This is a genomic window from Nocardia jiangxiensis NBRC 101359, from assembly GCF_000308615.1.
GTDB classification, from domain to species: Bacteria; Actinomycetota; Actinomycetes; order Mycobacteriales; family Mycobacteriaceae; genus Nocardia; species Nocardia jiangxiensis.
Window position 1 is genome coordinate 1 of sequence record NZ_BAGB01000162.1, and the last position, 57671, is coordinate 57671.

Consider the following 57671-nt stretch of genomic DNA (forward strand, 5'->3'; position numbering starts at 1 on the left):
CCGTCGACATGCTCCGCGAGGTGCGGGGTGTGTCGGAACGGTTCGCGTGCAAGGTGGTTGGGCTGCATCGGTCTACGTATCGACGGTTGCCGATGGCGCAGACACCGGCCGATCCGGATACGGGATTGCGAGCCTGGTTGCGCCGCTACGCGAGGAAACACCCGTGTCACGGGTTCCGGCGGGCCTGGGCGGCGTTGCGGTTCGACGAGGGCAGCGTGGTGAACAAGAAGCGGGTGCACCGGTTGTGGCGTGAGGAAGGCCTGCAGGTGCGTGAGCATCATCCGCGCAAGCGGGCCAGTGTCTCGTCGATGCCGCCGGTCGATGCGGATGCGCCGAAGGTGGTGTGGGCGTTGGACTTCCAGTTCGACTCCACGGTGGACGGCAAGGCGGTGAAGATCGCGTCGATGGTCGACGAGCACACCCGCGAGTCGCTGCTGCATCTGGTGGAACGCTCGATCACCGCCGAGCGGCTCGTGGCCGAGCTCGAGCGGGTGTTCGCCGTGCGTGGTGCGCCGAGGGTGCTGCGGATGGACAACGGTCCGGAGATGATTTCTCATGCGCTGCAATCGTTTTGCGCGAACAGGGTCGGGATCGTCTACATTCCCCCGGGTACGCCGTGGAACAATCGGTTTGTCGAGTCGTTCAATCGGCGGCTGCGCGCCGAATGCCTGAACCGCAATCACTGGACGAGCCTGCTCGAGGCCCGGGTGGTGATCGGCGATTTCAAGGACGATCACAATCGCCGGCACCGGCATTCGGCGCTGGGCTACCGCACGCCAGCCGAGTACGCTGCGGCCTGCACCCACGCCCACCACCCGGTGGCGTGCGGCATCAACTGAATCTGGACGAAAACAACCCGGACTCAAAGACCGGGTGGTCCCGTCATCGGGGACCGGTCATCTCCATCAAAGGGAGGCTGCAGGGTTGTGGGCATGGACGACGAGAAGCTTCGACGCAACAACATCGAAAATTTTGAAAAAGCTGGCCCTACCCAGCTTACTTGGAGCTACAGCCAGCGCAGGGAGCGCCGGAACGAACGGCAATTCTCTGGCCACGTCAGATTCCTTCACGGCGCGCAAGCTGAACGCCTGTGTGGCGAACTCGCCGACGTACTCGGGGAGTTGCTGGAGTGGGCCGCGAAACAACAGCGCGCCGATCACTTGGCTGAGGATGGTACCGCGAAATGACCCCCGACGATATGACTGTCAATCCGCCCGCACCCGTAGTGCCCAGTGGGTCCGCGTCGTCGCTATCGCTGACCGTGCCGGTGTCCGGGCCATCGGGATTGTCCGACTATGCGGTGTCCCCGTTGGGTGTGCCGACCGCCGTGCTGCGTGACGAGGTCCGTGTGGCGTTCCTGGGCCGCACCTCCACTGAGGATCAGCAGGATCCGCGTCAATCGATGATGCGGCAGTTGGGGAACTGCAAGACCGCGATTCCCGAGTCGTGGGTGATCGTGGCGCACTTCTACGATGTCGAGTCCGGCCGCATGGAATTGGAAGCACGCGGCTGGAAGACCGGCTACGAGCGTTTCGACATCCCGATTGCCCGTGACGGCGGTGTCGCGGATCTGCTGGACGAGGTGGCGCATCCGGGCCGTCGGTTCGATGTGGTGATCTGTGAGTCGGTGTCCCGTGTGGCGCGGCGTACCTTCGAGGGGCTGTCGATCGAACGTGAGTTGGAGCGCTGCGAGGCGTCACTGTTCGCCGCTAACGAGCCGATCATGTTGTCCGGCAGCCGCGCTCAGCGGATCCTGCAACGGCGGATCAATCAATCCGTCGCCGAATACGAAGTCCTCAACACCCTCGAGCAATCCTGGGGCGGACTGTGCACGCACGTGCGCGAGGGCTGGAACATCGGCAAACCCCCGTACGGATACAAGGCCAAAACGTACCGGCACCCGAACCCGACCAAGGCGGCCAAGGGCCAGAGCAAGACCCGCTTGGAACCGGACGGGGCACGCGCAGAGACGGTCACACAGATCGCGTTGTGGCGCTACCACGAAGGCATCGGGTACGACACCATCGCTCGTCGGCTCAACACCGACCCCGCCAAGTACCCGCCACCTGAACCGCCCAACCGGCAACGCGCCCGCGGGGCGTGGGGCAAGACCAGCGTGTGCGAAGTGCTCAGGAACCCCAAATACACTGGCTACCAGGTCTTCAACAGGCGTGCCTCCCGTTCTCGGCACGGGAAGGTGAACGACCCGGTGAAATGGGTGTGGTCCACCGAACCCGCCCATGAGCCGCTGATCCCGAAATGGATGTACGACGAACTCACCGCACGCCGACAAGCCCGCCGCGGGTCCCGCGACGGCAACAGCCCCAACACCCACCCGGCCACGCGCCGCACCTACGTGCTGCGCGGGATGGTGTTCTGCGGATGCGGACGCCGAATGTTCGGCACCCACCGACACAACATCACCTACTACCAATGCTGGCCCCGCCCCAACAACCGAGGCCGCCCGGACCAGTGCGCCGGCCACCATAAGGCCGTGTATCTACGCGAAGACGCCATCCTGGAGGCAATCACGCGATTCTTCGCCGACCGGGTACTCGGTCCACGTCGTGACAGCCTGACCGCCGATCTCGACGGCATCGACGACCGCGCCGAACGGGAGCGCCGATTCGAACGGGAGCGACTCCAGCGAGTCGTCGCGGACGTGACCCGACGCCAGAGTTCAGTTCTGCGACAAGCCCAGAGAGGCGACAGCGATGACCCGTTCTCCACAGCCCTACGCAGCACCTACAACGACCTCGACGCCGAGAAAAGCGCCGCATTGTCCATCATCGCCCAACTCGACGCCACCGATGAAGCTGGACCCAACCGCCCCGGCGCCGCGCTCCTGGACGCCCTGCCGTACCTGACGCTCAACCTCACCACGGCACCGGAACCGTTGGTACGCCGATTGTTCGAGATCACCCAGGTCGCAGTCCGATTGCGCGACGACAGCGACTACGTGAATATCACCATCACGCTGCCCGCCGACTAACGACGCGAAATCGCCTGAAGCCGAAGGGATCACCAACACCATCGACCACCCTGCAGTCCTGGGGACTGTCTGAGATCTGGCTCTGGTGCATATCCGGCGGTGTCGGATTCTGCTCTACCCCAACAGGATTCGATGCCGAAGGAGCCGAAAAGCCAGCGCGTCCGTACATCTGCCTTTCAGTAGCTTCGCTTATCGTATTCGCGCCTTCGCAAGGGCCGTTGGTGTAGGGCAGGGTGAGCCCGGCGACCGCGGCATCGTGGTCCCGGGCCCAGGCCCCGCAGGAACGGTTCGAGCCCAGGTAGTCCGGCCTCATGGGCCTGCTTGGTCCGGCAGTCCAACTCGGTACCGCGCCGGTCGGTCATGATCCGGGCGAACTCGCGGACAAGTTCGGCCAGCCGGGTCATCTGCGGGCAGGCGGTAACGAGTTCGCGTAGGTCTGACGCGCGAAACCACGACCATTGAACACTGGCACGCCCTGCACGAACTGCTCGACCCCGGTGTCCGGCTGTTGGCCTGGGTGTCGGAGAGTTCGGAGGGGTGGGTCATGATCCAGCCGGTCAGCTTACCGCCCGAGACCGCGACCCGGTGACCGGCGAGTCACCCTCGAACGCCTCGGGATTGCCCACCAACAAATGAGACCGTTTAGTCACATTATCAGGGACCGGCAAGGTTCTCTGGACAAGCTGAACGATCCATCCTGAGCGCATCGCTGAGCTGGTGCAAGGCGCCGGCGGGGGCTATATCGAAAGCCATCGTTCGATTTCTCTAGCGACGACCTCAGCCGACGCAGGAGTCACAACGGTGTCATTGTCGTCGACGGCGATCAGATAACGACCGGCAGCGCGGTGGTTTGGTTCGATGTCGAGCCAACTCAGATACCTTGGTGGATGCGGGGATTGGTGCAAATTGCGTTCGATGCGGACGTAGCCTTCAGCGACGCGTGGTACTCGCAGTAGCAGACGGATTCGCTCTTCGACAGGTTGCTGCCCACGGTCGTTGCGTAGCCACGTACTGGGCGGTTCCTCGCCGCGCACACGTGGGGTGTAGCCGACCAGTTGTTTGATCGTTCCTGCCTGCATTGACGGTAATGTCGCGGCGATGTGCCGTCCGAGCTGCGTGCGCTGGGTAACTACGAGCGTGAGGTCGCCGCCGAAATCTGCGGAGTGACCGGGTTTCTGGAACAAAACGACGCCGAGGTCGGCCACCGCGGCGGCGAGTGCTCGGATGCGTCTGGCCGAGTCGTGGAATCGGCCCCAGGAGACGATCCGCAGGTCTGGATCCGCCAGCACTTGCAAGGGGCCGATAAGGTCGGGGTCGCCGTGGCGGGGGTAGCGGGCGCTGATCTCGGTACGCAGGTTCGAGTATGCCTCACTGGTGGTGGGGGTTTCGATGATGCTGATCGGGAATGGCACTTCATCCGAGCCGATCTCCGATGCCCAAACGTACGCGAACTCGTCCGGGGTGAATTGCCAGCGAGTTTGGGGGTTCACCGCTCGGTGCCCCTTGTCGTCTGTTCGGTGTTCGTGTTTTCTCGGCCTGCGCTCTCCTGTATGGGGTTCGCGGTTCGCTCTGTGGCCCAGCCATATTCGGCGAACAAGCTGGTGAGTTCAGGGCTTGCCTGGGGCAGCTGAGTGGGTTCGGTCGGTACAGATGCCAGCGGGTCATCGAAAAGTTGTGCCGTATCTGCGGGCGACGCTGGGTTCTGGTCGAAGGCGACTGCGGTGCTGTCGCCGGTTTCTGCTGTGGACCGAGGCATGTCACGGACCGCTGGCTCGACCTCTATCTGCTGGTGGGGGCTGGGGCCGGTCGCGATCAGGTCTGGCCCAATGACAGCGGTCGGTGATTCCAAGCCCTCATCCCAATCGGGCTGGATGCCGCGCAAATAGTCGGGGCTGTAGTGCTCGCGTTCGTCCTCTTCATCTTGGTCCTGTTTGCCGGCGTGCGGCATGGAGCCCATCGGCATTCGAGCTGTGCTGGCGGCTGTGCCGGCTGTCGTGGCGCGAGCGCTCCCTCCGGGAGCCGAAGTGCTGGGTTCGCTCGAACGTGAACTTCCCGGCCCTCCAGTGAGCGGGCCGGAATCGGAGCCAGCGAATCCACCGAGTCCCGATCCATCGGTACTGGTTACTCCGCCCAGGGTTCCGGTGCCCGGCGCGAACCCGGCGAGTGTGGTCGCGGCTGGTGTGGCCGCAGCGGGTGACGGTGACGATGGCATGCTCAACCCGGCGGGCATTGTCCCGGCAGACATTCCGCTGCTTGCAGAATCGGTTGCGGTCGGGCTGGATTGCTGTTGATTCTGCGAATTCGGCTGGTGCGCACTTGGATCCGCGCTTTGTTGAGGGTGGGCGGTGCCGGGCGCTACGGGCGCACCCGGTATAGCCTCGGCCGCCGTGGCGGGATCGGTGCTGTCGATCTGCGGGACGTCGGTATAGGAAGGCACTCCGGCACCCGCGGGCGGATAGCTGGGCGTATACAGCGTTTCCATCGCGTGGACGGCCGCCTCGCGGGCGGCTTTGCGTTGAGTCTCGAGTTGGTCTGCGTAGGCGGGGTTGATCAGCCCAGGCAGAATCGACTGGGCGGAATTATCCGGATTCGGTGTAGCAGTCGCCGCACCTGCTGGTGGGGGTTGTACGGCCAGCTTGATGGCCTCGGCAGCCCAGGCCAGCGAATCCAGCCGTTGGCTCACGGCCGTGAAGACCTGTCCGATCTGGTTGGCGGCCTGCGCAACTCGTTCCGAGGCCGCCTGTGCGGCGTTGCCGCTGGTACCTTGCCACAACCCATGGTTGAAGATGTTGTTCATTCCCAGCAGGTTGAACGTCGATAAGTTCTCCAGGTCACTGCCGACTTCGAACCAGGTCTGCCGCATCTGATGCAGTCCGGCCGCGTCCATGCCTCCGGATCCGTCCGGGCGGCCGTGTACGGCGTTGTAGATCTGCTCATGAGTCATGCTCGCGAACCGCTCATCGGTCTTGGCATAGTCCGGATCGGTCCCCGCTCCGCGGCTGCTGAGCTGGCTGTCTTGTGTCTTGGCCTGAGCGGCGGAATCGGTGACTTTGTGTTGGGCGTCTTGGATCTTCTGAATGTCCTGCGCGCTCACCGTGCCTGGCAACCCGGTTTGGAACAACGTTACTGGTGATTGAGGTAGGAACGGTGCAGGCGACGCTGGCTGTGGATCGTTCGGACCACCCATCTCGCTACCCCCTCATCGCGTCGGCTCAGGCTGCTCCGCCGTACAAGCGCGTTCTCGGCAGATTAACACGCAGGCTCCTAGCTCCGCCGCGTCCAATGCGGTCACGCCGCGGTGCGAGAGGTTCTCGTTGCATCCTTTTGCTGCTGGTCACGGTGTGTGTAGCGTTTGCGCCGAGCCGACAGCTCAAGGGCCTTACATGTGGCCGTAGACCATCGGCCTTGATCGGGTAGTCTTCCGGCGAGACCACTACGAGGGGGGCACGAGATGGGCGCACCGGAGTTCAACTTCGGTAAGGCCGAGATCACGGCGTTCAACGAGGCAGTGGCTGCCGGTACGTTCTCCATCTCTGCGGACGCTGCTGAGCAGGCCAAGCGTGAATACGATCTCATGATCACCGAGTTGAATAAGCTCCAGCGAAAGCTCGACGCGCTCACGCGCGCTTCGGGTTTCGGAGGTTTTCAGTCTGCGCAAGAGCTGCAGAGCGGGTTTATCGGCAAGGCGACCGAGGGCAAGGCGGTCATCGAGAAGTTGATCGACGCCGCCAGCCAGTTGCAGGTTGCGTATCTACGGGCAGGTAAGCAGTTGGCCGAGGCCGACCAGATCAATGCTGACAGGCTCAAGCGGATCACCGACGACGTTCAGAACGGGTAGCGATCAGCAATGAAACTGATTCGGCTGGGTATAGCTGCAACGCTTCCAATCGTGCTCCTGGCGAGTTCGTGCACGAGTAGCGACGCCGGTGATCCAGGCTCTGGTTCTACTACTACGACACCAGCAAAGCCGAGCATTGCGGTATCCGTCGGCCCTGCACCTACGCAGTATAATCAGGGCCGGAAATCGGTAAACTTCGACCCCTGTGTCGGTGTTGGTGACTCCGTTATTGCAAAAATTGGATTTGATCCGTCCTCCCGGAAGCGTATGGATCAGATCCATGATGACTACTCGTTCATTGGTTGCTCATTCGATCAAAATGGAACCGTCGACGGTACCACCATGACGGTGCGTCAGTTGACGATCTCGTCGACCAATATCACGCTCGACGAATTCCGCAAGCGAGACGGTACCTCCTCGACTGTCATCCAGATTAATGGGCAGGACGCTATCGTGCACCCGGATGGACCGGTATCTTGCTTCTTGGAAACTTCAGGGCCGGACGGAGCGCTGGATATCCAGTTATCTATAGTGCAACCGCATTCCGCGGAGCAGCCGTGCGGCAATATCAAGGACATCGCGAATGTTGTCCAGGGTGCGGTCTCCGGTAAATAGCGGCATACTCCGATTATCGTTGCAAGATTTTCTGGGAGGCAATGATAGAGGATAGTTGTCACGTGTTACCGAATGACTGCTTTAGCTGGAGGGGCAGGAAATGGGATGGCCAAGTTGGGCCGTGACCTGGTGGTATAGCGACGGTATCTCTCCTTCGAGTGACCCATTCTGGGGGTCGAATGGCGAGTTCCTGATCACCTTCCAGCTCACGAGGTGCCCATTGAGGTCGAAAAGGTTGTAATATCTCTGCTTCAGGTTCGGCGGGACGTCGGTGCAGCTCAACGCCTTATGTTCCAGCACATTGGTATTCATCCGACCGGCCTGGCCCGATGGGTAGGGCTCGCCGCATGCCGGAGGGTGGCCGTAACGTGCGGTCATGGTCTCCAGCATGGCGGTAATGTCGCTGGTCGGGGTCGGGCCGAGAGCCTGGTCAGGAGACATCCCTTTGATCTCGTTTAAAGGTTTCAAATGGCCACCGGAATCGTACAAATACGAGTATTCCCACCGTAGGTCTTCCGGCACCGGGAGGCAGGCCAGCCTCTGATATTCCTGATCCACTCCGACCGGGGTCGTAGTTGCGGGTGTCGAGCTGGGCGTGGTGCTGCACGCCGCGATTGCGGCCATTGTGGCAACAGCGCATACCACGAACGCGCATATACGAGCCAATCTGTGGTTCCTGATGGCGGTTCCTCCTTGATCATGTCGTCGCGTTTATCAGATATTCGCCGGGAGCAACGTAACTGGCTATACCGCGCATGTTCGGAGTACGCCTCATCGTGCGGCCTGGCGGGTTAGCGACCGCTGTTATGCGGTTGTTGGTTATCGTTTTGTCGGTGGTCGCCGGTGATGTCGCCGTAGCCTTCTCGCATCGCGGTTTGGTGGCCGTCGGCGTACCCGATCTGATTGAACAGAGTGGTGACTGCGCTGGCCGGATTGGTTTCGTGCGGGTTTGATGGATTGTATGGTATGGATTGAATTTCTGACCACGACTTCAGATTTCCGTTATTGTCGAAGAGTTCGGAGTAGTTCGAACGGAGATTATCTGGTATTTGCGTGTTGGCCAGTACGGCATAGGCTTGTTGGTCAAAATTTGGTGGGTTCAGTCCTATATTGTCGTTCGACGCGGTTGGTGCTGGCCCGATAATTGCTTCTTTGAGCGGATCGCCGCCGAGGCTGAGGACCTTCGATACTCCGTCGCTGAAGGGGAGATGTGCGGTGATTTTGTCGTCGCCATTGCCTATGGGGACGCTGGTTCCGATGATGCTTTTGATGGTGTCGTATGCCATCTTTTTGTGGTTGTATGAATCTTGTGCGACCTGATTGGTGTCTTTGGTATGGGCGCTGATCTCGTCCCGCAGACCTGAATCTACCAACCCTTGTAGTTGGCCTGCGTTGTACAGGTGGTCGCGCGCGTTCAGAGCGTTAGGGTCGCGGCCGTATTCCACTTGCTGCTGCAATGCTGAGGCCAGGGCGTGGGCGTTGAAGTTCTTCCCGGCTTCGTCGTCCGTGTTCATCAATGCGAAGATGTTTTTCGATCCGGTGAACGTGTTCGGCGACGAGGGGTCTGTCCAGCTATTGCCGGTGGAGTCGGTGACCTTGAAGCCATCGGGAGACGGGTGCGTCGAGTTGGTGAGGTCGTTGACGTATGGGCTCAAGCTGGTCGAAAGAGACTGCATGAGTTTGGGATTCAACTGGCCAGCGGTGTTGTGGTCAGTGCCAGGAATGTCGTAGAGCTTCCACTTGTCGTCGCCTCCTGCGATATGGCTGGGCGTGTTGTCGCTGGCTGCGAACTGTGCAAACGAGTTCATGATCGCCGATTGACGATGAGCAGCAGCAACATCCACCGGATTATGAGGATCGACAGCGGCCGGGTTGTTGTCACCGAAGTTGAACAACGTCGAGACGGCTTGACCTTTGTCCGTCCACTGATGAGTAAGGGCGTCGTGGTAGAACTGCTCGTTCGGCTTGCCGTCGGTGCCCACAACAAGGTGCTGCACTGCTGATTTGTCGTCGCCGACGGCGCTGAAGAACGGCTCGGTGACGGCGGGATGCTCACCGGCCCCCTTCCCATCGACCGCGAACCCGACCTGGCTGTGGTCAGGCGATTGCTCCCAACTGGTTTGCGCGTTCAGGTATTTCGCGCCGACGTCGAGGACTTTCTTGTCCAGCTCGCTGCCGGATCGAAGGCCGGGATCCGCCGCACCGGCGATCTTCGCAATCACCTGGTTGTCGGCGACGCCGTTGAGGTTGATGCTCTCGGTGACGCCGCTCTGGTTGTAGTGCCAGTCTGTGCTGACCAGGTCTTTGCGGTCCAATGACTGCTGAATCTTCTTCGGTAGCAGGTTTTCCGCGCCGTGTTCAGGTATCGCCGGGTTGTCCTTGACTCCGGAGGTGACGGTGTTGGTGGAGATCAGCTGGAGCGAGTTCGCGAGACCTTTCTGCGCATCCGATGGCAGCGTGTTCATGATCTGCTGAATTTCCTGGGGGCTCTTCCCGTCGAGCGACCGGCTGAGCTGGTTGATGTACTCCATCTGTGAGGCCGGGATGGTCACCGTGTTCCCGCTGTGCAGTGCCGCGAGTTGTTCGGGGGACAGGTGGCCGGCGTCGATCAGGCGTTGGATCTCGGCCTGGGACAGGTGCTGAGGATCTTTGCCGAGTTGATCGCCGTCTTTCTTGCCTTGGTCGGCTCCGAGTGCCGCAGGTGCCGCGAAGGCTATCGCCAGGCCGTTGCGGGCGTTGTTCAACGTGTCGCGAACGCTGATATCTGCAGACATGGCGTCGTGGACTGCACCCTGTAGGTCGCGGTTCATCGTGGCCATCCGCGACAGTTCGTCATTGCTAATGGTCCCGCTGCGGCCGACGGTCAGGCTTATCGGGGCGACTGTCCAGCCGTTGTGGTCGCACTCGGCCAGTAGTCCGCGGGCACGGCGCAGCGGTGCGTCGATCGAATCATGGCCCTGCCGAGCCTGTTTGGCCACTGCGCTCAGCTTGTCCGCCAGCGCCTGGACCGCTTTGAGGTCCCCTGTTGCGCGGTCATGGGCTGCTTGCGCGGTCTTGCCTTCCCAGAAGGCGCCGTCCACCTTCGTGACAGCGTCGACGTAGCGTTGAAATACTTGTTCCAGACCAGCGCCGATCTGGTCCCACTCGTCGGCCCAGTTGTTGAGGGTGCCGGGGTTGGCTGTGCGCACCCAGTCCAGGGGTGAGTTCGGGCTCATTTCGAGGTGTCCGGGGTCCAGTCGCCGGTGGCGCTCTTGTAGAGGGCGATCAGTGAGTCGGCAGCCTTGTCGTCCTGTGATTTGAATTGCGCGGCAACGGAAGTCATGACGTCGCCTGTCTCGTCCAGGCGAGCCTTGGCGGTGGGTAGTAGCGCGTTGGTGATCAAGTCGCGAGTGATCTGGGCAGCTGCGGTTCCGGACAACAGTGGGTCGGTCGCGTTCGGATCCGGGGGAGTCTTCCCCTTCACGTTCGCCGCGTCCTTCGCGAGACTACGCACAGTCGTTGCGAGCTTGCCCAGGTTCTCCAGATCGACTTTGAAGCTCATCAGCCCCCCACGGTGCGACAATTCGTACCCAACTGACATCAAACGCTATCGCACCCGCCTGCATACTGTCGAGAAGAGTGATCTTGTAACGAGCTCGATGCTGCGGGGTTCCGGCGGTGAACAACAGCGGCGTTGCCGTGGGTGAGGCTCCTCTCGCCGTCACCCTTGATCGCGGGAATCATGTTGCGGTGCAGGGTAGGTGAAGCTCGGCAGCCTCCGCATGCCACCGCTGATTTCAATCGCCAGGTCGGTGTAGGCGGTAGCGAGTTCTGCCAGCCTCTGCCACAGGAAATGACGGTTCGGTTCGTTACTGCCCTGGTCCAGCGCGGTACGTGCCTCGATGTAGTACCGGGCGAAACGGTCGAGGACCATACCGACGGACTCGCAATTCATGTACGCCGCCCCGAAAGGCTGTGGCATGTGTGCTGATACCCAGCGGTCGACAGCGTGCACCAAATCCTCACGCGCATGGTCGATTTCAGCAAGCTCACGCAGGTCTGCTGTTTGCCTTCTCCTGTGAAGGTGGCCCAGTTCCGACGCGGCTTGCAGAACCGGGTGTTGGACCTGCGCTGATCCGGCGAATGCTTCCAGGAGCCGATCCTTCGACGGCAGTCTCACCCTCATCGCTCCGCCTCCAACGTAGTGCGGTGTTGGTGACCATCGCCGGGTGCGTGATCGGTCATCGCGGGGTCCCTTCCTCTGGGGAGGCTGTTGATTCGGGAGTGAGAAGTGGTGATCGTGAGGGTGTCGGAGAGTGTCGATGAGGTTGTCGAGTGCTTGCAGAAGCCGCTGGCCTGCAGGGCCGGTCTGGGGTTCCTCGTACTCGGCGTCGTTCCGGACGGCGTCGCGGTAGAAGTGCTCGGTCACTGGTCGTGTCCGTCCGGCGGTGCGGCGCTGATTCTCAAGCCGGGCACGAGTCGGCGGAGCTCGTGCAGAGACAGTCCGAATAGCGTGATGATCCAGACGGGGACGGTGCCGTCGGCGGGAAGTGCCTGTCGGACCATGACATCGCGAGCCCGGCGCGCAGCGACGAACTCGATCGAAGCGGCGATCATCGCTGTCGTCGCATCGCGCTCCCCGGCCCGCAGCGCGACTTCGGCCGCCTGCAACGTGGCGCGGGCTGCGGTCACGCGCGCCACGACGGCAGCGATCTGGTCTCTGGGCACACGGCAGTCGGGCACCGGAGTCAGGGCTCCATCGAGCTTGGTCGCTTGTCGCCCACGCTGTTTGGCCCGGCAGGTGTCTTCCTCGCAGTGGCGGTGGATGTGTGCCAACATGCGGCCAAGGGCTGCGGAAATCGGCCCAGGATCGATGCGGCAATAGAGGAACGGCACCTCGACCACCGAAGGCGACGAGGCCGAAATGATGGACCGGTGAATGAGGTCTTCGGCGTTGGCGGTGGTCGAAGTCTCGGTCTTCAACCGCTCCACCGCAGCGCGTAGGACGCGGCACTCGTCAAGCGAGTGATCATGATGGATCTCGGCCAGCTCACGGGCGCGGGCGGTAGACAACGGGTCGAGCAACTCGACCCGGCACAAGTCCTCCGCGAATCGACTGTCGGTGGTGACGAACATGTGCGAATACAACGGATCAGTCACCGCGATCACCACCCCGGCGGCGAGAATGCCGATTCCGGGCCTGGCGGAATCGCATTGCCCTGCGCACGTACAGACCCGTCCGCACACTCAGGACTCGCGGGTCGGTTCGCACGATTCCGTGCAATTGCGGAGTGAGCGTCATCGCAGATCCCCTCTCGCGCAGGGCCTTTCAGGGACCTGTCGACGTCCATGCGGGGCATCGGGCAGCGATGAGGTGTCGGAATCGGCCAGCGGCAGCACACACCAAGTGACGGTGCCGCCGGTGGCGGAGTTGCGCCGCGTTACCCATGAACAGCGTTGATGTAGAACCGCGGGAACGGGTTCCTCGGTATGGTTCTCGGATTCATGCACGTCGATGACCAGCGTGTGTGCGGTCCGCAGCAACCGGACGCGTATCTCGTCCAGCACATCCTGCGGCTCCGCCGAAATCCTGCGCCCCATCAATTCGCGAAGAACCGTCTCGGCGTCAGCCAGCAGATAGCTCAATCCGGCCTGCGACAGGTACCACCATGCCTTCAAAGACGCGACTTCGAGGGCCGAGGCGAATGCCTTCACCCGGAACTCGCCGACCAGAATTGAGATCATCTCGGTTTGCGGTCCGGCTGCCTCGATGGCGGGCGGACGGTCTTCGTGCCAGCACAACACGCGGACAACGGGTTGCATACGCGAAAGCTGTTGCAGCAGAGACGATCTGGAATGGGCCAGTCCGTCGAGATGCTCCGGGCCCGGAACGATGACACTGCCGCCACCGACACGGCGCAGCTCGGCCAGCAACGCCTGCCACGCGACCGCACGGACGCTGCGTCGTCCCGACTCGAGCAACCGCTGAACATCGACGCCCCGCTGCTCTGCGAGATTGGCGAATCGCGGCATCATCTGCCCGCCCAAGCAACGGTCCACTCCAACGAGCAACGACCACAACACGTCCACTGGTGGAGCTGGCTCGATGAAGACCTGCCGGACTTGATTATCGAGTTCCGTCGCGACTTGCCCGATTCGCTCGTGCGCCTCTCGCCAGCTGTACCGCAGCAAAGACGGTTGCATGTACCCGTAGAGCCGCTCGGCGACCATGGTTTGCGCCCCTCGGACGGTGTGTAGCGCCGAGCTATCGGCAGTTCTGCCAGGTCGTAGGGGGTCAGCTGAGACGAGACGCGCGTGTTCCGCCGTTACCGGCATGGCAATCACCACCCTGCTGTTTCCGAAGATTCCTCTTCGAATGTTGGTTGGTATGGATGTGTTACTTGCATCGCGATGCATCGGTACTGTAGCTGGTATGTATACCAGCAGCAATACCTATCGCGATGTCGACCCAGAGGGGAGTTAGGGTGCTGGAACACGTGGTGGATATGGAGGAAGGCATGACCGACCCGAGGTCCGACGGGGATCGTAGAGCTGATCCGAACGCGTTGCGGTTCCTGATCGGCCGTGAGCTCCGCGATGCACGTGAGCGTGCAAAGAAGTCGCAGCGTGAGGCGGCGGAGGTGCTCGACTGTACCCAGACGAAGATCAACTATCTGGAATCCGGCAGGAACCAGCAGCAACCGGAGGAGATCAAGGCTCTGCTGGCCTTCTATTCAGGCCACACGCAGATCGACCAGGTCCACATCGAGCGGCTGGCGTCACTTGCTGCGCAAGCCGATCAATCGAGCTGGCTCGCGCCTTTCGGGGACGTCTTCCCGAACTGGTTCAAGATCTTTGTCGGGCTGGAAGGTTTGGCGACCAAGGCGTTCAGCTACGAGCAGATGCTCCTGCCTGGACAGCTTCAGACCGCCGAGTACGCCGCAGCCCTGCTGGAGGGGAATCTTCGCGTAGCTCCGATGGATGCACCGCAGGTCGTTGCTGCCCGCATAGCGCGCCAGCGTGTCGCGGACGAGGCGGACCCGCTCCAATTCGTCGCGGTGATCGAGGAATATGTGCTTGATCGGATTGTCGGTGGACCGGCGGTGATGCGAGCGCAACTCGAGCATGTGCTCGCCCTCACGGAACGCGATAACGTCGAGATTCATGTGCTGCCCGTGAGCGTCACTGTGCACGACGGGCTCGACGGCGAGATCATGCTCCTGGACTTCGACCACGCGCAGAGCATCGGCTACATCGAGTACCCGGCCGGAGCCATCTACGTGCAGCAACAGGACCAGATCGCACTCTATAAAATGGCTGCTGATCGGCTCTGCAAGGCCGCCCTGTCGGTATCGGAATCGGCGGAGGTCATCAGGAGCCGCATCGACACCCTCTGAGCAGCTTTAGGAGTACCGGTGACCACCGACAACCGCCTCGAATGGCGGACATCCAGTTACAGCAGCAACGGCGAGAACTGTGTCGAGGTTGCCCCTGCGGCTGGCTGGCACGATTCGAAATCTGTAGCCGATGGTGGGGACCGCGCCAGCATTGCGTTCGAACAACAGCCTGTCTTTGTTCGGCACAGTAAGGTTCCCGAGGCTGGCGTCATCGAGTTCTCGCCCGCCTCCTGGATGGCCTTCATCCAGGAGGCCAGCGAAGGAACGCGCAGCCGAAACGGCAGCGCCACTGTGACATTCGATGGAACCGACACGCTCGTCGAGGCGCGTGACACCGGCGTGCGCCTTCGATTCGACGACGGTGAGTGGGCTGCATTCCTCGCGGGAATCAAAGACGGCGAGTTCGACGTCGCGCGTTTCGCGCGGTAGCGCGCTTGTAAGCGTCTCCGAACGCTGCGGAATCTCGGAACATTTGACGGTGACAGCAGCGATCCCGCCACGGTTCCGAGATGCCGTCCCTGTCGGTGTACTCGAAGGTTCAAGGCCGGGCATGCGCATGTGACTCTCACCGATGATGGCTACCGACATATGCGCTGATCTGCTGGTTGCAGTCGTGTCTGGCCGGAGTTCGCAGCGATAGTTGATCATTGGCGGCGTGAGCACCTGGTCGGCGGTGGCATTATCCAGCGCCTCCAGCCATAGGTGGTGGCGGTCAGGAGACAGGCGCTGTCTGTGGCCAACCACGTTGAGACTGGCCAACTATCGCTGCGCGTCACAGCGCATGTGATGGTTAGCCTGTGTCGGTTCGCGGCCAGGCGAGGAAGCCGCGAATTTCGGGGACGTCGGTGAGTTCGGTGAGCTGGACGTTGAGGGTGTAGGGCTGGTTGGTGACCGGGTCGCGCAGGTGCAGGGGCTGTTGGGTGCAGCGGCCGTGGGAGACGTGAATGTCGTTGTGCCAGTGGTGGTTGAAGGTCTCGTTATGTGAGAGCTGTTCGTACATGCTGGCCACGCGAGGGCTGTCGCGGTAGCGGCCGAACGCGCCGCGCAGTGTGCTTACGAACCAGTGTGCTTCGCGGCCGGGGTGTATGAGCACGGATTCGGCTGGCGAGGGCTCGGGCGCCGGTGGTAGCGACCACAGCGCGAGGTTGTCGTCTGTGGCCCATGCCCCGGCGCGGGGGAAGAGCCCGAAGAACGTGCTGTTGGCGGTGAGGATGTTCCACAGCGGGTCGAGGTAGGCCAGGGCGATGCCGGATGGGTCGAGCCGGGTCAGCAGTTGTAGGCGTTCGGGTGTGCTGATGCGTTTGCGGAGTTCCTGCATCGGTGGCAGGGGTACTGATGGTCGGGACAGGTCCGTGGTGAGGCGGGCTTGTGCGTCGTCCATGCGGTATCCGGTGATGAGGTTGTCCAGGTATTCCTGGCTGGGGACTTGTCTGTGGTTCTCGATGTCTTTCAGGTAGTAGAAGCTGATGCCTGTGGCTTCGGCGGCTTGGGGCCGGCTGAGGCCGTGGTGCTCGCGGATCGCGCGTGCCCAGCAGGCTAGGCAGATCACGGTGCAGGGCTCGGAGTAGGCCCCACCGCGTTCGGTGTTCATTGGTCAAACCCCCTATTGTCAGGTCTTCCGTTCACGATCTCCAGACGGATATGCTGAAGAGTTGATCTCCCCCCGGAGACTCTTCAATAGGTATCAGACCTAGATCGTCGGGGCAATACTATTCCGACCGGAACTTTTGATAGCTGATAAGTAGCTGATTGTGTAGTTGGCGCCCAGCTTGTGGCGTGTGTCACATCATCCCGTTTGAGGGAAAAAATTTGCAGGGGGACGCTGTCCTCCCTTTCTTATATTGGTGCAGGTTGTTGACTGTCTGGTGGATTTAATTGTGAAAGGGGGGATAAATTCCCCCGTCGAAGGGTCTAGCGCGACAGCGTGTTTCGTGTGTTGGATGAAGGTAGTTCATCACTCCACATGGAAGGGAAGAATCTCGTGGATCCTTTATCTATCTTGTCGTTGGTCAGCCTTGCTTCGGACATCGCGGTCAACGTTGTCGCTCTCGCGACCGACGCCTGGAATGCTGTCGCTCCACTCTTGCCGCACTAGTATCCTCTCCTCTTCGCTGGTAGCTCCTGGCTGCGGATTCCGTAGTCGGGAGCGCCTTCCCGGCACATCATGAACGCGCCCATCTGAACCACTTCCCCTTTCTTCGAAAGGCCTATTTGGCATGCCTGAAACCAGCATTCAAACGACACCAACCCGAATAAATACCGAACTCCCGAAAAGAGGGAATACGCCCCCCTATTCGGGTCTTTCGATAAATCCGAGAGGGGCTTTGTGGGCCCGTGTGATGGTCGCGGGTGTGGTGCCTGTGGTGATTGTCCTGGCCGCCCCGGGCGACGCGTCCGCTGCCGGTGCCGGACCGATTGCCAACCAGCCTGGAGTGACCACCGGTATACAGCCGGGCACCCCCGCACCGACTCCACCGTTGTCTCCGGCACCGGATCCTGCGGCGTATCCGGAGCAACCGCCGGCGGTGCGTAATGGGCCGGTGCCGCGGCCGGTGCCGTCGGCGGCTCCGGTTCCGGCGGTGGTGGTGGCGGATTTGCATCCGCCGCGTCCGGTACCGCAGGTTGCGCCGATCGCGCCGCCGCCCAACGAGATTCGCATCGGCCAGTTCGAAGCCCCCTCGCCGCCGTGGCTGCCGGGGCAGGTACGCGATGCAATCAACAACACCGCCGCGACTGCGGAGGCGCAAGTCTCCACGGCCCTGGATTCGGTCGGGATCCCGCCGGGTCGCTCGGACCGGGTCGCGGGAGCCACAGCGGCGGGGACCGGGATCGGGGCCGCGATCGGCGGCACGATCACTGCCGCCCCGGCCGCTGCGGTGGGCGCGGTGGTGGGCGGTCTGATCGGTGGCACGGTTGGCGGTATCGCCGGGGCCGCTGTGGGCACGTTCGTGGCGGTCCCGGTGATCGGCACGGTCACCAGCGGGGTGGCCGGAACCGCGATCGGTGCAGCTGCTGGGGCGGCGGCCGGGGCGTTGATCGCCGGTGCGCCCGCCGCGATCGCCGGTGCGGTGATCGGCGGCACCGTGGGTGCGGGCTTCGGTGCCGGAGTCGGGGTGGACCAGCGGTGAACATGTCCCGGTTCCGTACTCGCACAGCCACCGCGGCCGTGCTGGGCTCCCTCGGCGCGAGCCTGTTCGCGGCACCGGCTGGTGCCTCGCCGGCCCCGCCCGCGGCGGGGTGCCCGGTGTTGTGGGTGCTCGCGGTCCAGGGCACGGGTCAGTCTTCCCCGGCCGCGAGTCCGACCGCTGACACCGGGGTGCTCGGTGCGCTGCTGGGGCCGGTGGTCGCGGCGGTGCCGAATCTGGTGCAGCGCACCTACATTCCGTACCCGGCGGGATTCGGCGGCGTTCCTGGGGCCGGTGGGGGACCCGAGTCGTACACCGTCTCCGTCACCGACGCGATCCGGCAGTTGGACGCGGCTGCCGGGCAGATCGTGGCGCGCTGCCCGGCCACGGAGCTTGCATCGATCGGGTATTCCCAAGGGGCGCAAGCGGTCTCACAGTTCGCGCGGGACGTCGGTGCTGGGCGGGGTCCGGTCCCGCCAGCGAAAGTCGCCGCCGTCGCGCTCTACGCGGACCCCGAACGCACGGCGGGCTCACCGGTGTTTCCCGGCCGCCCAGGCCAGACGGTGCCCGATCGCCCCCCAGGCACCACCAGTGGCGCGGTGTCCACAGTGCGCATCGCTGCACCCCTCGCACCGGGCAGCGGCATCGCGGCCGACAACGCCAGCTATGGGTCGTTGACCGGTCGCGTGGCCGACGTTTGCGTCGACGGAGATCTGGCGTGCGCGGCCCCGCAGCGCGCCGCGCTCCTTCGGGTCGGGGCCGAGATCGCCGCGCAAGCCGATCTGTCGAACCCGATCGCCGCTGCCGCGAGCCTGCAACGGGTGCTATCGGCGGCGTTGGGTACCGCGTGGAACACGGTCGTGCTCAACGACTTCGACCTCGGCCCAGCCACCGTCGACTACCGCCCCCGGGCCCCGCTGTCGAAACGGTTGATCGACGCCGCTGACCCCCGCATCCCCGCCCCGCCACCCGAGCAGGTCCGCGAGGCGAACCAGCGGTGGAACCAGATCACCGCCACCCTCCTCGCGCACCCGACCGAGGTGCCGAAGCTCGCCAGCCAACTCGCCGGAGCATGGGCGCAATTGGTCGCCGACGACGCCGACCTGACCAACCCAGCCGTGTGGGCGAGTTTCGCGGCCACGGTCACCGCGCACGACGGTTACGCGGCCACCGGCCAGCTCGCCTCCGGGATCGCCTGGCTGGTGGCCGTCGCGCACGACCTGGCCCAAGGCGGACACCGGTGACCGACGAACAGAACACCGGCGCCACACCGTCCGATGCCCACGAGTTGCAGATGGCTCTGCTCGGGGACCGCACTTCGGTCACCGAGCCGCCTGTCGGGGGTGTGCGAGGCACTGAATTCTCCGGCGCGACAGGGCCCGAGAACACCGATGCCGCGATCACCGATCCAGGCTTCTACGCCCCACCGGCAGTGGAAGCTCACCACCGGCCCGGGGACGTCCTGCGGTTGCGTCCGACCCCGACGCCGGGCCTGCCGTACGCGGGGCCCGCGTGGCAGGTGTTGTACTGCTCGCGGGATACCTATGGTGAGCCGATTGTGGTGTCCGGGACGGTGATCGCGTCCGCGGTGACCGAGGATGCCACTGCGCCGGTGGTGGTGTATGCGCCGAGTTTCCATGGGTTGGGTGGGGATTGCGCGCCTTCGCAGCGGCTGGCTGCCGGGGATGAGCCTGATGTCGAGCAGATCAGCGCCGCGCTGGCACGCGGGTGGCATGTCGCGGTCGTCGACGGGGAAGGGCTCGGTGTGGAGGGTGTGGGCCCGCACACCTTTCTGGCCGGTCGTGTGGCCGGGCAGGTGATGCTGGATCTGGGGCGCGCGGCGGCCCGGATCCCGGCGTTGAACACCGCACCCGCGCCGCTGGCGTTGTGGGGCTACGCGGACGGCGGCAGAGCAGCGGTGTGGGCAGGAGCCCTGCACCCGGCATACGCGCCGGAGCTGGACCTGCGAGGGATCTGCGCCGGGGCAGTGGTCACCGACCCGGGCCCGATCCTGGCCCTCGCCGATCAAGGGCCGTGGCCGATGCTCGCGCTCGCCGGGTTGATCGGCCTGGCCCGCGCATACCAGCATCTGCCGCTGCGGCACGTGTTCGCCGAGGCGGCTCGCCCGCTGGTCGCGTACGCGGAGGAGCAGAGCGTCGAGGCGTTGTGCCAGCGGTTCGGGCACCGGCTCGCGACCTGGTGCGACCGGACCGTGTGGGACGACCCGATGTGGCGGCACGTGTTCACTTGTGAACGCCTCGACCGCACGGTGGTCCCGATCGTGCCGGTGCACCTCTACCACGGCACCACCGACGCCATCGTCCCGGTCGAGAGCGGACTCGAACTCGCGCGCGACTACCAGGCCCGTGGCGTGCCAGTGAGCTGGATCGACTACCCCGCCGATCACTTCACCACCCGAACCGAAGCCATCGAGGACGTCATCGCTCACCTCACCGGCCAGCTCACTACCGCGCCCAGCAACTCCCACTGAACGGGGTGCTGCGCGGATCTGGACCAGCCCGAGCGGCCCTGTCCTGCCCGGTACCCCCTCCGCCGAGCAGGACAGGAGCCCAATCAAAAGCCTTGTGCCACACAGCAATCGACGATCCTTCTGGAGGTTTTCATGTCCGAGTTCTACACCGCGCCGATCCTGGCCTCGAGTCGTGTGCCCGGGGATCTGGTGCGGATGCGTCCCACGTTCGCCCCGCAGCTGGCGGGCGCGGCAGCGGCGTGGCAGATCCTGTACGTGTCCACCAATTCCCGCGGCGAGCTCATCACCGCCTCGGGCACGGTGATCCTGCCCGACCCCCACCCCGACCCTGCTGAGTACGACGGTGATTCGCGTCCGGGGGCGGGTGCGCTGCTGGTGTACTACCCGGTCTTCCACGGCTTCGGCGGCCGCTCGGCATCGCAGATGCTCGCCGTGGGCGAGGAAGCAGACAGCGTGCAGATCTCCGCGGCCCTCGAACAAGGCTGGGTGGTCGCCGTACCCGACGGGGAGGGCCTCGGCGTCACGGGCCTCGGTCCGCACACGTTCCTCGCGGCACGCGCGGGCGGGCAGATCGTCCTGGATCTGGCGCGGGCCGCGCAGTTCGTCCCGGACCTGGACACCGATGATCGGGAGGAGCCGTGGATGCCGGTGGTGGCCTGGGGGTACGCCGATGGTGGCCGAGCGGTCGCCGCCGCAGGCGAACTTCAGCAGCGGTACGCCCCGGGACTGGATTTGCGGGGGATCTGCGCGGGCGCGGTCGCCTCCGATGTCGCCGCGCTGGCCCCCGCAGTCAGCGCCGGGCCGTGCGCGGGGCTGGGGTTGGCCGCGCTGATCGGATTATCGGCGGCGTACCCACACCTGCGCCTGCGGCATGTGCTCAACGAGGACGGCCTGCGCGCGGTCACCGACGCGCAAACCCTCACCGCTAGCGAGCTTTTCGAGCGGTATCCGCAGCCGTTGTCGCACTGGTGCGTCCGCACCGATCCGTGGAACGACATGATGTGGCGGCACGTGCTGGCGTATGAGTGCCTCGCGCACACCGCCCCGGCGGTGCCGCTGCACCTGTATCACGGGCACACCGACCCCATCGTCTCCGTGCGCGCGGGCCTGCGCACTCTGATCGCCTACCGGCAACGGGGAGCCACGGTGACCTGGCGCGAGTACGACTCCGGGCACGCCGGCACCGCCCGGGAAGCCATCACCGACGTCCTGGCCCGCCTCGCGGACAACCTCACTCTGGTCTCGACTCCTGGCCCCGTCATCAGCCCAACGCCTTCAGTGCATCCGTGACCTGCTCAGAGACCCGTGCCCGCGCCCCAACCCTGACCCCGTCGAAGGTGCGCGCAGGGCCCCGAGCCACAGCTCCCGGGAAGGAAGGTGACCGAGATTGCCTGGCAACGAGTTCGACGATCAGGACGAGCTGACCCTCACACCCGCCGACCCCGACGCCGATTCGGGTGCCGGTGATATGCCCGAGCCGGTCCCGGACCTGGCCTGGTTGGCCACCGGGTCCGGCCGCGAGCCGAGCCCGCCTCCCCCGCGTCGGCGCGGGATCATGCGGCGGGTGCCGCTGCGGGGCTGGGCCGCGCTCGCCGCGGTGGTCGCGGTGACGGTGGGCGTGGTCGCTGGTGCGCAGGATCCACACCACCCGGCCGGGACCAGGGCGAGTGAGGCGAGCGCGCCGACATCGACATCGACAGCGGGGGTGGGTGTGTGTGCGGGGTTGTCGGGGGCGGTGGTGACCGAACATGGCGGTGATCCGGCGACGGTGCCCGGGGTGATCGCCGCCTTCGAGGACGCTTACTACACCCAGCGCTCTGCCGAGGCCGCCATGCGGGTGGTCGCGCCGGAGTCCGGGATCACCCAGCAGGCCCTGGCCGCCGGGATCGCCACCATCCCGGCGGGCACCCGGTACTGCGTCGCGGTCACCCCGATCACGGTGAACACCGCGAACGTGCACCTCGTCGAAGTGCATCCCGACCGCAAACGCGTGGACTACCTGCAGGTGATCAACACGATCTCCGGCCCGGGTGGTGGCCTGCTGATCAGTCACGTCCAAGAACAGGGCTGACCGCCTGTGTACCTCTGCTGTCGCGCGAAATCTGTTCTCCGCCACAGCCCCTCGCCCTCGCCCCGATACACCGAAGGAGTCCGTGCCGATGACAACTCCCGACTTCCATGCCCTGAGCATCGCCGCCGACGACGGGGTGCGCCTGGCAGCCACCCGCGTCGGGCGGCCCACTGCGGCGGCCACCCTGGTGTACGTGCACCCGCTGCTGCGCGAGCGCCGGTTCTGGGCCCCGATCACTACCGGTGTGCACGAGCACCTGTGCGGGGCGGTCACCCAGCTCACCTACGACCAGCGTGGGCACGGTGACTCGCAGGCGCCGCACCGCGGCGAGGTCACCACCGTGGCCCGCCTCGCCGAAGACCTGGACACCGTCCTGACGCACGCGTCCGGGTCGGTGGTGCTGGTGGCGCACTCGACCGGCGCGCAGCTCGTGCACGCCTACGCCACCACCCACCGTGAGCACGCGGCAGCGTTGGCCGGGCTCGTGCTGTTGAACGCCGCCCCGGAACCCCCTGCGCTGCCACGCTATTTACGCACCTGGCCACAGCGGCTGATCCGCCTGCGCCGACACCCAGCACTGCACGCGCTCACCGCGGCGGGCGAGGCCGCGCTGGGCTACCGGCTCGATCACACCCGTCGACCCCATCTCCCACCGAGCACGGTGGACCCGAGGGCGCGCGTCGATGTGCTGGCCGCGCACTCGGGCGGGTTCGGATTCTTCACCGGGGTCGCCGAAGCGATGCGGCACATCCCCTCGGCCGTCCTGGCCGGGGAGCAGGACCCGCTCGTGCCCCCGCAGCATGCGGTCCGCCTCGCGGACGCGTTGTGGGCCGATTACGACATCGTCGCCGGTGCCGGGCACGACCTTCCCCGCACCCATCCCGCTCGCGCGACCGACACCATCACCTGCACCCTCGACCACGCCCTCCGCACCCACCTCGACCACGCCAGCGGGTCCACCCGCACCCCAGCCACCGAGCCCCGCAGGGGCGTGAGGTGACCACGAACCCCGCCCCGTCGCCATGACTTCCACCACCGCACACACCGTCCCCGCCGGTGAGGGTCCGCTGCTGATCGCGGTGGCCGGACTCGCGCCCGGCACCGGCGTCACCACCACCGCGCTTGCGCTCGCCCGCACCTGGCCGGGCCCCGAACCCGCGGTGCTCGTCGAGGCCGACCCTGCGGGTGGACAACTCGCGGACCTGGTCGACGGCGACCCCTACCGCGGCCTGGCGAGCGCGTCCTGGGCCGCGCACTTCGGTGCCGGACCGGTGCACCTCGCCGAGCATCTCCAGACTCTTCCCGGCGGAGTCGGGTTCCTGGCCGCACCACCAGGCCCGGACCCCTTACGCGCAACGTGGGTCACGATGCTGCTGACCGGCCGCCACCACAACCGCCGACTCGACGAACTAGCCGCCTGGCGCGAGTTGGGTGCCACGGTGATCGCCGACTGCGGCACCCCCGACTCCGCACTCATGCCACTGCTCGCCGGAGCGGACGCGTGCCTGGTGCTCGTGCACGCTGACCTCGTCGACCCGTACCGCACCGGCGAGCAGATCCTCGAGGTCGCCGGCCACGCCCGCCGCCCCGGAGTACTGCTACTCGGCGCGGACACCGACAGCGACGCCGCGACCGCCTTGCGTGTGCCCGTGCTGGCCGCTGTGCCCCATACCCGGCATGCCGCGACCTCCCTGCTGCACAGGACCTGGCTGCCGCAACGCCGCAACCGACTCCTGCACGCGGCCCGCGCCATCGCCACCACGGTCGAGATCCAATTACGGCCGCCTCCGGCCCCCGACACGAACGCTCGGCCAGACCTGCCCTCCCCGCGTCCCACTCGCGTCCCCAGACGCCGGGCCACCGGCCCCACGGTCTACCGGATCGATCTCCCCGCCACCACACCGTCGCCCGTCGACACGAACCCCCTCGAACCGAGTTCCGCGCCTCGTCGGACCGACCTCACGCCTCCCATTACTGTTCCCCAGGCACCCGTCGAGCAGTGGGAATCCTCCGGCCCAGCGGAACCAGAGATCCCCAGCTCCGCTCCGCTCGCACCAGGTCCCGAGACGGACTCTGCGGCAGCCCTTTCCGTGAGCAGCGTGCCCGAGGCGGTGCCGGTGTTGTCGGTGGCGGTGTTCGGTCCGTTGCGGGTGTGGTGGCGGCCGGACGCGGAGGCTGTGGCGGTGGAGATCACTCGGTCGTTGCGGCGCCGGGAGCGGGATCTGCTGATCGTGCTGGCGGTGCACCCGCACGGAGCCACCCGCGAGGCCCTGATCGAGGCACTGTGGGACGAGCACAGCCAGCCCCGCCGACCGACCAACGCCCTGAATACCGTCGTGTCCCGGCTGCGGGCCGCGATCACCACCGCCACCGCGGACACGATCACCGAGATCCTGGACAACGACATATACCGCTACCGACTCGCGCCCGATCTGTGGGAGGTGGACTACCACGCCTTCGACACCGCCGTGACCGAGCTGCGCACCGCCACCGCCACCGCCACCGCCCGCGGCGAGCGTGAGCGGGCTTGCCGCGCGGTCCTGGGCGCGGCCGAGGGTGTGTTGGCCGAAGACTTCGCCGGGGACTGGATCGCAGCGATCCGCGAACAGGCCCGCCGCGACCGCCTCAAAGCCGTCGGGAAACTCGCCGCGATGCTGGTCGAAACCGACCCCGACCAGACACTGGCACTGTTGGAAACCGCGTTGCTCATCGACCCCACCAACGAACCGATATACCAAGACATTCTTCGCCTGCACGCCCGCCTCGGCGAACGCACCGCCATCAACCCCACCCTGGCCCTGCTGAAACGACGCCTGGAATCCATCGGCGACCTCCCCACACAAAACACCCTCACCATCGCCAAAGCGCTACGCGACCAAAATATCGCCAGCCCCAATACCGCACGGCCACCTCGAACAGGTGGAACCGAACCCAACCCGCCCCGATAGCATCGCAAGATCGCCATGCGAATGCTTCCGGGAAAGCAAAAGAACAGATTCGCGGCGAGCCGAGTAATCGACAAAACAGGAAAATGCCTTCGCGTGTGTCGGAAGCTTTGATGAAATGCAAAATTCGGTTCGGAAGGCAAAATCCACCGCACCCCGGCGACATCGGGCCTCGCTGTGGTGCTCTGCGTCGAGAAGATCGGACTTCAGATGGGGGTGGTTGTGCCGATACGAGGGCCGATACGGGGGCCGATAGCAGGGCCGATACCAGGGCCGCTTGAGATCGGCCCACCCCGCACCCCGTATACGCGCAGCTAGGCGGCCTGTGGCAGGGTGGGGTGCTGTCCAGGCTGTATGTAATACATACACATATATACATCGGGGGAGGGTGTGTGGCGGCATCCAGCGGGTGTGCGGACAGTGGAACTGTCGGCGTGGTGTGGTCGTGTCCGTCGGTGCCGGGCGTGCGTCGAGTACTGAATGATTATCTGTTGCGGCCGAATCGGCGGGAATCGAATCCGTTTCCGGTAATTGATATCGATTCGGGCTTGCCGTGCTCGGCTACCGTGCCCGCCGATTACGCGAGGTCGGTGTACGATTCCGGTTTTCCGGGGGTGTTTTTCGGTATTGGCTTGAATCGGTGTGGTGTGTCGAGTTAGCTTCGACCCGCACCTACCGGGAAATCATCGAATACCGAACCCCGGGGGGCGCGCCGAATACGGATATTGACCGATACCCACGGCGCAATCACTTTCCGACAGGAGTTACCGAAATGACCGAACACAGCCCCGCAACGGCCACCGCGCGCGCCCGTCTGGGGAACGGCGAATTGCGCGCCATGGTGGCGCACGTACTGGCCGACAACCCCGGCACCGAATACGGGCCGCGCCAGATCGCGGTCCTCCTGGGCCGTTCGGCCGGGGCGGTCGGCAATGCCCTGGCCCGGCTGACCGATGCCGGGCACGCCGAACAAACCCAAACCACCCCGCGCCGCTACCGCGCAACCCCCGCCACCGCGACCGCCGCCGCGTCCGTAGTCCCTGCCCGCGTGTCCGTGGCCCCGGCTCGCACACCCCGCCGCACCCGTCCCGCCATCACGCCCGCACCGGCCGCCATGACCCCGGCCGCCGCGAGCGTCACCCTCAGCCGGGCCGCCGCCGCGTTCGGCCGCGCCGCCGTCGCGTTGATCGTGGCCGTGGTCGGTGTGGCCGCCGCGTTGGGCCGCCACACCGTCACCACCCTGGCTCACCGCACCGCCACCCCGGCCCGGCCGAACCCGCGCCCGGTGCCCGCGCGCCGCGCGATCACTGCGGACCGGGCCACCGCCGCCCCGGCACCGCGAACACCACGCCCGGCCGCACCCGCACCGGCCCCCGCCGACACCGCCCCGGACACGCACGCACCGGCCGCGAACACCACGCCCGCACCGGCCACCACCCCGGAACCAGCTGCCGCCCCGGAACCGGCCGCCACCGTGGAACCGGCCGCCACCCCGGCCGACACGGGCAAGGCCGACGACCTTACGCCCGCACCGGCCACCGCCACCGCACCGGCCAAGCCCCGCAAGAGCACCAAAACCGCTGCGACGAAACGCGCTTCGACCCCGGCCGCGCCCGCCGACGACACCGGGACCGGTACCCCCGATGCGGCAACCCCCGCGCGCAAGCAACGGGCCCGCAAGAACACCGCACCCGCCGACACCACGCCCGCCGACACCGCGCCCGACACCGCCACCGCCCCGGCCACCGAGGCGGCTCCGGCCAAGCCCCGCGCGCCCCGCAAGACCACGAAACCCGCTGCGGCCAAGCCCAACACGCCCGCCAAGGCCACGAAACCGGCTGCGGCGAAACAGGGTACGGCCAAGGCCACGGCGAACGACACTGCCGCCCCGGCCCCGGTGAGCGCCGCCCCGGCCGAACAATCACCCGCCCCCACCGCGCGCCGCGCGGCCCGCAAAACCGCCACCGCGACCGAACCGGCCCCCGCCACCCCGGCCAAGACCACGCGGGCCAAGACCTCCGACACCGCCCGCAAGGCCACGAAACCCGCTGCGGCCAAACAAGGTACGGCCAAGGGCAAGGCGAAAGCCGCCGCCCCGGCCCCGGCGAACATCGCGCCGACCGGCACGCCCGCGCGGCCCCGCCGCACACGCACCGCACCGGCTACCGCGCAAACCCGCGCCGCCGCCTGATTCCCCCGCACCGGCCGGGGCCCTCGAACCCGCGGCCCCGGCCGGTGCCCCCGACAGGACACCGGAAACCGAGACCGGTACCGGCACACACGAATCGAGGAATTCCGCCATGACCGACCACCACGACGACGAGCACGACAACGACCTCGACCTGGTCCCTTGGGATCAGCTCAGTACCGACGCGGTGCTGGCCATCCGCACCGACGCCTTCTACTACGAGGACCTGGCTCGCACGTTGCGCGCGGACAACGAACTCGACACCCGGCTGGAGCTGGCCGATTTCAGCCAAGGCCGCCGCCGCACCTGTCGCGCGTGCGGGGGCTGGGCCGACCATATCCACGACCCGCTGACCGATGAACCGATGATGGTCCCGTGGTGGTATCCCACGTTCACCCGCGCCGACGTCGAGGCCATCACGCAGCTCGCCTGGCAGGTGTTCGCGCTGGCCTCGTTCGCCCCGAGGTGGGCCTGGGACGCCCTGGCCGATGGTTCGCACCGGGTCACCGTCCCGCTCAAGGCCAGTAACTACCGGGTCATCGTGCCCGCCGACGACGCCGACGGGCGGCCCGGCACCGCGTATATCGACAACGACTACACCGGCGCACCCGATCTGCGACCGCCGGTGATCTACGCCAACCCCCGCACCGCCGCCGCGATCGCCGACGCCCGCCGATACCTCACCCCGCCCGCCTAGCGCCCCCGAACCGGCCGGGCCCGCATCCTGCGGCCCGGCCGTACGGGAACCACCACCGCGCCGCGCCCGCGCCGACGTCCAGTCGTCGGCACGGGCAGGGCACGGGCGGACGGCACCGAGGCAACCCGAAACCATCACCAGCACAACAGAATCGAGGAATTCCGCCATGACCGACCAGCACGACAACGACAACGACCAGCACGACTACGATCCGCGCCCGGGGGTCGGGTGCGCTCATGACGCGCGCGCATGCGCCGAAACAGCAAGTGGGGCAACGACTACGAACCTCACCGCTATCGAGGGCCCCCGGTTGAACCTCGACGATATCGTCGGCGGGGCTCAACAACGCAACGACGTGGAGGTACTCCACGAACGGAACGGCGTTTCGGTGCGGTACCGGCTGCACGTCGATGCCCGCATCGAGCAGTCGTACTTCGTGGTCGAGGCATACGATCCGGCCGGGCGGCAATGGAACGATCTCTGGGCTATCCCGCAACAGACCTACACCTTCGACGGGCCCGAAGGGGCCGACACCAACCCGGACACGAGGGTGCTCGCCAGCCCGTATCAGCGTGACCTCTACCGCAAGTCACGCAGCTGGCAAAAGATCATGGACAGGCTGACCGCGCACGCCGATTACCTCCTTGCGCCCCGCGCCGCCACCGGGGGTTGTGCCCGCTGCGCGGACACCCCCGGCGAAACGGCCGGAAACGGGGACGCCGGGCCGATCTGATTTTCCCGCAGCCCCCTGGAAGGAGAACAGGTCATGAAACTTCATGGATGGTGCGAGAAGTGCCGTAAAGTCAAGCGGGTCAACATGTCCGGCCGCGCCGTGCCGCTACAGCCGATCATCGGCGTGTGTGACGAGTGCGCCGAAACCACCAGCGACACGCCTGCCCGCCCGCGCGTGGAGAGACCGAACCGGCCCGACGCCCCGACGTAGCCACCCGACGCCGAGATCGAACGGGCCCGGGGTGATCCGCCAGCGCGGATCACCCCGGGCCCTGTTGGGTCGTCGGTGCTGATGACATCGGGGCGGCACCGGCGCGGGCCGCCACACCCCCGGCACCGGCACCCCCGCCCGACCCCGGCGCGCACGTCATACCCTGGCCGCACTGCCGATCCGGCCGGGGCCCCGGTGCCTATTTCGGTGGGCGCGCTGTGCGGGGCCTATCGGGCGGCTGCTAGCACCCTCTCGAGGGTGACCTCGATCAGTGGGCGTGGTTGATTTGGCCGGTCAACCAGCTGGTGAGGTCTTGTAGGCCCGGGGCGTACCCGTTCTGGTGGACACCAGAAGAGAAGAAATTCGCCGCGTCGATTCCTTGCCGGGCCAGGTCGGCGAGTCCACTGTTCGAGGTCGTGCCGGTGTTGGTGGGGGTGAGTGCGGCCAGGGGTGCGGCGGTGCTGCCGGTGAGTGCGTTCGCCGCGACCTGCGCGAGGTCGGCGGCGACAGGAAGCAGGCCGGTCAATGCGGCCCCGGCACCCAGGACGTCTCCGGTGGTGAGTTTCTGCACTGCCGCCCACGCGGTGTCCTGGGCGTTACCGAGGTCGGTGGCGACTCGGTTGATGTCGACTCCGGCGAGGATATCGATGATTTGTGCTGCCGCGCTGGTGATTCCGCTGGTGTCGGCCGGGGCGAGGATGGTCAGGATGCGGGCGATGAGGTGCAGGTCGACCTGCGAGGCCATGGTGACCAGCGGCCGGAACTGATTGTTGAGGTCACCGGCGAGCTGGTGGGTGCCCGGGACGTCCAGGGCGGCCAGGCGTTGCGGCAACGCCGCGAGGTCCGCGCCGATCGCGGGCAGGTTCGCTGCGAGGGCGCTCATCCCCGCCAGCACGTTCAGTACCTGCTGGGTGAGGGTGGACGCATCGAGTCCTGCCAGAGCACCGGCTTCGGCGCTGGGCTGCGAGGCCGGGCCGGTCTGAGTCGTGGCCTCGGGCCCGGGTGCGGGGTTCGGGGTGCTGGTGAACGCGCGTCCGATCGTGGTGACGAGCGGGTCGGTCTGCGGGGAGGCCGAGCAGTACAGGTCGCCTTGGGTGCAGAGGGTACGCACCCGGTCGGTCAACTCGCCGAAGTCCTGGCCGCGAGGGCCCTCGACGCCTTCCCCGCCGGCCTGATGGCCGAGTTGCGGTGTCGTGGACGCGCGGTGAGGGTCCGCGACGAGCCCGACCGCCAGGACCCGCGAGGCCGGGATCGGGCCTTGCCCGTGCCCAATCCGGGCCGCGAGGTCCCCAGCGACCTGCGCTCCTTGGGAATACCCGAGCAGGACCACTTTCGTAGTGGGGCACAGCTGCGACAACTGCGTGGAGAGCGCTTGTGTGCCACCGGATTCCGAGGCGGCGTAGGTCGGGGTGATCGACGCGGAGTAGTCCACCGTCTGCGAGGCGAGATCGTGGCCGTAGCGGGCCTGCAGGTCGCCGGTAACCGGGGCCAGCAGGGTCTGCGGCGAGGTCTGGGCGGGCGAGGTGCCGGTCGGGGCCTCCTCCCAGGTTCCGGGCACCGTGACCGTGGTGACCTTCGCGCAGCCTTGTGCGGGTGTGGGTGCGGCGACGGCGAGGGCGGGTGTCACGGCCGCGGTGAGCACGGTGGCCGCGCAGATCGAGGCACCGGCCCACCGCCGCACCCTGGGGCGAGGGCGTGCGGGGTGGCGTGTGGTGCGAATACGGATGTGTGAACCGATCATGGGGTACCTCCTGAACAGGGTCGAATGACGGACGCGAACACCACCGGGGCGTGGTGCCGCTATCTGAGGACTCCTGTTCGAGGGCCGAAATTTGACACGCGATACGGCACGGATTTCGACCACAGCCGCGCGGGGCCGGGAATCCCGCGCGGCCCCCAGGGGCCGGGGCGTTGGATTGCGGGGCGTTCCCAGGGGGCCGACCGGCACCGCGCGTCCGGCCGTGGGGCGCGGTGCGGGGGCGTGGATATGGCACGGGCCCCGGCCGTGGAATTGGCCGGGGCCCGTGCGGTGTGCGCGCGCCGCGCGTTGGTTAGCGGTCGCGGTCCTGTGCGGCGATGGCGGCGGCCGATGGTGTGTCGAACACGCGCCCATCGGGCAGCATCAGCCCACCGGTAGCGGTGACCACGGCCGCGATATCGGTTCCGGCCAGGGTGAGCGCGTCCGCGACGTGTAGCTGGCCCCCGTCGATGAGATCGCGCACCGTCCACCGATGCGGTGTGCGCGCGAACGGGAACGGGTCGTCGAACTCGTAATCGACCTGCCAACTCTCGGCGCACTCGGTACAGATGGTGCCACCGGCGACATGCGCGCACTCGGTGTGCGGCACCACCGTGAACAGGTGCTCGCGGATCCGGGTGACCCGCTGCGCGGTGCCCAGCATCGTGTAGGACTCGTCCAACCGCGCGGTCAATGTCTCGTACATGAAATCTTTCCCCTTGTCGTCCATAGCGAAAATGGCCTGTTCCCAGGCGGGGACGGACCCCGCCTGGGAACAGGTGCTCAACTCACGCGGTCCGGGCGTGTGTCCATGCCCGGGGCAGTGCCCCGCCCGTAGTGAGGTGGTTGTCCAGGGCGGCCATGAGTTCGCTGGCCTCGCGGTGCCACGCGGCGAGCCGGTCGTGGTGATCGCCGGTGTCGGGGTCGCCGTCGTGGGCGTCGATCTCGGCGTCGATCTGGTTCTGGCGGACACGGAACCGCGCCAGCAGGTCGTCGGGATCATCGGCGCGCACCGGCCGGGCGGGCGCGGGCGCGACGGGCCCGCAGCCGTGGTACCGCGCGTAGTGGTAGGCGGCCACGATCGCGGCGGTACCGCGCGCGGTGGCGTGGATGGCCGGGAACGCCCGCGCCTGCCCGGTGACCCGGTGCACACACCCGCTGATGTAGACCACACGGGCGGCCCCGTCGCCGGTGTCGCCGTGGTGGATCGTCACCACGAACTGGTGACGCCCCAGATCGACCACAACCTGCGCGGCGGTAGGGGTTTCGGTCCAGTGGTGCGGCAGCGCGGTAACCGCCAGCGCGAACACCCGCACCGCTGTCGCGATGTGCTCATCATCGGCCAGCAGGCCCCCGTGCACCGGCATGCGCTCCCCGGTACCCGGTTCGTGGACGTGATCAGCCCAACTCCCGCACGGCCAGCACGTGCGGCGCGCCGAGCCGCCGAGCTGCCCGAGGTCTTCCAGCTCGTTGTCCAGTTCCAGCGCGCGCGGCAGATTCCGGGCATCGGCGGCCCGGTCACGAGCGGCCCGCAACAGCGCGATCGGTTCGGATGTGGTCGGTGTGGTCATGACAAAGTCTCGATTCTGTTGTGCAAGAGCAAATTTCGGGAATCGGTGACCGGGCGGACGCCCGGCAATGCGCGGCGGGTGTTCACGCCCCGGCGGCCAGAGCCCACTTCTTCGGCGCGTCGCTGGTACGGGTGGCCACGTCCTCGGCGGTGAGCCTCTCCAGGGCGTTGTTGATCGCGCCGCTCGAGAACTGCCGGGGCGCGTGCGCGGTGTCCAGCGCGTGTTTGAGCGCGGTAGGGCTGAACGACTCGCCGGGGTTGTCCCGCAGATGGTCCTCAACCAGCCCCCGCAACCCACCCGGCGGCAACTTGTCCACCGTGCCCGCACCACCCCCGGCACCGGCGGTGCCCTTGGCAGGGGCGGCGGGTGGTGCGGTGGTGCCGGTTTTCTTGGGGCGGCCCGGCGTGCGCGCGGACCGTGCGGCCGGTTTCACGGTCGCGGTGCGGGCCGGGGGTGCGGTGTCGGCCAGGGTCCACAGGTAGGTGGCGCGGGACGCGTCGGGGTCGGTGGTGCGCACGGCCGTGCCGTCGTCGGCCATCCGCGCCAGAATGGTGCGGCCGGTGGACACGCTCATTCCCGCGTCGAACGCCAGCGCGCTGGCGGTGGCCCCGGGATTAGCGGCCAGCGCCGCGCGCATAGCGGCGTCGTTGGTGTCGTTTGCTGGTCGCGCATTGGGCATGACATCTCCGTGGGTGGTAGGGAATTCGATAGCGGTGTTGCCATGTCCCGGCCGGGACGGTTCGCCCCGCAATTCCGGCGGAATTGCGGGGGAACCACATACATGGACGCTCGTCACCCGGGGAAATGTCAAGCCGTTATCGAAAACAAGACGCCCGTCTTCTGTTATTTACAACGGCAACGGGAATGTCCGGCGGTATCGGATAGCCGCGACTCTAATAGGACGAAACGAGTACGGCATACGACTGTGCGGCGAGGTTTCCATCGGGGGCCATTGTCGTGCCAGCGCACGGTGCCAGCGGACCCGGCCGTAGGTGATTTGCACGATCGGTGCGCTGGAATCCAGGTTCACGATATATCGACCTCGCAGTTCCACCTGAAATCGTCGACGAATTCCCGAGTCTGATCCTCGGCCTATTTCCGGGCCTCGGCGAGGTTATCGAACGGTTTGGGGTAGCGATATTTCCGGGTATCCGACATCGAAATATACGAGACCATGCCATCGATCTCGACGGGTGCGGTGGCGGGGTTTTCCGGTGAGTGGTCAGCAGAACGCATGGCGGACGACCTTTCTATGGCTACAGGCTCGCTGGGCGTCCCTCCCGTGGGATTCCTGAACCGATGCGGTTGCCTCGGCGCGCGGGCCGGGCGGACACGTTGGCCCCGCCTGGTTCCCGCAGCGGGCGCATCGTGACGACGAGCGCCTCGCCCCCGCCTCGGCATGCTAGGCAGGGGCGGTGCAGTGTCCTAGCCCTCGTTCAAGGAGGCACTGAACGCATGCCCTCGACATCCCACAACTCGTAAGTTGGATGCAGGTGTACGGCACCCGGCGGGACTTCGAAGACCACAATTTGCCGGAAAGTCATGGCTAGTATTAACATTGCAAGATTTCGTCCGCCGATGACAGATGTACGAGGGGAAACGAACAGTGTCGATTTGGTCCGATCTTGGATTCCAGGAGAGTCCGTATGCGACTCGTCCAGTCCCTCCTACCGAGGAAGGGGAGAGCCTCTTCGTAGGCAGAGATGGCGTTGCAAAAAGGTTGGCCAACCGCCTAACATCCTCCGACCTACATCCAACAATTGAGGGTGAAAACGGTGTCGGAAAGACCAGTCTGGTCTCAGTGGTGGGATATCGTCTGCGACGGGAATTTGAGCAGAAGTCCACTAGTCAGGCAATTATTCCTCTAGATGAAATTTTTCAGCTGACAGTCGGCGACTCGGCTGCGACACTGGAACGCAAAGCTCTGTTAGCCGTCGCCAACAGCATGATCAAACATCATGATCTCCTAAAAAGGGGCGGACATGATGTCCCCGACGTGGTGGACCTTCAAAAATGGATTAACGCCCCGTTAATCAAAGGTGGCGGCGCGGGAGCAAGCGTTGCTGGATTCGGCGGAAGCGCGAGTCGAAGCGTATCGGTGAATACTGGCGCTGGATTTAACGAGGCAGGACTGAGGGATACGGTTTTCGGCTGGCTTCGACAGTGTTTTCCATCGTCGCAGTCAGGTGCCTTCGTCGGTGTTATCGACAATCTTGAGCTGCTTGAGACATCGAAGGAAGCGCGCGCTCTTCTGGAGTCGATGAGGGATGGAATACTCTCGTCGCCTGGTCTCAAATGGGTGCTCTGCGGCGCGCGCGGAATCGTAAGAACAAGCGCCTCCTCGCCTCGACTCGAAGGTAGACTCGCTGAGCCACTGGAGCTTTCTCCGATTGAAGACGCCGAGATCTCCCAGGTAATAGCTCGCCGCTTGGAGTTGTATCAAATTATTGATTCTGCGGTCGCTCCTGTAGATCCTGAGAGCTTCAAGCTAATATATGATGTTCTAAACAAGAACCTCCGCAACGCGTTGAAATATAGCGAGGATTTCTCGTTCTGGCTGCATGATGGCGGATATGCGAGTGCAGATCCTGTAGCCAATCGACAACATTTCGAGCGCTGGATAAGAGGCCAAGCGGCGAGGAACGCGGAAGAAACCAATCTATCTGGCAACCGAGCATGGGAGGTGTTCGATAGCCTAACAGGAATAGGAGGGAGTTGCTCTCCTGGTGACTACGAAACCTTCGGTTTCAACAGTGCTCAGGCAATGGTTCCACACATCAAAAGTCTGGAAGACGTGAATCTGATACAAAGCACAGCCTCAGATTCAGATCGTCGCCGGAAGACTATTCTCGTCACTCCCCGAGGGTGGCTTGTTCGTTATGCGCGAAGTGATTACTCCATTCCTGAGTGACCAGTTGCTGGCGATGCTTGGTTCACTGGTGAAGCGGGAGTATTCAGACCCTGCTGTATTCCTCCCTTCGGTCATTTGATGGGTTTTGTCTGGGAGGGTATGTAGGTTGGTGTTATTCCGGATCGGGTGATTTTTTGTCGCTGGTGGTGCGATTCCGCCACTCGTTGTAGAGGGTTGCCAGGGCTTGGACTGCGCGGCGGTATTGGTCTTCCGAGGTCATGGGGGTGGTCTCGATGCGTTCGATGGTGATTCGGCCGTGTCGTGTTGGTTTGCGTCGCTGGGGGGTGCTGGTGTGGGCCTGGTCTTCGGTGGGAAGGTCGGGGCGGTCGGGGGCTTGGTCCTGGGGGTGTTCGCTCATGGCCTGCCATTCGCTTGCGCGGGGTGTGCTGTTAGTCGGGGCGGGTTGTCTTGTTGCGGGCGTTGTTGGTTGCGCGTGTTCGTGCGGTGAGGTAGGTGCTCCAGTCGTTTTGGGCGTAGGTGGCCCAGGCGAGGGCGGTGTTGATGTGGAGGTCGAGGAGTTGGGCCAGGACGGCGGCGGGGATTTCGGCGGCGAGGTGGGCCAGTGCGGCGCTGCGGGCGCGTCGGATGTGGAGGTGGAGGTGGCTGCGGAGTCCGCGGTAGAGGCTGTCGCGGGCGGGTTGTCCGGGGAAGCTGCCGGGGAACAGCCATTTCGTGTCGTCGGGGTGGTTGCGGTTGACTGCGGCGATGGTGGTGGGGTGGTTGCGTTGGGTGAGGAGGAGGGTGGCGATGGCGGGTGGGAGCCGGAGTTGGTGGCTGCCGTGGCGCAGCCAAACGCGTTTGCGGTCGTCGGTGTGGATGTCGTTGTGTCGCAGGACGGTGACTTTGCTGAGTGGGAGTCCGTAGAGCAGGACGAGTGCGCTGGCGGCGCGGATCGCGGTGGGGAGGGTGTCCTCGTGCAGGCAGCGGCGGAGTTGTTCCCAGCGTTCGTCTTCGGTGATCGGTGGGAGTGCGCTGCGATGACGTCTTTTCGGGATCGTGATGTCGCCGACGAGTCGTCGTTGTCTGGCCCAGCGAACGAATTCGCGTGCGAGATAGGTGGATTCGGGGCTGCCGCTTGTGAGCCATTGATCGATGTGGTGTTGCTGGACGTCGCTGAGATCGAGGTGTTGGTCCTGGATCCATTGCAGCAGCCGTAGTGAGACGAGGATGCGGTTGCGGGCCCAGTTGCTCGAGCTGTAGGTGAATGGTTGATGTGCGGCACGACGTCGAGCGCGTCGGAGCACTGTCCAGGTGGCGTAGGTGCGCAGGATGTGGGCGCGGGCCTCGGGTTGGTCGGTGAGTAGCTGCTCGAGCCAGGGCACGAGTCGTTCGAGGTATTCGACGCGGTCGGGCAGTACTCCGGTATGCATGAGGGTTCGGCGCAGGTGGTGCAGCGTCAGATCCTGTGGGAGCTGGTCGAGTTGGTGGTGGGTGATCGATTCACCGGTGGCGTGGAGGTGCTCGAGCAGGCGGGTGGCGGGTCGGTCCGGGGACAGCCACTGCAGGATCGCTGAAGGGGACCCGGTGTTGGTGAGTGCGGTGGTGAACGGCAGCAGGTCGACGGGGATGGTGCCGTTGGTGTCGGCGAGGAGTTCGCGGACGCGGTCGCTGACCTGGCAGCGCAGGCAGAGTCCGGTGGTGTGGAAGAAGCCGGAGTTGCCGCAGCGTTGGCAGGTGTAGTCACGGTCGGGTTGTCCGGCGCAGGGCCCGCAGATCGGCTGACCCGCAGAGTTGATGCCGATCAATGGGCGGGTGGTGCCGCAGTCGGTGCAGGGCGCGGGGTGGTCGCGGATCCACTTGTAGCAGGCCCCACAGATATCGCCGATGGGCCAGCGGGTGAGAATCGCGGTGATCCGTCGGCAGCTGACGCAGCGGCGTCGGGGGCGCGGCCAGCAGCTCGGGCAGGTCGGTTCGCGGTTACGGGCCGAGCATCGTTTGGTCGGGCCTTCTCGCCCACAACGGGTGCAGACAGCAGTGCGTCCTCGATAGCAACCCCGGCAGAGTGCAGGCTGGGTTTCGGTGCGGCGGGTTCTCAGGGGCCCAATGCGTCCGCAGGCGTCGCAACGCTGGTCCGGCGGCTGGTAACAGCTCTCGCAAACCGGTCCGGCGGGAGTCCGGCGCTCGGGAGGGCGGTGCCGTCCGCAGCGGCAGCACCGTTCGGACGGCCGATGCGCGCGGTAGCAGCGCGCGCAGACAGGGGTGCCGTCGGCTGTGCGAGCGCTGACTCGTTTGACCTGCCCACATGATCCGCAGGCCCGGTGGCTGCCGGGATCACGGACCCGGCATGTCTGGCACAGTGGTTTTCCCCGTGCATCGCGGGTGGAGACCGGGAGGTTGCGTCCGCAGCGCCCGCACGGTTCGGCGGTCTCCCAGCTCGCGCAGGAGGCGCAGATCCGTCCTCCGTCAACGGTTTTGGGTAGTCGTCGGGCCGGTTTCCGGCAGCGGCTGCAGTGCGGTAGCACGGCCTCGGCGCCGGCGTCGGCGAGCACGACGATGAATGTGCAGACCACCGGGGGCGCATTCGAGTCACCGGAGGTCAAGGCGTCGGGGTGCTGTTCCAGGTGGTTGCGCAGGAGCGCCAGGGCGCGTGGGCTTTTCGTGGCGGCCACCGCCTTGCGTGCTGCGGCGGTGCTGAGTGAGGGCAACGCGCCACGCAGGTAGGCGGCCAGCCAGTCGCTCGGGTCCGGGGCGGGCATGGCGGGTTCACAATCCGTCCGGGCGGCGGATCGTGGTGCGCCGTGGGGTGGGCGCGGTGCCGGTGCTGGTGGCGGTCTTGCGGATCTGGGTGGGTTCGCTGGTGATCTCGATCAGATCGTTCGGGGTAGCGTCGAGGATGTCACACAATGCGGCGAGGGTGTCCATCGACAGCCGTTGCGGCGGCTGGGTGACCAGCCGGTAGACCTGCTCGCGCGAGAGCGCGGTGCCGCTTCGGCTAGCAGCGGCACCAGGTCCGAGGTTTGGAACAAGCCGCGTTCGGCCATTTTGGTGCGTAGGTGCCATCGGTAGCCCATGGTGCGAGTCATGGTGTCTCCGTCCATAATTCGGGATGCCCCTGCAGGGACTGCTCGAGTAGGCGGTTGCGGAACTCGTCCGATACTGAGGTGTAGATCGCGGTCGTGGAGCCCCAGGCATGCCCGACCTGCTGCTGCACCATCAATGCCGGATAACCGAACTCCAGAAGATGGGTGACATACGAGTGACGCAGCGCATGCACGTCGGCCTCGGGTGGGAGCCCGGCCGCCTCGCGGGCGTCGCAGAAGGCGTCGTTGATTGAGCGCACCGAGATCCTGCTGCGGCGCTCGGTCACCCACAACGCCGGGTGCGCACCGGGATTGAACATCGGGCGGATCTGTTCGCACCACTCGGTGAGCACATCCACGATCCAGTCCATCTCCGGCACCGTGAGCACCGTGCGCCGCTTGGGCGGGCTGCCGCGCGAGGCTTTGCCGTACCGGACCTGCACCGAACCGAACAGCCCATACTGCGCCGCACGCGGATTGCGGCGAAAGTCCGCGACATCCAGGCACGCGGCCTCGCGGCGGCGTAACCCGAAGGCGTAGATCGTTTTCAGCGTCGCAGCCTCGCGCCATGCCGCCAGCGCACCCTTGCGGCCCCGTGCGCGGATGGTCTCCACCCGGGCGTCGGCCGCGTCGAACAACGCCTGGACCTCGTCGTAGGTCAATGCCCTCCGGCCGGGACGGCCCTCGTAGTCGACCACATGCGTCACGGTGTTCCACTCGTGCGCAATCTGGATCGGTGTCTGCCCGAACCTGTTGTCGCACTCGGCAATCCAGCCGTAGCGGGCGTCGGTGAGGAACTCGCAGAACATACGCAGCGCCCCGTGATACGAGCGAATCGTCGACTGCGCGGCCGGGCGCTCACGCGAGACCAGATCGGTGGTGAACGCTTCCAGCTCTCCCGGAAGCCATTGCCACGGATACTGATTGGTGAACTCGGCGAACCGCCGGACCAACCGTACCCGCGGCTCGATCGTGTCCTGGCTCAGGAACCGGCTCTTCTGCTGCCGCCGCCAGCCCTCCAGCATCGCCTCGAACACCGCCGGGGCCGGATCCAGGTACCGCACACTAGAATCCAGCACCAAGTGCACCGCGCCCGGTAGATCGACCTGTCGCGCCACTACAACCTCCGGTTGTATCGGATGCAACATCGTTGCTACCGGTACCGTAACCCCAGGTCCACGACACGCCAGCACGTCACGACGCGACTCGCCAAAACCATTCCGACATGCGAAGATTGGATAGTCCCGGAAAGCGTCCAATGTTGCATTCATTGCGATAAATCCGCTTTGAATACATGGTTGACGGATAGGAAGTCGTCGTTCGAATATCGGTAGTCTTCTATTTTCACCGATTGTCCGAGGTCGGGTGCGTCGATCATTTTATTGTTGCCGAGGTAGAGGGCGACGTGGTGTATTCCGTCTTTCTGGTTGCTGTAGAAGACGAGGTCGCCGGGTTGGATCTGGGTAATGGGGATGGGGGTGGTGGCGTGGTATTGGTCGGCAGCGGTGCGCGGGAGCGCGATTCCGGCAGCGGCGTAGGCGGCCTTGGTGAGCCCGGAGCAGTCCCATCCGCCAGAGGCTTGTGGCCCGTTGCCTCCCCACACATACCGCTGACCCAACTGACTACAGGCGAAGGTGAGCACGGTGGCCGCGGTGGGGCTCAGGCCGGTGAGGTGCTGGCAATCCCCAGCCCCGGACCCGGGGGTGGTGCGGTAGCGGGCAGCTTGATTCAGGACTTGCTGGACGTACCAGTCGGCGTGGTTGTAGCTGTAGATCGCGCGCCGTAGGTCGGTGGGGGCACCGGAGTCACACAGGTAGAACGCGGCAGCGTGGATCGCGTCCGAGGCGTTGTACCGCGAGGGTGGGCTCGCGCCGCCCGCGGGGAGCCGGTGGCGTGCGGTGACCGCGTCGAAGGTGGAGGCCAGGAATTGCATGGGTCCTGCGGCGCCTGCGCTGTTCTCGCCTGTGGCGACTCCCGGGAGATGACTGCGGCCGTGGTCGGTCTCGACTTTGCCGATGCCGGCCAGGACCGTCCAGTCCAGGCCGGGGCAGTCCGAGGCGGCCTCGCGGTAGAGGGCGAGCTTGTCTGCGGGAATGTCGGCGACCGCATCGGGACTCGGCGTAGATTGCCCAGCGGCCGGGCCGGGCGCGGTGATGCTCGTGTGGGACTTGGTCGAGTCGACCACGACGACCGTGACGGTGAACGCGCCGATCATCGCGGCGGTGAACAGGGCGGTCGCTCCGGCCCCGAGCGCGAGCCCGAACATCACAGCCTCCCGTGCCGGGGTGGGCGCGGTGGCGGTGGCGGGATCACCACGCGCTGGTCCAGGGCCGCGCTGTCCTCGCTGGTGCTGACGGGGGCATGGTCGAGGTGCAGGTGCGGCCAGGCACCGGCCAAGCGCGCCAACGAGATCCGAGGCCCGGGGCGGGCCGGTGCAGGGTGCAGCGGCAGCCACACCGCCCCGGCCGGGCCCGCCTCGGGGGTGTGCTCGGGGTTGGCGGTGGCGATCGGGACCGTGGCGGGCTGGTCCAGGCCGGTCGCGGCGGAAGCCAGGGCCGTGCGGGCGGTGGCCTCGCGGTGCGCAGTGGGGAGCCAGAACAACAACGGAGTGGTGATCCCGGTCGCGGCGGCAAGGTTGCCGTACCCGTGGAGTTTCCCTGCCAGCTGGGTGAGAGATTCGGTGCCACAGTCATATTCGAGAAAGAACTCCAACCCACCCGCCCCCGGCGTGGTGGGGTCGAGGCGGCCGTAGCCGTCAGGGCGGGCCAAGTCTCCCCACAACCGCGCGCACCGGGTTTGCGACCACCAGAGATTCAGTGCGCCGGGTTCGGGGCTGGTGGCCAGGGTGGTGAACCAGTCGCCGACGCCGATGTCGTGCTCAAGGTGCAGGCTGTGCGCGAGGGCGAGGGCGCGGTCGTGCCGCCAGCGCAGCTCGCGTAGGTCCAGGCCGTGTTCTGCGGCCAGGACGGCGGCTCCGGCGGGGGCCAGGATCCAGTGCCAGGGTGCGGTGCCGACCGGGCGGCGGGGCCGGAACCGGTCGATCACCCCGGCCTGATACAGCGTGAGCAGGCGGCGGGTCGCGCGGCGGGTCGCGGGAAACGCGAGGCCGCTGATCTGGGTGGTGGTGAGCACGCGGTGCTCCCACAGCATCCACAGCAGCCACCGATCTCGCGCGGTGAGGATGCCAGCGAGCCGAGCCCGCCCGGCCAGCACCGGACCAGCCGAACGCGCGCCCTCGCGAGCCGAGGCGTGTGCAGGGGGTGGGGTGGGGGTCATCGGAAAAGACACCTCCTATCGAGGGCGGGGCGAAACGCCGGACCAGGCGGCACGGACGCGAGAGTGAATGCGTGGCGCGGGTGAGCCGCAAACCGTTGTCCTGGAAGGGGTTTCACCGGCGACGCGGGTCGTCGCGAGGAACCTGGGGTGCAGAAGAATTCGCTCGGGGCGCGCTTGCGGGCAGAGCGTGAGGGCGCGGTGTGGTGTGGGCGCGAGCGGCGGCGCGGATGCGGCGAGCCCGCCCCGGGACCGGTGGGGGCAGGGGCGTGGTTTCGACGGTGCAGGGGGCGGTGTTCTGGCCGTTCACGATGAGGCGGGCTGCGGCGTGGTAGGCGTCGAGGTGGGCCAGGTCGTGCTCGCCGAGTTGGGGAAGGGTGTGCCTGGCCAGGTCGCGGGAGTCTTCGGGTGAGAGGGCGAAGTAGATTTTGTTGCGGGCGTTGGTGGAGATCGCTTCGCGCAGCGTGGGGGTGAGCTGGCCGAGGTTCTGGTGCGCCAGGACCATGGACAACCGCAAGCCGCGGGCTTCGGCGAGCATGTCCTCCACGGGTGTGGACAGGTGCAGGAAGTTGTGACATTCGTCGAGGTACAGGGCCGCGTCGCGGCGTTGGGTGGCGGGGGTGTCCGCGCGGGCGGTGGCAGCCTGCCAGGTCCGCGCGACCAGCAGCGCCCCGAACAGGCGTGTCGTGTCCTCCCCCAAGCGACCCTTCGGCAGCCGGGCCAGCACCAGGCCGCCGCCGTCGAGGGCCGCGCGAAGGTCCACGGTGGCGGGCCCGCCCGCGAGTGCGGACCGCACGAACGGGCGCATCAACAGTTGGCGGAGTTTGTTCAACAACGGTGCGATGAGCTGGGCTCGCCCGGACTCGCCCAAGGCTTCGAAGGTGCCCCAGAACTGTTGCAGAAGAGGATCTTTCACGTCTGCGGTGAGCCGGGCACGGTAGGTGTCGTCGGTCAGGAGCCGGGCGACGTCCACGAGGGTCGCCGGGCGCGCCTGGGCGCAGACGGTTTTGAGACTGTTCCGGAACACATCGTCGGTGCGTGGACCCCAGAACTGGTGGTAAATGCGCCCGAAGACGGACCCGATATTGTCCACGGCCTGGTCGAGATCCCCGCCGACGGTGGTCAGATCGAGGGGGTTGATGCACGGGGGCGGGCTGGCCGAGTCGGCGTCGAACAACACCACCCGCCCCGCACACTCCTCCGGGAGCCTGGTCAACACGTCGCTGACCAAGTCGCCTTTGGGGTCGACGAGAACCAGCCCGCGACGGGCGGCGGCGTCGGCGAGGACCATCTGGCCCAGGAGGGTGGATTTCCCGGTCCCGGTGGGGCCGATGACGTGCACGTGGTGACGGGCATCGTCCACCCGCATCGCGACCGCCCGCCCCCGGGTCGCATCAGCGCGGCCCAGAGGCTTGGTACCCGGACCACCCGCAGCCACGACTTCGCTGGGCGCCAGAGCGCGGGCTCCGGCACGGTGGATCTCGGCGATCCCCGCATCGGTCGGCAGATGCGCGAGCACCGCCAACTCCGGGCTGGACAGCAGATCACCGCGGCCGAGCCGCCGCCAGAACATCGCCTCGCGCACCCCGGCACCGCGACGCCAACGACGAAGATAGTGATTGTGCTGCGACGCCGACGACAGAAAAGCCGAGACCGCGTGGGCGCGGCCCCGCACCATGTCCCTGGCCCGGGTGGCGTGGTCAGCGTCGAGGGACACAGGGGCGGTGACCGCGTAGCGCACGACGGTGGCCCACTGCGGAACACTTGCTTTGGTAGCGGCGGCGTGATCCTGGGCGGACTGTTCCAAGCTCACCTGCCGATCACGAACCCCATACCGTGCGCTGCCGGTCCGCGCCGGTGTGCCGGTGCGGTGGACCGGGCCCGGGGCGAACAGGCCGAACAACTCCCGCCCGGCTTCCAGGAGGAACTGGCCGAGGGCGGCGGGTGTGCCGGAACCACCAGCGGTTTGCCGGGTGGGGCGGGTGGTGACCGGGCGGGCCAGGACCTGCACGCACGCGGTGGTGCCCGGCTCCATCGCGGCAGCGGCGCTGAGCAGGAAGGCAACCGGGTCGCCGGGGGCGTTGGTGCGGATCGGCCAGCGGCCGTGTCGTGCGAGGCGGAGTTCGCCTCCGGCGAGCAGGTTGCGGTGCCCGCCCGGGGCTAGTGGTAGTGGTGGTGTGGCGGGGGTCGTGTGGGTGCGGGCACCGCGCCACGAGGACGTGACGGCATTCTCGATCAGGTGCGGCGGCACACACGAGGGCACCCAGAGCCGAATCCTCGCGCCGAACTCGGGGCTGATGCGGTATTCGAACCCGAGCAGGTGCTGCCCGGACAACCACCGCTGCCACCAGCGGCGGGCGATCGCCCCGTGCAGCTGCTCCCAGAGCACTGTTGCGCCGTCGGGCTGGACCTGCGGCGGGACGAGGATCTCCACGTGGCGAGCCCCTTCGGCCCAGCGCCGCTCCCGACGACGCCGCACCCACACCGCCACAGCGACCACGGCGGTGACCGTGGCCACGAGGACCGCAGCCAAGGAGAACGCGTGCTGTTCGGCGAGGGAAAGCAAGTGCCCCACTCGCAGGCCAGGGTGGGTCAGGAACTTACCGATAACTCCACCGCCGCCGCCGGAGTCCGGCGGGGGTGTCTGGGTGTGTAGGGAGGGTGTCATCACTGAGTCTCCTGTTCTGTGAACTGCGCGGTGTCCCACTCGTCGTCTTCGCCGAAGAGGACCTGCGCGCCGAGACGGACCGGGTCGTCGGTGTCGAAGGTCGGGGAGCTGAGGTCGAGGTCGATGCGGGTGTCCTCGGCGTCGAGGTCGAGGTCGAGGTAGCCGGCGTCCTGGTCGGTGCCGGGCAGGTCGTACTCGGGTGAGGTGGTGGCGATCTGGTGCTCGGCGAGGGAGGCGATCGTGCCGAAGACGGTGCGTTGGTGGGCTCCGGTAGCGAGTAAGCCCTGGCCGCGATCGGCTGAGAGCAAGAAACGGCGCTCGCCGTCGGAAAGCGCGAAGGCGTCGCCGACCTGGTCGATGGATTGCGGAGCTTGCCGGAGCAGGACCTGGGTGGCGGCGTTGGCGACGATCGCCTTCCCGAGATCGGTGGCCAGCACATCGGCGGCGTCCTGGGTAGCGACGGTCAACCCGACGAAGTACTTGCGCGCGGATTTCGCCAGCCGGTACAGAAAGTCCGCTCCCGAGCGCTGGCGCATCAACAGCCACGCCTCGTCGACCACCACCGAGCGCGCCCGTCGCAGGCTTGGGTCGCTGACCCGCCGCCAGGTCGCGTCCAACGCCAGCAAGGTGCCGATGGTCTTGAGTTCCTCGGGCAACTCCCGCAGCGAGTACACGATCAACGCACCCGCCGGGTAATGGGTGCTCGCGCCGTCGAGCAGCCCAGCGAACGCACCCTGGCCGACATACGGCGCGAGCCCGGCGGCCAGGTCGGCCGCCACCGGGGTGCCGGTGGCGAGCTGGTCGCGCAACATGCTCAGCGTCGGCGCGGGCCGCACCCAGGTGGCCGGGTCGTCGGTGATCCCCGCCGCTGCATAGGTCGCGGTGACCGCGGTGTCGAGGGCGGCGCGCTGGGCGGGGGTTTGCTCGCCGAGCAGGACCGCGATGACGGTGTGCAGGTGCAGCTTTCGCCGCAGCAGCGCATCGGCGGTCGCGGTGCGGTGCCCGCTGGGCCCCACGTGGATGTCGAGGTCGAACGGGTTGAGGCACACGCCGGGGGCGCCGAGCCGAATATGGGTGCCGCCCAGGGCCTCACACAGCGCGGCGTATTCGTCCTCGGGGTCGATGACGATGGTCTCGATCCCCCGGTACAGCGACCGCAGGATGCTGGTTTTCGCCAGATAGGACTTGCCCGATCCGGACCGGCCGAGGATGACTTCGTTGTGGTTGTGCATGGCGGGGGCGAAGCGGTCGTGGAACAGCAGCCCGGCCGCGCCGTCGCGCCCGTACAAGACTCCGGCCGGAGTGACCGAGACCGGGTCCGCGGGCGGCAGCTGCGCCGAGGCGAACGGCACCGCCGCGGCCAGGGCGTGGGAGTCGAAGGTGCGGTGTAGCCGGACGGGGTCCAGGCCCAGCGGCAATGTCGCGGTCCAGCCCTCGACGGCCCGGTAGGTGAGCGGGCAGGTGTCGATCAGCAGACTCGCGGCCACAGTGCGTAGCGCGGTGACTTGTGCGGTGAGTTCGTTCTCGCTGGTGGCGTGGACGGTCAGATACAGTCCGGCGCGGAACAGGCGGGACTCCCCGCGCGCCAGCTGCGCCGACAGCGCGGCGGCGTCTTCGGCGGCGACCTCCACGGCGGGGTCGCTGACCCGGTTGTTCACCGCGGCGGAGGCCATGCTGGATTCGAGGCGGGCGAGTTGGCGGCGTAACTGCAGCGCGGCTTGACGAGGATCGATCGGCTCGATGTGCAGGGCGATATCGACCCGGTCCCCGAATGCGGCTAGAGGTGCCAGCCATCCCGGGGTGACCTCGCGCGGGTAGCCGGTGACCGCGATCGTCGCCACGAAGTCCGATCCGACCTGGAGGTGGCGGGCGCCGATGGTCAACGACTCCGGCGCGAACTCCACACCACCGCCGCCTCGGCGTGGCATCCTCCCGCGCCGGGTCCGGGGTCCGAGACCCCGGACACCGTCGCCGAGGCTGTCGTCCTCTTCCTCGTCGCCGGTGTCGAGGGGGTCGAACTGCAAGCCCGTGTACTGGCCGTCCTCCGTGGTGATGATCTCGGTGGCACCCGCGGCCCCGGCCGCGCCGTAGGGCACGAGGTTGGCCGGGTTGGTGCAGCTGGTCAGGATCGCCCGCGCCTGCGAATCGTCCAGGGCCCGCACCCCGACCCCCAGGGGCGCGAGCAGGTCGGTGGCATCGGACAGCCGCGCCAGCAACCGGGATTCAGCCGCGTGACGACCCTGCGCGGAGATCCGGCGTTCGCAGCGGCCCCGCGCGGTGAGCCCGCCCACCAGGGAGCCCGCCAGCCGGGTCGCGGGATCCAGGGGCTCGCGCCACACCAGCAGGACCTGGCGCTGCCCGGTGGTGTCGTCCTCGGCCAGCTCCGCTAGATAGCGAGAGTGATCGCGGGCGTACTCGGCCAACGATGATGGCATGGTCTGGGCGGCGGTGTGTAGATCGGTGATGTGGCCGGTCACATCGAGACGCACCGACCGCAACAGGATCTGCACGCCGTTCCCGGACAGGCTTTGCAGGTAGCCCGCCAGCGCGCCGACCAGACCGGCTTGCTCGGCGGGGGTGCGCAGGGCGAGGTTGATGGTGGTCGCGGCGGCGATCACCGCGATCCCCTCCTCACCCAGATCGACCACACCGACCCCGCCACTCACCCCGGTGCCCGCCGTGACCGTGCTGGGTAGCCCGGCCGTGCCGGGCGTGATCGGGTGCGCGGTGGGCGGACGCGGCCCGCGTGCGCGGTCGGTCACCCAGCGCGGAACCGCCCCGCCCGGGGCGTCGTCGCCAGCATGGGTGGCGATCAGGTGCCTCGCGCGCCGGTGATGATGCAACCCAGCCGCGAGGAGCTGGTCACCGGACAGGCCGTCGCGGGTGGTGAGCACGATCGCGGTCGCTACCGCCGCGATCGGGGCCGCGAGCGCGGCGAACACCGTGATCGGTATGAGTGTGCGGGTGGTGGCCCAGATCAGCAGCAAGACCAGTCCGGTCGCGGACAGCAGGGCGAGCTGGCGGGCGGTGAGCGGGCCCAGGATCCGGTCGGGCCGCTCCACATCCGAGGGAATGCGATAGGAATTCATCGGGGACCTCCGGCATCGGGCCGCCGACGGCGGCGCACGGGCAGACCGGGCAGGGGAAGGTGCAGCTGCCGCCCGGCCCGGCGCGGCGCGGGCGGCGCAATCCACGCCGGAGTGGGCGGCGGGGCCGGTTTCCGGACCCGCTTGACTCCCAGAGGCAGCACGTACTGGCCCTGCGCGGTGGAGGTCGGGCGGGCGTACGGGTCCTGCACCCTCGCGGGCGGCGTCTTCGGGGGCTGCGGGGGCGGGAACCGCAGCGCCAGCTGGCGGCCCTTCGGTGCCCGCTTCCCCGTCGAGGCCCCGGCCCGGCCACTACCAGCAGAGATCGTGTTCGCCGGAGGCGGGCGACGGCGTGTGGGTTTGACCGGGGTGGCGTAGAACAGGGCGCGTTGGCCGTCGGGGCGAGGCGCTTCGGGCGGGAGCGAGGGGCTGGGCTTGCCCAGGTCCAGCGCCAGCTGCTGCCCCGACTCCGCCGACCTGGACGTGCGTGGCGTGAGGGTGGGGGCCGGTGGTGGTTTCGGCCGGACGCGTTTGAGGCCCGCCAGCGGCAGCATCATCTGCCCGTCGGCGGCGGTCTCGGCCTTGTCGTAGGGGTCGGGCTCCGCGCGTGCGGGTTTGGGCCGGGGCTTGGGGGCCTTCGCCGCGTGAGCGCTGCCGCGTAGCAGTCCGAGCGTCTTGTACGTCAGGTAGCTGCGGACGATGCGACCTGCCATGGAGTGTCCCGAGCCGATGCGCATCGCCGAGAGCATCCAGAACGGGATCTTCACCAGAACCCCGACCAGGGCGATCGAGACGATCAGGTCCACCAGCCCGGATTCCGTGGCTCCCAGCAGGTGCCAGTCCCCGGAGGTGAGGAACACCCGGGTGGCGGTGATCAGCGTGACGCTCTGCACGATCTGGATCGCCAGACACGCGCCCATGGATCGCCACCACCAGCGGGCGATCGGTTCGGTGACCGGCAGGGCGTGACACATCAGCGCCAAAGGCGCGGCGACGATCAGCACGATCGTGATCGCGACTCGGATCACGTACCCGGCCAGCAGCATCACCACCAGCACGATCAGCACCAGGGCCAGCAGCAGCCCGAAGATGCCGCCCGTGCCGACGGTCACCGAGGCCAGTTGCCGCAACGCCTGTCCGGCTGAGTCGGGATCGACCCCGTTCCCGGCGACGGCGGTGGACAGGGCGTTCGCGGCGCGGACGGCCTGGGTGACCAGCGGGAAGCTCAACGCTGCCGCGACCATGCCGATCAGCAGCCCGGGGGCGATCTCGCGCAGCGACCAGCGTGACTGCAACGTCTCATAGGACATGACCAGGATTCCGGCGGCCATCACCAGCAGCCCGTACACCGTCAAGGTGATCTGCCACGACGAGGTCCACAACTCACCCACCCGGGGCAGACTCGCCGGGTCCGGCGTGGCCAGCAGGGTGGTCGACAACAACTGCAGCAGCGGGTCCAGCGCCGAGGACACCACGGTGCTGAAGAGCCCGTCCATCGCCTTGACCAAGCAGCCGCTGATGGCATCGAGCCCGCAATCGGGCTCGGGTGCAGCGGCCGGACCCTGATCCTGAGCAGGATCTCGGGTGCAGCCCTGGCTGGTGTTGGAGCAGAGCTCGCCCTGCGATGGGGCCGGTGCCGTGGTCGGTGGTGTCGGTGTCGCGGGCGTCACCGGCGCGGGCGTTTGCGGGCCGGGAGTGATCGGCGCGGTCACCGACGGCGGTGCAGGTGGGGTGGTCACCGGGACCGCCCGCCCCGGCGCGGAACCGGCAGCTGCGATCAGCACGCCCACAGCGAGAACCAGCAACGCGCACCGCCGGACCCAACATGCCGGGCCGTGCCCCATGAGGCGAACAGGCAGGAAGATGAGCATGTCAGCCTCCCACCAGTGATTTGAGGATGCTGACCACGACCGGCGCGAGGATGGCCAGGCAGTAGCCGATCATCGCCGAGCGCAGGCACGCCTTGGCGCGTTCGACCTCGCCGGCATCCCCACCCGAGAGCAGGTACCGGGCCCCGCCGACGGTCAAGTACGTCGTCGCGATCGTCGCCAGGATCGCGATCAGCCAGTTGCGCAGGTTGTCAGCGACCTGATTCAGCGAGGTCGCCACCGCCAGCACGACCGGTGCTGCTGCGGCCGGGCCCGCCGCCGCGCACAGCATCACCACGGTGGCGGCACCGGCCGCGAGGACAGGCCAGGCCCGATAGCGCGAGCGCCGCGCAGGGGTTCGCGGGGGCGGAGGCATAGCGGCGGGGGAACGGGTCGTCAGGCGCATCGGGGCTCCTCCTCGTGCGAGGTGTGGTCCGCGCTGGGTGCGGGCCTGTGCAGTGGGAGGACTCCTGCTCCGGGCCGCTTTTTTGACATCCGCTCGTGCGATTGCTGTTTATCTGTGTGGTCGCCGGGCGTGGTGAGCTCGTCGAGGGCGGCCATTTCGACCGTGGTCGAGGACGCTCTGGCGGTGATGTGGGCACGCAGCCATGCCGTGAGTCGCTGTTCGGCGCGGTAGCGGCGCTGGGCGAGGGTGTTGTACGGCAGGCCGGTGTCGGCAGCGGTCCGGGTGAGTCGCTGGTGTTCCAGGCGGGTGTGCAGGATCAGCTCGGCCTCGGAGGCGGTCAGTACTTCTTCGTCGACGGCCTGCTGCAGCAGCAGGTCCGGGTGCCCGGCGGGTGAGGCGAGGACCTCACCGGTCACGAGGGCAGGGTCGTCACCCTCGGGGCACAAGTCGGCCGGGATGGGTGCTGCCCGCCGTTCGCGTACGCGTGGGCAGGTGCGGTGGAAGGTGGCCCACCGCAGTCGATTGGCCACGTTGGGCCGGTTCACGTCCAGCTCGCCGAGTGCTTCGAGGAACCCGAGGATCACCATCGATTCGGTGTCGGCGCGATGGAGCCAATGCCCGCACAGCACCGCCGTGATCGAGTGCAGCATCGGCAGCGCGGCTCCCGCGCACATCAGCACCGCGGCCTCGTCCCTCGTGCGGGCCTGCTGGATCAGCGACGCCCATACCGCGTCGACCTCGTTGGCGGGGACTTGGGGATAGAGCAGCCTCTCCGCCAGCTCTGCGGCCCGCGTCTGTTCCCAGCCCGGGGGCAGACCCGCCACCGAGTGTCCGGCCAACCGGGCGAACTGTTCCCGGATCACCGCCAACGGTCTGGGTGCCTGGTGCTGGTCGTGGATTGCTCGTGAATGCGGCATCGCGCCTCCCGTGCTCGGCGAAAAGAAATCGACCGGGCAAGGAAAGACAGCGCTATCCACACGGCAATGTCAGAAGAACCTCACCGCGCATTCACGAGAACCTCGAGACGAATTCACGTGTGACTTCACGCCCGCACGGTCCCCGGGCGGCCAGCGTTCCCGCCTCATCTCGGGATCTCCCGTGAAATAGCGGTCTACCTGCGGTGAAATCGCCGTGTGGCGCTCGTGTGGCGACGCCGCAGCACCGCCACACGGACCCCGGGGCAGACAAGGTGAAGAAATTGATCGGCCTTCGCCTCGAACCGCCTTTCCCGCTAGCGGCTGTCCTGCGCCGGGAGGCTGGGCGAAAAGAATTTTGGTCGTCGGATGTCAAGAAACGGGTCTCGGACAGGAGTCCTCCAGCAGAAGCAACCGTGCTTCACCGCCCTTCACCGGAAACGAGGTACCTCCCGATGACCGCAGCCAGATCCGCGCGCACCCCTCGCACCGCGCCCGCATCGATCCCGTCGACCTTGTGGGCGTGCGGGACCACACCGATCGACACGGCCGATGCCTGGCCGCCCCGGGTCACCGCACGGGCCTTGATCGAGTACAGCGCTCCTGGTGACCGCGTCCTGCTGATGCCCGCCACCCCCGACACCCAGCGCCTCGTGCACGACCTCGACCGCGCCATTGTCGACGACCCGGGGCTGGCGCAGCCCGCCGATACCGACCTGATCCTGGCCACGACCTTGCCCGGCACGCCGGACCTGCGTGCCCCGATGGTCGCCGAGATGGCCGCGTCCCGGCTGCGGGCAGGGGGGCTACTGGTGGTCCTGGCCCGCACTTGGCGCGACCACGACGGGGCGTTCCACGACCCGTCCGGGGACCTGATCACCCAAGCCCAGAACACCGACCTGCTCTATCTCCAGCACCTCGTCGCCGCACCCGTGCGAGGCACCGAGATCGTCCCGACTTCGGCGGACCTTCGTTCGGCCGGTAAGCACGCCGACACCGGCCGGGCGCAGGCGTTCGGCACGGACACCGTCCACGTCGACGTTCTGGTTTTTTTGCAGCCGCACGACCTCACCACCGCCGCATGAACCCCGGATCCCGCCCACCCGAATCCGGCATTCCCGCCGGGCCATCCCTCGCTTCGAAAGGTGGTCATCACATGTCTGCTCCCGACACCACGCCCAACCACACCCCGCCCACTCGGCTGTCGGTGTGGGCGACCGCGCAGGCCAGCCCCGCCGCCCAGCGCGGTCCCCGCTACACCCGCGACTCGTCCGCCCACCCGGCGAAAATGCTGCCGCACATCGCCGCGCACGCCATCGCCCGGTACAGCAACCCCGGCGATCTGGTGATGGACCCCATGTGCGGCATCGGCACCACACTGATCGAGGCCATCCACGCCGACCGCCGCGCCCTCGGTGTCGAGTACGAGGACCGGTGGGCCGCGATCGCCCGCGAGAACCTCGCCCTGGCCGCCGAGGCCGGGAACGACACCGACGCGGTCGTGTACACCGGCGACGCCCGCAAACTCGCCAACGTCCTGCCCGAACAGGTGCGCGGCACCGTCGATCTGATCCTCACCTCACCCCCGTACGGCGACTCGATCCACGGGCACGTGCGCGTGCGTGCCGGAGAAGGGATCCACAAACGCAACCACCGGTACGGCAACACCCTCGACCGCGGGAACCTGGCCAACCTCGGCGTGCCCCGGCTGTTGTCCGGATTCACCCGCATCCTGACCGCCGCCACCAGCTACCTCAAACCCAGCGGGCACGTCGTGATCACCGCCCGCCCCTGGCGGCAGCACGCCGAACTCGTCGACCTGCCCTCCCTGCTCACCCGCTGCGCGGCCACCGCCGGGCTCACCCCGGTCGACCGCGCCGTGGCGCTTTTGGGGCGGCTCACCGAGAACGACATCGTCGCGCATTCGAGTTTCTTCCAGCGCGACTTCGTGCTGAAGAACCGCGACGCGGGCCTGCCCCTGGCGCTGATCGCGCACGAGGATGTCCTTGTGTTCGAGCTAAAGGCGTTGGACGCCAAGCGATTTCAGTATGAGTCTACGCCCGAAGCCGTTCCTGGATGGGAATCACGGCCCGGTGATCTGGCCGCCTAGATGACACAATCCGCGCCCGGGGGTTCGGTGCGCATGTAGCGAACCCCGGGGCGCGGATGTCTTCTGGCCGCCCGTCGGCAAACCCCGGCCGGGTGTGCCGGTGGCTGTGGTTCGCGCCCGGTGCCGCGTTGCGGTCCCCTACACCGGCCGCTGGGCATGTCGGCGGCGGTCACCCGATCCCGGGTACCGGACGGCGGGCAGGGCGGGCAGCGGCCCGCCACGAGACATTTTCTTGACAAATTCGGGTGAACGGAGCGTTCATGACCGTCCGCGCCGAAACCCCCGCGATGTTCGATCCCACGCGCGCACCCACCAGATGCGCAGGAATCAGACACATCGCGACGACGCGAAACACGCCCGAGAAACATTCCGCCCCGAATCCGGAACCGGAACCGCGCACAAAGCCCGAGGCGGATTCGAGACCGCTGACGCCGAAGGCCCGTGAAAGGAGTACAACGATGACATTTCCACCACATCCCGCCGACAATGCTGCCGAACCTTCCCCATGCGGCACCAAGACAGCTTCGGGGGCGGCAATCCACGATGCCTCGCTCACCGGGGAGCGGGACTGGCTGACCACTGTCGAGGTAGCCCGGGACTATCACCTCAGCGTCGGCACTCTGCGGTACTGGCGGCACATCGGGTACGGCCCGGCCTCGTTCACCCTCGGCCGCCGCAAAGTCGTCTACCGACGCCGCGATATGGACGCCTGGATCGCCGAACAAGAACGCAGCACCCGGCGCGGGGGCACGACCGCCGCCTGAACCACACACGCAATCCGGAGCTCGCCGGACTCTTACCGACAGGAACAGGTCCGGCGAACCGTGAAAACCCGAAAACAAAGCTGGCCCTCGCCGAGGGAGGTCCGCTGTTACCAGCAGCGGACAGGCGAAGGCCAGCACCCCTCCACCCACGCAAAGGAATGAGAGGCATGGCCCACAATAGACGTGGTCGCCCCGAACTCGAACCAGGCGACATCCCCGAACCGAACGTGAAACCACACCCGACGACGCCGGGTGTGTGGACCGCGTCGGGGCGGCCCCGCGACTGGAACGGCAACTACCAGCGCATCACCCGCTCCTCACCACCGGAGACCGATAGCCGGGGCCGAGTCAAGCCGGACCGGACCGGCGAAGCGGCCCGTCGCGCCTACTTCGACGCCGCACAGGAATGGATCGATTCCTCGGTCACCCTGGCCAGCAAACTGACCAAGCACTCAACCATCGCCGAAGCGTGGGAGGCGTACAAGGGCGATCTGCGCAAACGGGGACGGCTGCCCGAGACGATCAAGAACTACGAACCGATAATGCGCGACACCATCATCCCGAAATACGGACGACGCGAGATCGGCGTGACGAACACGGCGGTGATCGAGGACATGCTCGAATACGTCGGCGACCAGCGTGGTGGCAGCGCCCCGCGCATCCTCCGCGAGAACATCCTGTCCGGCATGTTCCGGTACTGCATCCGCGTCGGCGCGCTCGCGTCGGGGAACCCGGTCAAAGAGGCTCTGCTGCCCAAGCCCGGCAACTTCCAGCGCCGACGCGGCGGTGCCGCCTTCGTCGACACCCCGGTGGTCGAGCAGATCCTCGTCGACGTGTGGACCTCCCCCGCACCGTGCCCCACGATCGACAAACGTCCCAGCAAAGGCGCACGGAAACACCGGGTACCCACGGTCGCGCAGTACTGCGAACACTACGATCTGGCCGACTGGGTGGTGTTCGTCGCGGCGACCGGATGGCGGCTCGGCCAAAGCCTGGGCGTGTGCGAATCCGATATCGACTTCGCCACCGGCATCGTGACCCCACGCGGCGCGGTCCGCACCCGCGACGGCTCGGCGCAGGTATGGGTCGAATACACCACCCCGGACGCCGAAGACCTGCATCAGGGCAAGTTCGCCGCCAAGCCCGTGCAACTGCCCCGACCGGTACTGGACATGCTCGCCGCGCGAATTCGCCGATCGAAGACGGTCCGGCGGGAGATCCGCAAACGCCGGTTGAAAGCCGGACTGCCGCCGCGCCCGAAGAACGCGAACTGGCCGGAGGACCTGTTGTTCTTCGATTTGGACGACATGGGCACCCGGAACCTCAAGACGATGGGAGCGCGGTGGCGGCGGCTGGCTTCCGCGCTGGGATTGCCCGACGGGGTCACACCGCATAGCCTGCGCAAACACGTTGGCAATGAAGGTATTTCGGCTGGTCTCGACGTGACCAAGGTGGCTGATCAGCTCGGTAACACCTCCCGGGTGTTGCGCGGCTCCTACACCCGCCGCTTCCAGCCACACGACGACGTCACCGCACTCATCAACACCAAGATCGGTCCCGCACTAGACGAGATCGCACGCCGCCGCCATTCAGCAGCGGTACCCGGATAGGCGGCAGGCCGTGCGGCCAGGATGCGCGAGTGCGCCGCCCGGCCGCACGGCCCCGCTCCACCGACATGTAACCCCCAGCCCCACCCCTCCGGGATGGGGCTGGGTTGTTGTTCGATGCGGCGGCGGGTACCGGCTACGGGAGTGTCCACAACTGTTCGCAGGACCGCACGGGCGTGTTCGGCGTTGACCGGTGCCACCGGGCGATTCACGTGGCGATGGCGCTGGTGCCGGGCACCATTGCATCACCGGGAGCTGCCCGTCCCGTTCCGCGTCCACAGCACCATCTCCACCAAGCCCAACCAGCTGGCATCGCTGACACGCACCCACGCATGTAGCAGCCCCGGCACCTGCCCGGTGAGATCCAGGTAGCCTGACCGGTCTCATCCAATTTGACAGCTACCGCAGCACCTTCAACCGAAGCTCGTACCGGCGGGCTCGAAGGCCGAAGATGGCTTCCGTCGCGTGCGCGCGTAGAGCGCCGTCCCACGCTTTGCCGCGAAGCTGTTCGGAGAGCGCGGGTTCGGGCGGTGTCATGGGTGCTCAGTTTGCACCACCACGATTACTGCCCAATCAGCAGATCTCCCGTGGTCCACCGATGTCGAGACGGCGGAGGAGATCGGTGTGAACGTCACTGGCCTGGAGTGCTTTTCACCTTGCCGTCGCGGATGCGGGCGACGTATTCGCGGGTGAATCCGGAGTGTCGGGCGGCCGCCGAGGGGCCCATGCCTTCGCCGAGGGCGGCGAGGATCTCGCCGAGCAGTTCCTCGCGCGCGGCATCGTATGCGGCGGCGGCCTGGTCGTAGGGGTGCCGGTAAGGATCGCGTCACGAGCCGCAAACGACAGGGTTATGCGCGTGGTGTGGATCCGCTGATGATGCGGTGGATGGTGGAGCGGCCGACGCTGTATTCCTCGGCGAGGTCGGCCAGGCTCGCGGTGTCGTCGGGGTCGTGGTAGCGGCGGTGGATCGTTTTGCGTGCTGCGAGAGGCAGTTTCGGCTGTTTGCCCTTGAGTCGGCCTTTCGCGCGGGCCTTGGCCATGCCTTCGCGGGTGCGCATGTGGTTGAGGTTCGCCTCGAACTCAGCGACCATGCCCAAGGTCTGCAAGAACAACTTGCCGAACGGGTCGTCCCAGTCGTAGATCTGGCTGCCGAGCCCGAACAGCCCCCCCGGCCTCGCAGGTCGGTCAGGATCTCGCCGGCCTCGGCCAGGTTGCGGGCGAACCGATCGAACTTCGTCGCGGTTAGCACCACATGGCGGCCCTCGGTCGCAGCGGCTGCGGCGGTGGCCGCCGACAGTGCGTTGTCCAGGCCGATCCGGTTCTTGCGTGTGGTTCCGGAGAACCCTTTGTCGATGAAGATCCGCTCACGCGGTACTCCGAGGGTGATCAACTGCTCGGTCTGGATCTCGACGTCCTGTTCGTCGGTCGAGCAGCGGGCGTACCCAACCCGGAACGGCGTGCTCATTGTTCCCATTGTTCCGTATGGCGGGGGATGACCGGGAATGTTTCCGGAACACTCTTGCGGAACAGTGGTGATCTGGGCGGCGATTCGCTGGGCAGGGTGTTCCGGTGGCGGATCGGCATACGGAACACCGGTGGCGTAGCGGATCCGCCTCGGCGTAGCTCGGCGGGTCCGATATCAATTCCCCGGTCCGCGTGGAGGAGTTGGTTATCGAAGTGCCGGTGTCCGAGGGCGGGCTGTGGGCCGGTCGGGTGGTGGCTGCCGGTAGCGGTTGCGGATTTCGTGCCAGCAGGCGCCGGCCGCGCATGCCCAGCCGGCGAGTGCGGCGAGCGAGGGAACGGTCACCAGCAAGGCGAGCAGCGTGAGCATGGATTTCATTACTTCGCCGGGGGTGCAGCGACGGGGGTGAGGGCGCCGTCCATGACCTCGGTCCACCAGTGGTCCAGGGGGCTGGGGTCGGGCCACTGGACTATCGGTGGGGCGTCGGGATCGGTTGCGGCCGTGTGGGTGTGGCGAACTTCGAGGGTGTGGTCGTCTGGGTTGTCGAGATGTGATCGGGGGTCCACGGTGGTCCTTGTACCGGTTGCTGGTCGGTGCTGCTTACTGCATGCCCAAGGGGAGTTCCAGGCCCTTGGGCCGGGTTACGGCGTGGGGTGGCCGCAGCGTGGCCGGTGTGGTCAGGATGGGCGCGGCGGGATGCGCGGTGTGGTGTGCGCGCGGGTGTAGGGCACCACGCGCGTGGCTTGGGGGCCTCGGCCGGTGTCGGCGGCGGTGAACACCACCGGTTGCCCGGCAACGAGGGTCTTGCATCCGGGGACGTCGATCGCCTGGTAGTCCAGGAACACCGCGGGGCCGGTGTCGGGGGTCAGGAACCCGAAGCCCTTCTCGGTGTTGAACCAGGCGACCCGGCCGTGCTGCCAGCGCGGTAGTTCTTCCCCGCTGGTGTGTGGGTCGCACCGCGGGGGATCGGTTCGGCCGGCGCTGGTGGAGGC

General features: G+C 66.7%; 50 protein-coding genes and 2 pseudogenes (1 of these 52 running past the window's edge). 24 read left to right on the forward strand and 28 right to left on the reverse strand.

The window, feature by feature from the left end; genetic code table 11:
• The 4 genes from ON40_RS38415 to ON40_RS55615 all read left to right on the forward strand — a co-directional run.
• Window positions 1-839: IS3 family transposase (locus ON40_RS38415; protein ID WP_083896233.1), on the forward strand; the 839-nt coding region annotated here is incomplete at its 5' end.
• A 93-nt stretch (window positions 840-932) separates the two neighbouring features.
• Window positions 933-1187 carry a hypothetical protein gene (locus ON40_RS52770; RefSeq protein WP_157186707.1) on the forward strand — a complete coding sequence of 85 codons (255 nt, stop codon included), beginning with the start codon at window positions 933-935 and terminating at the stop codon, window positions 1185-1187.
• Window positions 1184-2992 (forward strand): recombinase family protein, encoded by a 1809-nt coding sequence (locus ON40_RS38425; protein ID WP_083896234.1) that lies wholly within the window; start codon window positions 1184-1186, stop codon window positions 2990-2992. The genes ON40_RS52770 and ON40_RS38425 overlap by 4 nt, the downstream gene beginning before the upstream one ends.
• A gap of 311 nt (window positions 2993-3303) precedes the next feature.
• On the forward strand, window positions 3304-3426 hold the full coding sequence (locus ON40_RS55615; protein ID WP_281033107.1) for a hypothetical protein: 123 nt from the start codon (window positions 3304-3306) through the stop codon (window positions 3424-3426).
• Between the two features lie 303 nt (window positions 3427-3729).
• On the opposite strand, the gene ON40_RS38430 is transcribed toward ON40_RS55615, so the two are convergent.
• Together ON40_RS38430 and ON40_RS53565 are read right to left on the reverse strand one after the other, a co-directional pair.
• On the reverse strand, window positions 3730-4482 hold the full coding sequence (locus tag ON40_RS38430; protein WP_040830346.1) for an ESX secretion-associated protein EspG: 753 nt from the start codon (window positions 4480-4482) through the stop codon (window positions 3730-3732).
• Window positions 4479-6086 carry a hypothetical protein gene (locus ON40_RS53565; RefSeq protein ID WP_040830347.1) on the reverse strand — a complete coding sequence of 536 codons (1608 nt, stop codon included), beginning with the start codon at window positions 6084-6086 and terminating at the stop codon, window positions 4479-4481. Before ON40_RS53565 ends, ON40_RS38430 begins: the two co-directional genes overlap by 4 nt.
• 357 nt (window positions 6087-6443) lie before the next feature.
• On the opposite strand from ON40_RS53565, the gene ON40_RS38440 reads away from it, so the two are divergent.
• Entirely contained in the window at window positions 6444-6830 is a 387-nt protein-coding gene (locus ON40_RS38440; RefSeq protein WP_040830349.1) for a hypothetical protein, read from the forward strand.
• A 9-nt stretch (window positions 6831-6839) separates the two neighbouring features.
• Window positions 6840-7445 (forward strand): DUF3558 domain-containing protein, encoded by a 606-nt coding sequence (locus tag ON40_RS50720; RefSeq protein ID WP_083896236.1) that lies wholly within the window; start codon window positions 6840-6842, stop codon window positions 7443-7445.
• 791 nt (window positions 7446-8236) lie between these two features.
• On the opposite strand, the gene ON40_RS38455 is transcribed toward ON40_RS50720, so the two are convergent.
• From ON40_RS38455 to ON40_RS38475, 5 genes are all read right to left on the reverse strand, one after another.
• Window positions 8237-10660: a WXG100 family type VII secretion target gene (locus ON40_RS38455; protein WP_040830354.1), complete on the reverse strand. Its 2424-nt coding sequence runs from the start codon at window positions 10658-10660 to the stop codon at window positions 8237-8239.
• Window positions 10657-10986, reverse strand: a complete 330-nt coding sequence (locus ON40_RS38460; protein WP_040830356.1) for a hypothetical protein — start codon at window positions 10984-10986, stop codon at window positions 10657-10659. Before ON40_RS38460 ends, ON40_RS38455 begins: the two co-directional genes overlap by 4 nt.
• Before the next feature lie 159 nt (window positions 10987-11145).
• Entirely contained in the window at window positions 11146-11610 is a 465-nt protein-coding gene (locus ON40_RS49375; protein WP_063713177.1) for a DUF4254 domain-containing protein, read from the reverse strand.
• 239 nt (window positions 11611-11849) lie between these two features.
• The gene (locus ON40_RS38470) at window positions 11850-12596 is read right to left on the reverse strand and encodes a hypothetical protein (protein WP_040830359.1); all 747 of its coding nucleotides are present in this window, start codon (window positions 12594-12596) and stop codon (window positions 11850-11852) included.
• A 126-nt stretch (window positions 12597-12722) separates the two neighbouring features.
• The gene (locus ON40_RS38475) at window positions 12723-13655 is read right to left on the reverse strand and encodes a hypothetical protein (protein ID WP_040830361.1); all 933 of its coding nucleotides are present in this window, start codon (window positions 13653-13655) and stop codon (window positions 12723-12725) included.
• Window positions 13656-13909: 254 nt separating this feature from the next.
• Here ON40_RS38475 and ON40_RS38480 point away from each other — a divergent pair, with 254 nt between their 5' ends.
• Window positions 13910-14821 carry a helix-turn-helix domain-containing protein gene (locus tag ON40_RS38480; protein ID WP_218008942.1) on the forward strand — a complete coding sequence of 304 codons (912 nt, stop codon included), beginning with the start codon at window positions 13910-13912 and terminating at the stop codon, window positions 14819-14821.
• A gap of 18 nt (window positions 14822-14839) precedes the next feature.
• Window positions 14840-15250: a DUF397 domain-containing protein gene (locus ON40_RS38485; protein WP_040830363.1), complete on the forward strand. Its 411-nt coding sequence runs from the start codon at window positions 14840-14842 to the stop codon at window positions 15248-15250.
• A gap of 361 nt (window positions 15251-15611) precedes the next feature.
• Here ON40_RS38485 and ON40_RS38490 read toward each other — a convergent pair whose 3' ends face one another.
• Window positions 15612-16412, reverse strand: coding sequence for an MmyB family transcriptional regulator (locus ON40_RS38490; protein WP_040830364.1), 801 nt, complete (start codon window positions 16410-16412; stop codon window positions 15612-15614).
• A 988-nt stretch (window positions 16413-17400) separates the two neighbouring features.
• Here ON40_RS38490 and ON40_RS51420 point away from each other — a divergent pair.
• The 11 genes from ON40_RS51420 to ON40_RS52780 all read left to right on the forward strand — a co-directional run bounded on the left by ON40_RS51420 (window position 17401) and on the right by ON40_RS52780 (window position 29281).
• Window positions 17401-17949: a hypothetical protein gene (locus ON40_RS51420; RefSeq protein ID WP_169541982.1), complete on the forward strand. Its 549-nt coding sequence runs from the start codon at window positions 17401-17403 to the stop codon at window positions 17947-17949.
• Between the two features lie 2 nt (window positions 17950-17951).
• Window positions 17952-19190 (forward strand): cutinase family protein, encoded by a 1239-nt coding sequence (locus tag ON40_RS38500; RefSeq protein ID WP_040830365.1) that lies wholly within the window; start codon window positions 17952-17954, stop codon window positions 19188-19190.
• Complete coding sequence (locus ON40_RS38505) at window positions 19187-20437, forward strand: lipase family protein (RefSeq protein WP_051194224.1); 1251 nt, start codon at window positions 19187-19189, stop codon at window positions 20435-20437. The genes ON40_RS38500 and ON40_RS38505 overlap by 4 nt, the downstream gene beginning before the upstream one ends.
• A gap of 132 nt (window positions 20438-20569) precedes the next feature.
• Window positions 20570-21727, forward strand: coding sequence for a lipase family protein (locus ON40_RS48815; RefSeq protein ID WP_051194225.1), 1158 nt, complete (start codon window positions 20570-20572; stop codon window positions 21725-21727).
• 97 nt (window positions 21728-21824) lie between these two features.
• A complete protein-coding gene (locus ON40_RS38515; protein WP_040830366.1) occupies window positions 21825-22508 on the forward strand; it encodes a DUF8176 domain-containing protein in 684 nt (227 codons plus the stop codon).
• 88 nt (window positions 22509-22596) lie between these two features.
• Window positions 22597-23508 carry an alpha/beta fold hydrolase gene (locus ON40_RS48820; protein ID WP_051194226.1) on the forward strand — a complete coding sequence of 304 codons (912 nt, stop codon included), beginning with the start codon at window positions 22597-22599 and terminating at the stop codon, window positions 23506-23508.
• Window positions 23509-23530: 22 nt separating this feature from the next.
• Window positions 23531-25456: an AfsR/SARP family transcriptional regulator gene (locus tag ON40_RS38525; RefSeq protein WP_040830367.1), complete on the forward strand. Its 1926-nt coding sequence runs from the start codon at window positions 23531-23533 to the stop codon at window positions 25454-25456.
• A 769-nt stretch (window positions 25457-26225) separates the two neighbouring features.
• Window positions 26226-27644, forward strand: coding sequence for a hypothetical protein (locus tag ON40_RS48825; protein ID WP_051194227.1), 1419 nt, complete (start codon window positions 26226-26228; stop codon window positions 27642-27644).
• A gap of 109 nt (window positions 27645-27753) precedes the next feature.
• Window positions 27754-28338, forward strand: coding sequence for a hypothetical protein (locus tag ON40_RS38535; protein ID WP_040830368.1), 585 nt, complete (start codon window positions 27754-27756; stop codon window positions 28336-28338).
• Window positions 28339-28504: 166 nt separating this feature from the next.
• A complete protein-coding gene (locus ON40_RS38540) occupies window positions 28505-29071 on the forward strand; it encodes a hypothetical protein (RefSeq protein ID WP_040830369.1) in 567 nt (188 codons plus the stop codon).
• A 33-nt stretch (window positions 29072-29104) separates the two neighbouring features.
• Window positions 29105-29281, forward strand: a complete 177-nt coding sequence (locus ON40_RS52780; protein ID WP_157186711.1) for a hypothetical protein — start codon at window positions 29105-29107, stop codon at window positions 29279-29281.
• A gap of 268 nt (window positions 29282-29549) precedes the next feature.
• Here ON40_RS52780 and ON40_RS38545 read toward each other — a convergent pair whose 3' ends face one another.
• The 4 genes from ON40_RS38545 to ON40_RS38560 all read right to left on the reverse strand — a co-directional run bounded on the left by ON40_RS38545 (window position 29550) and on the right by ON40_RS38560 (window position 33269).
• Window positions 29550-31022: a cutinase family protein gene (locus ON40_RS38545; RefSeq protein WP_157186712.1), complete on the reverse strand. Its 1473-nt coding sequence runs from the start codon at window positions 31020-31022 to the stop codon at window positions 29550-29552.
• Between the two features lie 310 nt (window positions 31023-31332).
• Entirely contained in the window at window positions 31333-31725 is a 393-nt protein-coding gene (locus ON40_RS38550) for a hypothetical protein (protein ID WP_157186713.1), read from the reverse strand.
• 82 nt (window positions 31726-31807) lie between these two features.
• Window positions 31808-32590: a hypothetical protein gene (locus ON40_RS38555; protein WP_040830373.1), complete on the reverse strand. Its 783-nt coding sequence runs from the start codon at window positions 32588-32590 to the stop codon at window positions 31808-31810.
• A gap of 82 nt (window positions 32591-32672) precedes the next feature.
• Entirely contained in the window at window positions 32673-33269 is a 597-nt protein-coding gene (locus ON40_RS38560) for a hypothetical protein (protein ID WP_040830374.1), read from the reverse strand.
• Between the two features lie 1125 nt (window positions 33270-34394).
• Here ON40_RS38560 and ON40_RS52785 point away from each other — a divergent pair.
• Window positions 34395-35501, forward strand: a complete 1107-nt coding sequence (locus ON40_RS52785) for a helix-turn-helix domain-containing protein (protein ID WP_157186714.1) — start codon at window positions 34395-34397, stop codon at window positions 35499-35501.
• A 112-nt stretch (window positions 35502-35613) separates the two neighbouring features.
• Here ON40_RS52785 and ON40_RS38565 read toward each other — a convergent pair whose 3' ends face one another.
• The 11 genes and pseudogenes from ON40_RS38565 to ON40_RS48830 form a co-directional block, all read right to left on the reverse strand.
• Window positions 35614-35859 (reverse strand): hypothetical protein, encoded by a 246-nt coding sequence (locus tag ON40_RS38565; RefSeq protein ID WP_040830376.1) that lies wholly within the window; start codon window positions 35857-35859, stop codon window positions 35614-35616.
• A gap of 31 nt (window positions 35860-35890) precedes the next feature.
• Window positions 35891-37246 carry a site-specific integrase gene (locus tag ON40_RS38570; protein ID WP_040830377.1) on the reverse strand — a complete coding sequence of 452 codons (1356 nt, stop codon included), beginning with the start codon at window positions 37244-37246 and terminating at the stop codon, window positions 35891-35893.
• A gap of 958 nt (window positions 37247-38204) precedes the next feature.
• Window positions 38205-38524 (reverse strand): annotated as a pseudogene (locus ON40_RS38575) (helix-turn-helix domain-containing protein).
• On the reverse strand, window positions 38521-39639 hold the full coding sequence (locus tag ON40_RS38580) for a tyrosine-type recombinase/integrase (RefSeq protein WP_040830379.1): 1119 nt from the start codon (window positions 39637-39639) through the stop codon (window positions 38521-38523). The pseudogene ON40_RS38575 and the gene ON40_RS38580 overlap by 4 nt, the downstream one beginning before the upstream one ends.
• Window positions 39640-39788: 149 nt before the next feature.
• On the reverse strand, window positions 39789-40787 hold the full coding sequence (locus ON40_RS38585) for a C40 family peptidase (protein WP_051194229.1): 999 nt from the start codon (window positions 40785-40787) through the stop codon (window positions 39789-39791).
• Entirely contained in the window at window positions 40787-41797 is a 1011-nt protein-coding gene (locus ON40_RS38590) for a replication-relaxation family protein (RefSeq protein WP_083896240.1), read from the reverse strand. Before ON40_RS38590 ends, ON40_RS38585 begins: the two co-directional genes overlap by 1 nt.
• Before the next feature lie 112 nt (window positions 41798-41909).
• Window positions 41910-44462 (reverse strand): TraM recognition domain-containing protein, encoded by a 2553-nt coding sequence (locus ON40_RS38595; protein ID WP_157186715.1) that lies wholly within the window; start codon window positions 44460-44462, stop codon window positions 41910-41912.
• Window positions 44462-47551, reverse strand: coding sequence for a PrgI family protein (locus ON40_RS49380; protein ID WP_063713178.1), 3090 nt, complete (start codon window positions 47549-47551; stop codon window positions 44462-44464). Before ON40_RS49380 ends, ON40_RS38595 begins: the two co-directional genes overlap by 1 nt.
• Entirely contained in the window at window positions 47548-49419 is a 1872-nt protein-coding gene (locus tag ON40_RS38605) for a TrbL/VirB6 family protein (protein ID WP_157186716.1), read from the reverse strand. The genes ON40_RS49380 and ON40_RS38605 overlap by 4 nt, the downstream gene beginning before the upstream one ends.
• 1 nt (window position 49420) lies before the next feature.
• Window positions 49421-49822 carry a pilin gene (locus ON40_RS38610; protein WP_245568179.1) on the reverse strand — a complete coding sequence of 134 codons (402 nt, stop codon included), beginning with the start codon at window positions 49820-49822 and terminating at the stop codon, window positions 49421-49423.
• Window positions 49813-50739 (reverse strand): sigma-70 RNA polymerase sigma factor region 4 domain-containing protein, encoded by a 927-nt coding sequence (locus tag ON40_RS48830; protein ID WP_051194233.1) that lies wholly within the window; start codon window positions 50737-50739, stop codon window positions 49813-49815. Before ON40_RS48830 ends, ON40_RS38610 begins: the two co-directional genes overlap by 10 nt.
• A gap of 452 nt (window positions 50740-51191) precedes the next feature.
• On the opposite strand from ON40_RS48830, the gene ON40_RS48835 reads away from it, so the two are divergent.
• From ON40_RS48835 to ON40_RS38640, 4 genes are all read left to right on the forward strand, one after another.
• The gene (locus ON40_RS48835) at window positions 51192-51821 is read left to right on the forward strand and encodes a hypothetical protein (RefSeq protein ID WP_157186717.1); all 630 of its coding nucleotides are present in this window, start codon (window positions 51192-51194) and stop codon (window positions 51819-51821) included.
• 71 nt (window positions 51822-51892) lie between these two features.
• Window positions 51893-52846 carry a TRM11 family SAM-dependent methyltransferase gene (locus tag ON40_RS38630; RefSeq protein WP_051194235.1) on the forward strand — a complete coding sequence of 318 codons (954 nt, stop codon included), beginning with the start codon at window positions 51893-51895 and terminating at the stop codon, window positions 52844-52846.
• A 458-nt stretch (window positions 52847-53304) separates the two neighbouring features.
• Window positions 53305-53610 (forward strand): helix-turn-helix transcriptional regulator, encoded by a 306-nt coding sequence (locus tag ON40_RS56375; protein ID WP_373282052.1) that lies wholly within the window; start codon window positions 53305-53307, stop codon window positions 53608-53610.
• A gap of 167 nt (window positions 53611-53777) precedes the next feature.
• Window positions 53778-55220, forward strand: a complete 1443-nt coding sequence (locus ON40_RS38640; protein WP_157186718.1) for a site-specific integrase — start codon at window positions 53778-53780, stop codon at window positions 55218-55220.
• Between the two features lie 396 nt (window positions 55221-55616).
• Here the strand turns inward: ON40_RS38640 and ON40_RS53570 are convergent, their stop codons facing one another.
• The 5 genes and pseudogenes from ON40_RS53570 to ON40_RS55630 all read right to left on the reverse strand — a co-directional run.
• Window positions 55617-55754, reverse strand: a complete 138-nt coding sequence (locus ON40_RS53570) for a hypothetical protein (RefSeq protein WP_169541983.1) — start codon at window positions 55752-55754, stop codon at window positions 55617-55619.
• A 311-nt stretch (window positions 55755-56065) separates the two neighbouring features.
• Window positions 56066-56308: a hypothetical protein gene (locus ON40_RS55620; protein ID WP_281033108.1), complete on the reverse strand. Its 243-nt coding sequence runs from the start codon at window positions 56306-56308 to the stop codon at window positions 56066-56068.
• 134 nt (window positions 56309-56442) lie between these two features.
• Window positions 56443-56691: pseudogene (locus tag ON40_RS55625) on the reverse strand (recombinase family protein); the annotation flags it as partial.
• A gap of 365 nt (window positions 56692-57056) precedes the next feature.
• On the reverse strand, window positions 57057-57245 hold the full coding sequence (locus ON40_RS52790) for a hypothetical protein (RefSeq protein WP_157186719.1): 189 nt from the start codon (window positions 57243-57245) through the stop codon (window positions 57057-57059).
• Between the two features lie 111 nt (window positions 57246-57356).
• Window positions 57357-57671 carry the 3' portion of a cold shock domain-containing protein gene (locus ON40_RS55630; RefSeq protein ID WP_083896241.1) on the reverse strand. It continues 39 nt past the right edge of the window, so the window shows 315 of its 354 coding nt (coding positions 40-354); its start codon lies off the right edge, out of view; its stop codon occupies window positions 57357-57359.

Bases quoted from the DNA above. Each gene is read 5' to 3' on its own strand.
- ON40_RS52770 (WP_157186707.1), top strand. From the start codon at position 933: ATGGACGACGAGAAGCTTCGACGCAACAACATCGAAAATTTTGAAAAA.
- ON40_RS38425 (WP_083896234.1), top strand. From the start codon at position 1,184: ATGACCCCCGACGATATGACTGTCAATCCGCCCGCACCCGTAGTGCCC.
- ON40_RS55615 (WP_281033107.1), top strand. From the start codon at position 3,304: ATGGGCCTGCTTGGTCCGGCAGTCCAACTCGGTACCGCGCCGGTCGGT.
- ON40_RS38440 (WP_040830349.1), top strand. From the start codon at position 6,444: ATGGGCGCACCGGAGTTCAACTTCGGTAAGGCCGAGATCACGGCGTTC.
- ON40_RS50720 (WP_083896236.1), top strand. From the start codon at position 6,840: ATGAAACTGATTCGGCTGGGTATAGCTGCAACGCTTCCAATCGTGCTC.
- ON40_RS38455 (WP_040830354.1), bottom strand. From the start codon at position 10,660: ATGAGCCCGAACTCACCCCTGGACTGGGTGCGCACAGCCAACCCCGGC.
- ON40_RS38460 (WP_040830356.1), bottom strand. From the start codon at position 10,986: ATGAGCTTCAAAGTCGATCTGGAGAACCTGGGCAAGCTCGCAACGACT.
- ON40_RS49375 (WP_063713177.1), bottom strand. From the start codon at position 11,610: ATGAGGGTGAGACTGCCGTCGAAGGATCGGCTCCTGGAAGCATTCGCC.
- ON40_RS38475 (WP_040830361.1), bottom strand. From the start codon at position 13,655: ATGGTCGCCGAGCGGCTCTACGGGTACATGCAACCGTCTTTGCTGCGG.
- ON40_RS38490 (WP_040830364.1), bottom strand. From the start codon at position 16,412: ATGAACACCGAACGCGGTGGGGCCTACTCCGAGCCCTGCACCGTGATC.
- ON40_RS38500 (WP_040830365.1), top strand. From the start codon at position 17,952: ATGTCCCGGTTCCGTACTCGCACAGCCACCGCGGCCGTGCTGGGCTCC.
- ON40_RS48815 (WP_051194225.1), top strand. From the start codon at position 20,570: ATGTCCGAGTTCTACACCGCGCCGATCCTGGCCTCGAGTCGTGTGCCC.
- ON40_RS48820 (WP_051194226.1), top strand. From the start codon at position 22,597: ATGACAACTCCCGACTTCCATGCCCTGAGCATCGCCGCCGACGACGGG.
- ON40_RS38525 (WP_040830367.1), top strand. From the start codon at position 23,531: ATGACTTCCACCACCGCACACACCGTCCCCGCCGGTGAGGGTCCGCTG.
- ON40_RS48825 (WP_051194227.1), top strand. From the start codon at position 26,226: ATGACCGAACACAGCCCCGCAACGGCCACCGCGCGCGCCCGTCTGGGG.
- ON40_RS38535 (WP_040830368.1), top strand. From the start codon at position 27,754: ATGACCGACCACCACGACGACGAGCACGACAACGACCTCGACCTGGTC.
- ON40_RS38540 (WP_040830369.1), top strand. From the start codon at position 28,505: ATGACCGACCAGCACGACAACGACAACGACCAGCACGACTACGATCCG.
- ON40_RS52780 (WP_157186711.1), top strand. From the start codon at position 29,105: ATGAAACTTCATGGATGGTGCGAGAAGTGCCGTAAAGTCAAGCGGGTC.
- ON40_RS38545 (WP_157186712.1), bottom strand. From the start codon at position 31,022: ATGATCGGTTCACACATCCGTATTCGCACCACACGCCACCCCGCACGC.
- ON40_RS38550 (WP_157186713.1), bottom strand. From the start codon at position 31,725: ATGTACGAGACATTGACCGCGCGGTTGGACGAGTCCTACACGATGCTG.
- ON40_RS38555 (WP_040830373.1), bottom strand. From the start codon at position 32,590: ATGACCACACCGACCACATCCGAACCGATCGCGCTGTTGCGGGCCGCT.
- ON40_RS38560 (WP_040830374.1), bottom strand. From the start codon at position 33,269: ATGCCCAATGCGCGACCAGCAAACGACACCAACGACGCCGCTATGCGC.
- ON40_RS38565 (WP_040830376.1), bottom strand. From the start codon at position 35,859: ATGAGCGAACACCCCCAGGACCAAGCCCCCGACCGCCCCGACCTTCCC.
- ON40_RS38585 (WP_051194229.1), bottom strand. From the start codon at position 40,787: ATGTTCGGGCTCGCGCTCGGGGCCGGAGCGACCGCCCTGTTCACCGCC.
- ON40_RS38590 (WP_083896240.1), bottom strand. From the start codon at position 41,797: ATGACCCCCACCCCACCCCCTGCACACGCCTCGGCTCGCGAGGGCGCG.
- ON40_RS38595 (WP_157186715.1), bottom strand. From the start codon at position 44,462: ATGACACCCTCCCTACACACCCAGACACCCCCGCCGGACTCCGGCGGC.
- ON40_RS49380 (WP_063713178.1), bottom strand. From the start codon at position 47,551: ATGAATTCCTATCGCATTCCCTCGGATGTGGAGCGGCCCGACCGGATC.
- ON40_RS38605 (WP_157186716.1), bottom strand. From the start codon at position 49,419: ATGCTCATCTTCCTGCCTGTTCGCCTCATGGGGCACGGCCCGGCATGT.
- ON40_RS38610 (WP_245568179.1), bottom strand. From the start codon at position 49,822: ATGCGCCTGACGACCCGTTCCCCCGCCGCTATGCCTCCGCCCCCGCGA.
- ON40_RS48830 (WP_051194233.1), bottom strand. From the start codon at position 50,739: ATGCCGCATTCACGAGCAATCCACGACCAGCACCAGGCACCCAGACCG.
- ON40_RS48835 (WP_157186717.1), top strand. From the start codon at position 51,192: ATGACCGCAGCCAGATCCGCGCGCACCCCTCGCACCGCGCCCGCATCG.
- ON40_RS38630 (WP_051194235.1), top strand. From the start codon at position 51,893: ATGTCTGCTCCCGACACCACGCCCAACCACACCCCGCCCACTCGGCTG.
- ON40_RS56375 (WP_373282052.1), top strand. From the start codon at position 53,305: ATGACATTTCCACCACATCCCGCCGACAATGCTGCCGAACCTTCCCCA.
- ON40_RS38640 (WP_157186718.1), top strand. From the start codon at position 53,778: ATGGCCCACAATAGACGTGGTCGCCCCGAACTCGAACCAGGCGACATC.
- ON40_RS53570 (WP_169541983.1), bottom strand. From the start codon at position 55,754: ATGACACCGCCCGAACCCGCGCTCTCCGAACAGCTTCGCGGCAAAGCG.
- ON40_RS55620 (WP_281033108.1), bottom strand. From the start codon at position 56,308: ATGGTCGCTGAGTTCGAGGCGAACCTCAACCACATGCGCACCCGCGAA.